General features: G+C 67.3%; 59 protein-coding genes, 1 tRNA gene and 1 pseudogene (2 of these 61 running past the window's edge). 26 read left to right on the plus strand and 35 right to left on the minus strand.

Going from position 1 to position 54005, the window contains the following annotated elements; genetic code table 11:
- The 3 genes from PWS46_RS11840 to PWS46_RS11850 all read right to left on the minus strand — a co-directional run.
- Positions 1 to 187 carry the 5' end (the start) of a tyrosine phosphatase family protein gene (locus PWS46_RS11840; protein ID WP_434615318.1) on the minus strand. The gene continues 395 nt to the left of window position 1, outside the view, so the window shows 187 of its 582 coding nt (coding positions 1-187); the start codon lies at positions 185 to 187; its stop codon lies off the left edge, out of view.
- A 105-nt stretch (positions 188 to 292) separates the two neighbouring features.
- Positions 293 to 430 carry a hypothetical protein gene (locus PWS46_RS11845; protein ID WP_158281992.1) on the minus strand — a complete coding sequence of 46 codons (138 nt, stop codon included), beginning with the start codon at positions 428 to 430 and terminating at the stop codon, positions 293 to 295.
- 50 nt (positions 431 to 480) lie between these two features.
- Entirely contained in the window at positions 481 to 1203 is a 723-nt protein-coding gene (locus tag PWS46_RS11850) for a tRNA-uridine aminocarboxypropyltransferase (RefSeq protein WP_434615323.1), read from the minus strand.
- Between the two features lie 358 nt (positions 1204 to 1561).
- On the opposite strand from PWS46_RS11850, the gene PWS46_RS11855 reads away from it, so the two are divergent.
- Positions 1562 to 1756 carry a hypothetical protein gene (locus PWS46_RS11855; RefSeq protein WP_085090390.1) on the plus strand — a complete coding sequence of 65 codons (195 nt, stop codon included), beginning with the start codon at positions 1562 to 1564 and terminating at the stop codon, positions 1754 to 1756.
- An 8-nt stretch (positions 1757 to 1764) separates the two neighbouring features.
- Here the strand turns inward: PWS46_RS11855 and PWS46_RS11860 are convergent, their stop codons facing one another.
- On the minus strand, positions 1765 to 2703 hold the full coding sequence (locus PWS46_RS11860; protein WP_434615326.1) for an ImuA family protein: 939 nt from the start codon (positions 2701 to 2703) through the stop codon (positions 1765 to 1767).
- Between the two features lie 125 nt (positions 2704 to 2828).
- Positions 2829 to 3269, minus strand: coding sequence for an SH3 domain-containing protein (locus PWS46_RS11865; protein WP_434615329.1), 441 nt, complete (start codon positions 3267 to 3269; stop codon positions 2829 to 2831).
- A gap of 273 nt (positions 3270 to 3542) precedes the next feature.
- On the opposite strand from PWS46_RS11865, the gene PWS46_RS11870 reads away from it, so the two are divergent.
- Positions 3543 to 4355 carry an EF-hand domain-containing protein gene (locus PWS46_RS11870; RefSeq protein WP_434615332.1) on the plus strand — a complete coding sequence of 271 codons (813 nt, stop codon included), beginning with the start codon at positions 3543 to 3545 and terminating at the stop codon, positions 4353 to 4355.
- 97 nt (positions 4356 to 4452) lie between these two features.
- Here PWS46_RS11870 and hemN read toward each other — a convergent pair whose 3' ends face one another.
- The 3 genes from hemN to nhaA all read right to left on the minus strand — a co-directional run bounded on the left by hemN (position 4453) and on the right by nhaA (position 7734).
- The gene (hemN, locus tag PWS46_RS11875; protein WP_434615335.1) at positions 4453 to 5865 is read right to left on the minus strand and encodes an oxygen-independent coproporphyrinogen III oxidase; all 1413 of its coding nucleotides are present in this window, start codon (positions 5863 to 5865) and stop codon (positions 4453 to 4455) included.
- 67 nt (positions 5866 to 5932) lie between these two features.
- Positions 5933 to 6370 (minus strand): DUF4112 domain-containing protein, encoded by a 438-nt coding sequence (locus PWS46_RS11880; RefSeq protein ID WP_434615338.1) that lies wholly within the window; start codon positions 6368 to 6370, stop codon positions 5933 to 5935.
- A gap of 161 nt (positions 6371 to 6531) precedes the next feature.
- Positions 6532 to 7734, minus strand: a complete 1203-nt coding sequence (nhaA, locus tag PWS46_RS11885; RefSeq protein ID WP_434615341.1) for a Na+/H+ antiporter NhaA — start codon at positions 7732 to 7734, stop codon at positions 6532 to 6534.
- A 360-nt stretch (positions 7735 to 8094) separates the two neighbouring features.
- Between nhaA and PWS46_RS11890 the strand changes: the two genes are divergently transcribed.
- Positions 8095 to 8346: a hypothetical protein gene (locus PWS46_RS11890; RefSeq protein WP_434615344.1), complete on the plus strand. Its 252-nt coding sequence runs from the start codon at positions 8095 to 8097 to the stop codon at positions 8344 to 8346.
- Between the two features lie 189 nt (positions 8347 to 8535).
- A complete protein-coding gene (locus PWS46_RS11895) occupies positions 8536 to 9255 on the plus strand; it encodes a TerC family protein (protein WP_434615347.1) in 720 nt (239 codons plus the stop codon).
- A 43-nt stretch (positions 9256 to 9298) separates the two neighbouring features.
- Here PWS46_RS11895 and PWS46_RS11900 read toward each other — a convergent pair whose 3' ends face one another.
- The gene (locus PWS46_RS11900) at positions 9299 to 9781 is read right to left on the minus strand and encodes a CBS domain-containing protein (protein WP_434615350.1); all 483 of its coding nucleotides are present in this window, start codon (positions 9779 to 9781) and stop codon (positions 9299 to 9301) included.
- 46 nt (positions 9782 to 9827) lie between these two features.
- Positions 9828 to 11042 (minus strand): YbfB/YjiJ family MFS transporter, encoded by a 1215-nt coding sequence (locus tag PWS46_RS11905; protein WP_434615353.1) that lies wholly within the window; start codon positions 11040 to 11042, stop codon positions 9828 to 9830.
- A gap of 177 nt (positions 11043 to 11219) precedes the next feature.
- Here PWS46_RS11905 and PWS46_RS11910 point away from each other — a divergent pair, with 177 nt between their 5' ends.
- The 5 genes from PWS46_RS11910 (at position 11220) to PWS46_RS11930 (ending at position 15770) form a co-directional block, all read left to right on the plus strand.
- The gene (locus PWS46_RS11910) at positions 11220 to 12179 is read left to right on the plus strand and encodes a LysR substrate-binding domain-containing protein (RefSeq protein WP_434615356.1); all 960 of its coding nucleotides are present in this window, start codon (positions 11220 to 11222) and stop codon (positions 12177 to 12179) included.
- Positions 12180 to 12265: 86 nt separating this feature from the next.
- Complete coding sequence (gene fdxA / locus PWS46_RS11915) at positions 12266 to 12598, plus strand: ferredoxin FdxA (RefSeq protein WP_434619986.1); 333 nt, start codon at positions 12266 to 12268, stop codon at positions 12596 to 12598.
- A gap of 352 nt (positions 12599 to 12950) precedes the next feature.
- Complete coding sequence (locus tag PWS46_RS11920) at positions 12951 to 13451, plus strand: CarD family transcriptional regulator (RefSeq protein ID WP_014248912.1); 501 nt, start codon at positions 12951 to 12953, stop codon at positions 13449 to 13451.
- Positions 13452 to 13640: 189 nt separating this feature from the next.
- Positions 13641 to 14591, plus strand: coding sequence for a hypothetical protein (locus tag PWS46_RS11925; RefSeq protein WP_434615360.1), 951 nt, complete (start codon positions 13641 to 13643; stop codon positions 14589 to 14591).
- 282 nt (positions 14592 to 14873) lie between these two features.
- Complete coding sequence (locus PWS46_RS11930; RefSeq protein ID WP_434615362.1) at positions 14874 to 15770, plus strand: RNA polymerase factor sigma-32; 897 nt, start codon at positions 14874 to 14876, stop codon at positions 15768 to 15770.
- A gap of 174 nt (positions 15771 to 15944) precedes the next feature.
- Here PWS46_RS11930 and purH read toward each other — a convergent pair whose 3' ends face one another.
- Complete coding sequence (gene purH, locus PWS46_RS11935; RefSeq protein ID WP_434615365.1) at positions 15945 to 17549, minus strand: bifunctional phosphoribosylaminoimidazolecarboxamide formyltransferase/IMP cyclohydrolase; 1605 nt, start codon at positions 17547 to 17549, stop codon at positions 15945 to 15947.
- Between the two features lie 612 nt (positions 17550 to 18161).
- Here purH and PWS46_RS11940 point away from each other — a divergent pair.
- On the plus strand, positions 18162 to 18584 hold the full coding sequence (locus tag PWS46_RS11940; protein ID WP_434615368.1) for a hypothetical protein: 423 nt from the start codon (positions 18162 to 18164) through the stop codon (positions 18582 to 18584).
- Between the two features lie 81 nt (positions 18585 to 18665).
- On the opposite strand, the gene PWS46_RS11945 is transcribed toward PWS46_RS11940, so the two are convergent.
- The 3 genes from PWS46_RS11945 to PWS46_RS11955 all read right to left on the minus strand — a co-directional run bounded on the left by PWS46_RS11945 (position 18666) and on the right by PWS46_RS11955 (position 22016).
- Positions 18666 to 20330 (minus strand): heparinase II/III family protein, encoded by a 1665-nt coding sequence (locus PWS46_RS11945; protein ID WP_434615371.1) that lies wholly within the window; start codon positions 20328 to 20330, stop codon positions 18666 to 18668.
- Positions 20331 to 20495: 165 nt separating this feature from the next.
- Positions 20496 to 21791 carry an RsmB/NOP family class I SAM-dependent RNA methyltransferase gene (locus PWS46_RS11950; protein WP_434615374.1) on the minus strand — a complete coding sequence of 432 codons (1296 nt, stop codon included), beginning with the start codon at positions 21789 to 21791 and terminating at the stop codon, positions 20496 to 20498.
- Between the two features lie 150 nt (positions 21792 to 21941).
- Positions 21942 to 22016, minus strand: a tRNA-Gly gene (locus PWS46_RS11955).
- 188 nt (positions 22017 to 22204) lie between these two features.
- Here PWS46_RS11955 and PWS46_RS11960 point away from each other — a divergent pair.
- The 5 genes from PWS46_RS11960 (at position 22205) to PWS46_RS11980 (ending at position 27603) form a co-directional block, all read left to right on the plus strand.
- On the plus strand, positions 22205 to 22996 hold the full coding sequence (locus PWS46_RS11960; RefSeq protein ID WP_434615377.1) for an enoyl-CoA hydratase/isomerase family protein: 792 nt from the start codon (positions 22205 to 22207) through the stop codon (positions 22994 to 22996).
- 121 nt (positions 22997 to 23117) lie between these two features.
- The gene (locus PWS46_RS11965; protein ID WP_434615380.1) at positions 23118 to 24584 is read left to right on the plus strand and encodes a DHA2 family efflux MFS transporter permease subunit; all 1467 of its coding nucleotides are present in this window, start codon (positions 23118 to 23120) and stop codon (positions 24582 to 24584) included.
- A 256-nt stretch (positions 24585 to 24840) separates the two neighbouring features.
- Positions 24841 to 25731 (plus strand): LysR family transcriptional regulator, encoded by an 891-nt coding sequence (locus PWS46_RS11970; protein WP_109075197.1) that lies wholly within the window; start codon positions 24841 to 24843, stop codon positions 25729 to 25731.
- Between the two features lie 848 nt (positions 25732 to 26579).
- Entirely contained in the window at positions 26580 to 27029 is a 450-nt protein-coding gene (locus PWS46_RS11975) for a helix-turn-helix domain-containing protein (protein ID WP_434615382.1), read from the plus strand.
- Positions 27030 to 27033: 4 nt separating this feature from the next.
- The gene (locus PWS46_RS11980; RefSeq protein WP_434615385.1) at positions 27034 to 27603 is read left to right on the plus strand and encodes a PIN domain-containing protein; all 570 of its coding nucleotides are present in this window, start codon (positions 27034 to 27036) and stop codon (positions 27601 to 27603) included.
- Positions 27604 to 27657: 54 nt separating this feature from the next.
- On the opposite strand, the gene PWS46_RS11985 is transcribed toward PWS46_RS11980, so the two are convergent.
- Complete coding sequence (locus PWS46_RS11985; protein WP_434615388.1) at positions 27658 to 28239, minus strand: hypothetical protein; 582 nt, start codon at positions 28237 to 28239, stop codon at positions 27658 to 27660.
- A gap of 122 nt (positions 28240 to 28361) precedes the next feature.
- Between PWS46_RS11985 and PWS46_RS11990 the strand changes: the two genes are divergently transcribed.
- Positions 28362 to 29591 (plus strand): hypothetical protein, encoded by a 1230-nt coding sequence (locus PWS46_RS11990; protein ID WP_434615391.1) that lies wholly within the window; start codon positions 28362 to 28364, stop codon positions 29589 to 29591.
- Here the strand turns inward: PWS46_RS11990 and PWS46_RS11995 are convergent.
- The 3 genes from PWS46_RS11995 to PWS46_RS12005 form a co-directional block, all read right to left on the minus strand.
- Positions 29546 to 30877 (minus strand): hypothetical protein, encoded by a 1332-nt coding sequence (locus tag PWS46_RS11995; protein WP_434615393.1) that lies wholly within the window; start codon positions 30875 to 30877, stop codon positions 29546 to 29548. The two genes, PWS46_RS11990 and PWS46_RS11995, sit on opposite strands and share 46 nt — an antisense overlap.
- Positions 30878 to 30980: 103 nt before the next feature.
- Positions 30981 to 31826 (minus strand): transporter substrate-binding domain-containing protein, encoded by an 846-nt coding sequence (locus tag PWS46_RS12000; RefSeq protein ID WP_434615396.1) that lies wholly within the window; start codon positions 31824 to 31826, stop codon positions 30981 to 30983.
- Between the two features lie 182 nt (positions 31827 to 32008).
- The gene (locus tag PWS46_RS12005) at positions 32009 to 32386 is read right to left on the minus strand and encodes a hypothetical protein (protein WP_434615399.1); all 378 of its coding nucleotides are present in this window, start codon (positions 32384 to 32386) and stop codon (positions 32009 to 32011) included.
- Positions 32387 to 32728: 342 nt separating this feature from the next.
- Here PWS46_RS12005 and PWS46_RS12010 point away from each other — a divergent pair, with 342 nt between their 5' ends.
- From PWS46_RS12010 to PWS46_RS12025, 4 genes are all read left to right on the plus strand, one after another.
- On the plus strand, positions 32729 to 32932 hold the full coding sequence (locus tag PWS46_RS12010) for a hypothetical protein (protein ID WP_434615402.1): 204 nt from the start codon (positions 32729 to 32731) through the stop codon (positions 32930 to 32932).
- A 458-nt stretch (positions 32933 to 33390) separates the two neighbouring features.
- Positions 33391 to 33906 carry an SHOCT domain-containing protein gene (locus tag PWS46_RS12015; protein WP_434615405.1) on the plus strand — a complete coding sequence of 172 codons (516 nt, stop codon included), beginning with the start codon at positions 33391 to 33393 and terminating at the stop codon, positions 33904 to 33906.
- Between the two features lie 148 nt (positions 33907 to 34054).
- Positions 34055 to 34675 carry an AAA family ATPase gene (locus PWS46_RS12020; RefSeq protein WP_434615408.1) on the plus strand — a complete coding sequence of 207 codons (621 nt, stop codon included), beginning with the start codon at positions 34055 to 34057 and terminating at the stop codon, positions 34673 to 34675.
- Positions 34676 to 34745: 70 nt separating this feature from the next.
- Entirely contained in the window at positions 34746 to 35375 is a 630-nt protein-coding gene (locus tag PWS46_RS12025; RefSeq protein ID WP_434615410.1) for a ParA family protein, read from the plus strand.
- A 224-nt stretch (positions 35376 to 35599) separates the two neighbouring features.
- On the opposite strand, the gene PWS46_RS12030 is transcribed toward PWS46_RS12025, so the two are convergent.
- The 16 genes and pseudogenes from PWS46_RS12030 to PWS46_RS12105 all read right to left on the minus strand — a co-directional run bounded on the left by PWS46_RS12030 (position 35600) and on the right by PWS46_RS12105 (position 47831).
- Complete coding sequence (locus PWS46_RS12030; protein ID WP_434615413.1) at positions 35600 to 36310, minus strand: LamG-like jellyroll fold domain-containing protein; 711 nt, start codon at positions 36308 to 36310, stop codon at positions 35600 to 35602.
- Complete coding sequence (locus PWS46_RS12035; protein ID WP_434615416.1) at positions 36307 to 38643, minus strand: beta strand repeat-containing protein; 2337 nt, start codon at positions 38641 to 38643, stop codon at positions 36307 to 36309. The genes PWS46_RS12030 and PWS46_RS12035 overlap by 4 nt, the downstream gene beginning before the upstream one ends.
- 2 nt (positions 38644 to 38645) lie before the next feature.
- Positions 38646 to 38813, minus strand: a complete 168-nt coding sequence (locus PWS46_RS12040) for a hypothetical protein (RefSeq protein ID WP_434615419.1) — start codon at positions 38811 to 38813, stop codon at positions 38646 to 38648.
- Between the two features lie 13 nt (positions 38814 to 38826).
- Positions 38827 to 39009, minus strand: coding sequence for a hypothetical protein (locus PWS46_RS12045; RefSeq protein WP_434615422.1), 183 nt, complete (start codon positions 39007 to 39009; stop codon positions 38827 to 38829).
- Positions 39010 to 39025: 16 nt separating this feature from the next.
- Positions 39026 to 39265: a hypothetical protein gene (locus PWS46_RS12050; protein WP_434615425.1), complete on the minus strand. Its 240-nt coding sequence runs from the start codon at positions 39263 to 39265 to the stop codon at positions 39026 to 39028.
- Entirely contained in the window at positions 39262 to 40026 is a 765-nt protein-coding gene (locus tag PWS46_RS12055; protein ID WP_434615428.1) for a DUF5681 domain-containing protein, read from the minus strand. The genes PWS46_RS12050 and PWS46_RS12055 overlap by 4 nt, the downstream gene beginning before the upstream one ends.
- Before the next feature lie 160 nt (positions 40027 to 40186).
- A pseudogene (locus PWS46_RS12060) lies at positions 40187 to 40873 on the minus strand (putative metallopeptidase); the annotation flags it as partial.
- A complete protein-coding gene (locus PWS46_RS12065) occupies positions 40765 to 41010 on the minus strand; it encodes a hypothetical protein (protein ID WP_434615431.1) in 246 nt (81 codons plus the stop codon). The pseudogene PWS46_RS12060 and the gene PWS46_RS12065, both read right to left, overlap by 109 nt.
- A complete protein-coding gene (locus PWS46_RS12070; protein ID WP_434615434.1) occupies positions 41007 to 41552 on the minus strand; it encodes a hypothetical protein in 546 nt (181 codons plus the stop codon). The genes PWS46_RS12065 and PWS46_RS12070 overlap by 4 nt, the downstream gene beginning before the upstream one ends.
- A complete protein-coding gene (locus PWS46_RS12075; protein ID WP_434615437.1) occupies positions 41552 to 42418 on the minus strand; it encodes a helix-turn-helix domain-containing protein in 867 nt (288 codons plus the stop codon). The genes PWS46_RS12070 and PWS46_RS12075 overlap by 1 nt, the downstream gene beginning before the upstream one ends.
- A complete protein-coding gene (gene dnaB / locus PWS46_RS12080; RefSeq protein WP_434615439.1) occupies positions 42415 to 43824 on the minus strand; it encodes a replicative DNA helicase in 1410 nt (469 codons plus the stop codon). Before dnaB ends, PWS46_RS12075 begins: the two co-directional genes overlap by 4 nt.
- The gene (locus PWS46_RS12085) at positions 43817 to 44014 is read right to left on the minus strand and encodes a hypothetical protein (RefSeq protein ID WP_434615442.1); all 198 of its coding nucleotides are present in this window, start codon (positions 44012 to 44014) and stop codon (positions 43817 to 43819) included. The genes dnaB and PWS46_RS12085 overlap by 8 nt, the downstream gene beginning before the upstream one ends.
- A 217-nt stretch (positions 44015 to 44231) precedes the next feature.
- A complete protein-coding gene (locus PWS46_RS12090) occupies positions 44232 to 44411 on the minus strand; it encodes a helix-turn-helix domain-containing protein (RefSeq protein ID WP_148294184.1) in 180 nt (59 codons plus the stop codon).
- 841 nt (positions 44412 to 45252) lie between these two features.
- Complete coding sequence (locus PWS46_RS12095; protein WP_434615445.1) at positions 45253 to 46482, minus strand: tyrosine-type recombinase/integrase; 1230 nt, start codon at positions 46480 to 46482, stop codon at positions 45253 to 45255.
- Positions 46483 to 46885: 403 nt separating this feature from the next.
- Positions 46886 to 47497: a Hint domain-containing protein gene (locus tag PWS46_RS12100; protein ID WP_434615448.1), complete on the minus strand. Its 612-nt coding sequence runs from the start codon at positions 47495 to 47497 to the stop codon at positions 46886 to 46888.
- A 136-nt stretch (positions 47498 to 47633) separates the two neighbouring features.
- Entirely contained in the window at positions 47634 to 47831 is a 198-nt protein-coding gene (locus tag PWS46_RS12105) for a hypothetical protein (protein ID WP_434615451.1), read from the minus strand.
- A 154-nt stretch (positions 47832 to 47985) separates the two neighbouring features.
- On the opposite strand from PWS46_RS12105, the gene PWS46_RS12110 reads away from it, so the two are divergent.
- The 4 genes from PWS46_RS12110 (at position 47986) to PWS46_RS12125 (ending at position 51320) form a co-directional block, all read left to right on the plus strand.
- Positions 47986 to 48255 carry a ribbon-helix-helix domain-containing protein gene (locus PWS46_RS12110; protein WP_085090410.1) on the plus strand — a complete coding sequence of 90 codons (270 nt, stop codon included), beginning with the start codon at positions 47986 to 47988 and terminating at the stop codon, positions 48253 to 48255.
- 176 nt (positions 48256 to 48431) lie between these two features.
- Positions 48432 to 49076 (plus strand): PAQR family membrane homeostasis protein TrhA, encoded by a 645-nt coding sequence (gene trhA / locus PWS46_RS12115; protein ID WP_434615454.1) that lies wholly within the window; start codon positions 48432 to 48434, stop codon positions 49074 to 49076.
- A gap of 92 nt (positions 49077 to 49168) precedes the next feature.
- On the plus strand, positions 49169 to 50719 hold the full coding sequence (locus PWS46_RS12120) for a lysozyme inhibitor LprI family protein (RefSeq protein ID WP_434615457.1): 1551 nt from the start codon (positions 49169 to 49171) through the stop codon (positions 50717 to 50719).
- A gap of 142 nt (positions 50720 to 50861) precedes the next feature.
- Complete coding sequence (locus PWS46_RS12125; RefSeq protein ID WP_434615460.1) at positions 50862 to 51320, plus strand: MarR family transcriptional regulator; 459 nt, start codon at positions 50862 to 50864, stop codon at positions 51318 to 51320.
- Positions 51321 to 51336: 16 nt separating this feature from the next.
- On the opposite strand, the gene PWS46_RS12130 is transcribed toward PWS46_RS12125, so the two are convergent.
- Positions 51337 to 52326, minus strand: coding sequence for a 2-hydroxyacid dehydrogenase (locus PWS46_RS12130; protein WP_434615463.1), 990 nt, complete (start codon positions 52324 to 52326; stop codon positions 51337 to 51339).
- Positions 52327 to 52591: 265 nt separating this feature from the next.
- Here PWS46_RS12130 and PWS46_RS12135 point away from each other — a divergent pair, with 265 nt between their 5' ends.
- A complete protein-coding gene (locus tag PWS46_RS12135) occupies positions 52592 to 53137 on the plus strand; it encodes an SH3 domain-containing protein (RefSeq protein WP_434615466.1) in 546 nt (181 codons plus the stop codon).
- Positions 53138 to 53269: 132 nt separating this feature from the next.
- On the plus strand, positions 53270 to 54005 hold the 5' portion of the coding sequence (locus PWS46_RS12140) for a protease (RefSeq protein WP_434615469.1). The gene runs 632 nt beyond the window's last position; the window shows 736 of its 1368 coding nt (coding positions 1-736); it begins with the start codon at positions 53270 to 53272; its stop codon lies off the right edge, out of view.

Consider the following 54005-nt stretch of genomic DNA (forward strand, 5'->3'; position numbering starts at 1 on the left):
GTTCGATGATGTCGTGGAAGCGCAGTTCCAGCCGCTCATGCTCGCCGTAATCGCCGAACTCGCTCGGCTCCGTCATCTCGGGATCGAGGATGGACAGGACATGGCTGACCTTGCCGCCGCCGAAATTGCAAAGCTCGCTGAGACCGCAGACGGTCAGGCCGAAAGGCACGAAATCGCTGGCCATCATTCTCTCGTTCGATTGCGGAGGAAAGGAAACGAAGCGCTGGGGAGCCGTATTTGGCACCCGGCGCCGTAGCGCCGTCAACCCGGCAGCCCTGTCAAAGAATTCAGGTCAAAGAATGTTGAACAGGTAGAGCAGGAGGATGACGGGGATCGGAATGCCGACCAGCCACAGCAGAATACCGCGCACGAAGCCTCTCCTTCCGTCGTTGCAACGGGCGATCCGGCCGGCCGGCGCCGGCCCTCTCACCCGTTACAACGGCTCAGGCCGCCGGTTGGTTGCAGCCCAGCGAACGGCGCTCAGGCCCCGTCACCCCCCTCGCCGTCGGCAACCGCCGGGGCGGCATCCTCGCCGGCCGGCGGCGTCGGCTGCATGGGCGTCGGGCGCGGACGGCGGGTGCGCAGTTTCTTCAGCAGCAGCGAGAAGGGCTTCAGCGCGGTGTCCATGATGGTCTGGTCACCCTCCAGCCGCGACAGCAGGAAGGCGCCGGCTTCCAGGGTGGAGACGCTGTCGCGCCGCGGCTCCTTGCGCGCCTGCCCATAAAGCGAGCGGAACTGCGGGTTCAGCACGATGCGGCGGCATTTCAGCAGCCACGCATTGCGCCACCACAGGGTCTTGGCCTGGCTCCAGGTGCCGTCCAGGACGATGACGCCCTCCAGATCGTCCAGGATGTCGGCGCTGCCGCGGAGCGGCTGGCCGTCCTTGTCGACCACCGCCACCTCCGGCCGGGGAGCGCCGCCATCCTTCACCGGGCCGAGATACAGCACGCCCCAGCGCTTGGGATCGACCTCCCGCCCCAGGATGCGCTTCAGACCCGGCCAGCTCAGCCCGACCTTCACCATCGAATTGGCGAACTGCAGATGGGCGATCTGGGCGGTGCCCAGATTTTCCCGCTTCTCCTGCGGGTGCTGCAGAATCAGCAGGAACACGCCGTTGTCGATTGGCTGCACTGCCTCGCAAATGCACAGGTGATTAGGTTTTAGGCAGGTCGGGCAGGAATCGGGGGCGGGGGCGCTGTGCATGGGAGGTACGCATTCCTTGAAGGGGATTGGCCCCGAATATGGGTTGGAACGGCACGGAAGGGAACACATCTCACACGGGACGGCGGCGATGCCCGATCGAAGGGCGAAGACCGCCACGGCGTGTACGACAGATCCCCCGAAAGTCCCTCGTGTCATACCGGTTCATGTGGGTTCAAGTGGCTTCGTATAAACCGTTTGTAGAGACTTCGTCGTGTGTCATGGAACTCGTGTGACGCGCTTAACAGCTGGCCTGGAACTTGCGTAGTTATTATCCAGGCAAACAGGACGACGGGTGGGCCAGGACCGGCCTTGTCAGGCTGATCCGCGGTGCCATCCGGCGCTCAGAAGGAGACCTGCCATGCTGCCCGCCCACCTTGCCGACCGCCTGCTGAAGCAGCGCCGCGATGCCGACAGCGCGGAATTCGCCCGTCAGCTGCCGCTTTACGCCCCGCTGGATGCACCATTGGACGCGGATGACCCGCGCTGGATGACCGAGCCGGACGGGTCGGAGCAGCCCGCCCGCCGCGAACCGGATTGGGCCACCAACTACTGATCCGACGCTCAGCGCGCGATAGCCGGTTTGCGGTGATCCGACAAACGACCCTGTCGGTTGTCGGACATCGAGTCCAGGGCCATCGAGTCCAGGGCCATCGAATGCCGGGCCGGCCATAGCCCCGAGTCGCGTCGCGCGGCCTGCCCAAGGCCGCTTCCATCCTCTTTCCCCACGTCGCGCCAGCTCTCTCCGTCCCAGGCGAGGGTCCAGTGGCCTGGGCGACCGCCACGGCAACGCTCCAGCGCGACGGACCAGCGCGGCTCTCCCAGCCCCGGCGGGCCTCCGGCCGGGCGCGGGGCCGCATCCTCTTCACCATCCAGGCTGGGTGCCGCAGTCAGGCGCCAGCGGGTCACCGCGGCGCTGAGCCCTTCCGTCCGCCGGCCCTCCGCCAGCCGGCCGCGTCCACTCGATGCGCCAGCGCTCACATCCAGCAGGAAGCCGGTCACCCCCGACGACTCGGCGGCGAGTTGCAGCCGCCGGCTGGCGGTGAGGTCCAGCCCCTCCAACTCGCCCAGCACCGCCGACAGGGCGGAGCAGCGCAGCGCCTCCTCCATCGCCCACAGCGCATCGACCGGCCGTACCGCCCGCACCGCCACCAGCCGGTCCGGCGTCAGCCCAAAGGCCGCCAGCCCCGGGGCATACAGGTCGCGCCCGCGCAGGATCCACAGCGCCGGCGTCCTCGGCGTCGCCAGCCGGGCCAGCAGCGCCGCGGCGAAACCGGTGCCCGCCCCCGGATCCTGCGCCGCCACCGCATGCAGGCAGCCCAGCGGCAGCCCGCCGTCCGGCAGATGGCCGTCAACCGCGTCGATGCCGAACGGCAGGATCCTTCCCCCCTCCCCGCCCGCCCCCTCGATCCGCCGGATACGCGCGCGCAGGTCGGCCAGCACGCCGGCACGATCGCGCGGCGCAGCCTCCGCGGATGGGGAAGGGGACGGCAGGACAGGCATGACTCGGCTCCGCTCGACAGGTATATGTTCCTGATATGTTCTATCATGAAGCCATGTCGAGAGGGAGTCTGCGACTCCTGTCTTGTTCTGTGACCGATTGCCCGAGGGCTCGCCGACCCCTCAGGTCAGTTGGCGATGGGGGTGACGCCAATCTTGCTGCGCGGGGCGGCCTTGATGGTCGGGCCGGCATTGTCGGTCGGCTTCGCCAGGGTGGTGGAGGTGCCGCGGGTGCCACGCGGCGTGTTGCCCTTCAGGCTGAGCAGATGCAGCCGGACATAGGCGGTGGACCCGCCGGCCTTCACCGCCACCCAATCGCTGTTGCGCACCCGGCCCAGCGTGGTCACCGCCTGCCCGGCCCCCAGCGTGGCGACGACGCCCGCACCGGCGGACGGCTGGGCGCGCAGCGGCGTCGGCCTGTCCACCTGCCATTCCCCATAGATCGGTTCCAGCCCGGTCCCGGTATCCGGCGCGGTGCGCACGGTCGGCGGATTCGGAATCCGCTGGTACGGCATGCAGCCGGGAACCATCAGCGTGGCCAGGGCCACCATCAGCGGAAGGGAACGCACACGCCGGATCATCGCTCACCTTGAGTATGGATCGGTGCTTCGCGGGGAGGCTATGGGAAAGGCCGCGGACCTTCGGCGCGACCATACAGGAGGTGCCCCCCTCTTCGCCACCGCAGCACGCCCAACTTCGTTATGCGCTTTTTGGGGCACGTTGCCCGCCCCCCGAAAAGATTAGCGCAAATCCAATCTTTTCCGCACCGCTTCAGCGCAGGAGTCCCGCCGCACGCCGCGTATCTTGACCATCACGACGGCACCTTGCGAGGGCATCCGGCCATGATCTCTTCCCTCGGCAGTTCCAGCAGCGCGGCGACGCTCCAGAAATTCTTCTCCAAGGCGGATGCCAACAGCGATTCGTCGCTGTCCAAGGACGAGCTTCTCGGTGCGCTCGGCGGCACCTCGGCCGCGTCCGACAGCGACACGCTGTCCTCGGCGGTCGACGGCCTGATCGGCAGCCTGGACAGCGACAAGAACGGCTCGCTCAGCGCGACGGAGTTCAGCTCCTTCTCCAGCCAGTTCGACTATGGCAGCGGCAGCACCCTGCTGGCGGCTCAGGAACAGGCGAGCGCGATGCAGCAGCAGTTCGCGCAGAACCTCTATTCCAGCCTGGACAGCGACAGCAGCGGCGGCATCAGCGCCGACGAACTGACCTCCGCCCTCACCTCAGCCGGCCAGTCGTCGACCGACGCCTCGTCGCTGTTCAGCAGCCTCGACAGCGACGAGGACGGATCGATTTCCCAGGACGAGCTGAGCAGCGCGCTGAAGGAGGCCGACGCCAACCGCCCGCCGCCGCCTCCCCCGCCGCCCGCCAACGACAGCGGCACGGCCGGCGCTTCGGAGAACACGTCCGACAGCAGCACCGCGTCGGCAACGTCCTCCGCCTCGTCTTCGGGAAGCACCGCGTCGGCGGGCGGCACGACCAGCTACGATCCGCTGGACACCAACAAGGACGGCTATGTGTCGGAACAGGAACGGATGGCCGCCTATGGCGGCGGCACGCAGCAGCAGGCGGGCGGCGTGACGTCCAACCGCCTCAGCGGCGACATGCTGCGGACATTGATGCAGGGCATCAACGAGGTTGCCGCGTAGCCTTGTGGGTTCGGATGCGCGGCACGGGAAAAGGCGGTCGGCGGGTGGCGCCGGCCGCCTTTTCTTTTTGAAGAACGGCCCTCAAACAGCGCGGTCCTCAGACCGCCCGGCTGTGCCGCCCGGCGCCCTTGGACAGGTGGGTGTCGAAACGGGCGGCGACGATGCGCATCAGGGGGCGGGCGCTCTCCGGCACATGGACGCGCCGGCCCTCCACCACCGCGACGCCGTCGGCGACCAGATCGGCCATGCCCTCCAATTCCGCGTCGAAGGCCGACTCTGCCAGCCCGTGAGCCTGGGCGATGGCGGCGGTGTCGACCGACAGGTCGCACATCAGCCGCATGATCAGGTCGCGCCGCACCTTGTCGTCCGTGGTCAGCGCGATGCCCTTTCCGGTGGGCAGGCGGCCTTCCTCGATGGCGGTGGCGTAATGGTCGAAGGGCACGGCGTTCTGCACATAGCCCTGCGGCAGCGCGCCGATGGAGGAGGAGCCGAAGCCCAGCAGCACCTCGGCGTCGTCGGTGGTGTAGCCCTGGAAGTTGCGGCCCAGCCGCCCTTCCTCCTGCTGCACCGCCAGTTCGTCGCCGGGACGGGCGAAATGGTCGAGGCCGATGGCGCTGTAGCCGGCGGCGGCCAGCGTGTCGCCGATGGCGGCGAACTGCTCCCAACGGCCGAGCGAACCGGCCAGCACCGACTCGTCGATCTTCTTCTGATGGGTCTTCATCCACGGCACATGGGCGTAGCCGAAGACCGACAGCCGGTCGGGCGCCATCTCCAGCGCGATCTCGGCGGAGCGGGTGACGCTCTCCACCGACTGGTGCGGCAGGCCGTACATCAGGTCGAGGTTGACGCTGGTGATGCCGGCGTTCTTCAGCCAGGCCAGCGCCTGTTCGGTGACGGCGCGCGGCTGGACGCGGTTGATCGCCTGCTGCACCGTCTCGTCGAAATCCTGCACGCCCAGCGAGGCGCGGTTGACGCCGGCACGGCCCAGCGCCGCCGCCATCTCCGCCGTCAGGGTGCGGGGGTCGATCTCCACCGCCAGTTCGGCATCGGTGGCGACGTCGAAGCGGGTGCGCAGCAGCGCGATGATCGCCTCGAAATCGTCCGGCGCCATCATGGTCGGGGTGCCGCCGCCGAAATGGATGTGGCGCACCGCCAGCCGGCCGGGAACGCGCTCCGCCACCATGGCGATCTCGCGCCGCAGATGGCCGAGATACTCGGCGATCGGCTCGTAGCGCGCGACGATCTTGGTGTGGCAGCCGCAGTACCAGCACATCTTCTGGCAGAAGGGAATGTGCAGGTAGAGCGAACCCGAGCGGGTGGGATCGATCGCCTCCAGCCAGCCGCCATAGACGTCGCCGTTCACCTCGGGCGTGAAGTGCGGCGCGGTCGGGTAGCTGGTGTAACGCGGCACCCGCAGCCCGTCATACTTGGCGAGCAGCGCGGGATCGACACCGTGGGAACGGGACGGGGCGGGGGCCGGCTTTACGGCCAGGGCGGTGATGGCGTTCATGAGCGACAGGTTGCCGCAGTCCCCCCACCCCTGCCTTGATCCACGTCAAGATCGCGAGGGCGCCGTTTCAGCGCTTGGCGGCGGCGGCGGCCAGACGCTGTTCCAGATGCTCGTGCAGCAGGTTCAGGTTGATCCGGTTGGCCTTGAAGGCGATGTCGAAAACGGTGCCCAGCACCGGGACCGATCCGCCGGCCCAATCCAGCAGGACGTTGAAGACCATGCGCGCCACCAGCGTCTTGGGCAGGTCGAAACGGGCGGCTTCCATGATGATGTAGGCGGACACCAGCGCGGTCGCGGTGTCGCCCGCCACCGGCACCAGACTGGCGATGCCGTCCAGCCCGACCGGGATGCGGGTGAAGGGGATGTGCCAGCGGCTGTCCATCAGGCGGGACAGGCGGCGCAGCCGCTCCAGCCGCTGGAAGTCGATGGGGACCGAGCTGCCGGACCCGCCCGGCGGAGGATCTTCGGCAACGGTGCGCCGGCGTGTGCGGATGGCGTCGATCATCGCATGTCCCCCCGATCTGTCGGTCCCGCGCCTGCCGCGCGATTCCCCACGAATGAAGAACCACCCAGCACGTCCACGGTTCCGGAGCACCGGAACAAAGTTCGCGCACCGAACAGATGTCATCAACAACTATCTTTGTCGATAACCTTTTCCGATCGACATCAGGTCGCCCGCGCCGCCGCCCGCTCCCGCTTGGTGCCGGCGACATAGAGCAGGCCGTAGCCGACCAGCGCCGAGGCGAGCGAGCCGGTCAGCACCCCCAGCCGCACCGCCACCGCATGCTGCGGGTCGGCGAAGGCCAGCGTGCCGATGAACAGGCTCATGGTGAAGCCGATGCCGGTCAGCACGGCGACTCCATAGAGCTGGCCCCAGCTGGCCCGCGCCGGCCGCTCGACCACGCCGATATGCACGGCGATCCACACGGCGAGGAACACGCCCACCTGCTTGCCCACGAATAGGCCGAGCGCGATGCCCAGCGGTACCGGCTCCAGCAGGCTGGCGGGGGTGATGCCGTCCAGCGGCACGCCGGCATTGGCCAGCGCGAAGACCGGCATGATGAGGAAGGCGACCCAGGGATGCAGCGCATGCTCCAGGCAATAGAGCGGCGCATCCTCCGCCCGCTTGCCGTCCGGCCCCTTGACCCGCAGGGGGATGGCGAAAGCCAGGACGACGCCGGCCAGCGTGGCGTGGATGCCCGATTTCAGCACGCACACCCACAGCACCAGTCCCAGCAGCAGATAGGGCGTCAGCGAGCGCACCCCGGCCCGGTTCAGCAGCCAGAGCCCGACCGCCGATGCCGCCGCCAGCCCCAGCGCCATCGGCACCAGCCCGTGGCTGTAGAAGACGGCGATGATCACGATGGCGCCCAGATCGTCCATGATCGCCAACGCCAGCAGGAAAACGCGCAGGCTGGCCGGCACCCGGTTGCCCAGCAGGGCCAGCACGCCGAGGGCGAAGGCGATGTCGGTGGCCGCCGGGATCGCCCAGCCCTGCAGGGCGCCCGGTTCGGCCTGTGCGAACAGGCAATAGACCAGCGCTGGCACCGCCATGCCGCCCACGGCCGCGATGCCCGGCAGCATCGCCTTGGCCGGGCTGGACAATTCACCCTCCAGCACCTCGCGCTTGATCTCCAGCCCGACCAGCAGGAAGAAGATCGCCATCAGCCCGTCGTTGATCCACAGGATCAGCGGCTTGTCCAAGCCGACGCCGCCCGCCGTCACCGCCAGCTTCGTTGCCAGGATCGAATCGTACAGCGGGGCCGCCGGCGAGTTCGCCCACAACAGGGCGAGCACCGCCGCAATCATCAGGACCACGCCGCTGGCGCTTTCGGTTTTCAGGAAGGTGGCGAGGCGTCCAAGCGTCATCGCGTCTCGTCTTTCCGGTCTGTTGGTCGAATTCGAAGGGTCTCGGAACGGAACACATGGGTCCGCAACGCTTCCGTTGGAAGATGCCCGAGGTGAAATTGCCGGAGAAAAATGCCAACGCAGAGCATCGCGGCGAAGTGACGCGCTTCTGCATCTAAGCTGCTGCCGGCACTCCCATTTTCCGGATCGAATACTTGGGACCGCTGACGCTTATGCCGTTTGGTCGCTGGCGACGCCGGGGCGCGGCCAACACAATACAGGCAACACAGCAAAGCCGCGGGCATCGGTCGTCGCAAGACGGATGAGCCGGCGGCTTGGGGCAAGGCCGGAAAACGGCCGCCCGTTCCGGAGGAAACGACCATGACCACGCTTTACTGCGCCTGCTGCGGCAGGCCCTTCGTCCGCACGTCCGCAAGGGGACCGGCGCCCATCTATTGCTCCCAGGATTGCCGGCTTCAGATGGCGATCCGCCGGCGTGCCTGGAGTGATCGGGTGAGCCGCGACAGGACGGCCACCCGGCAGACCGTCGAGCGGCACGAGGTGGAGCCGGCCCCCTTCGGCCGCCTCCCCGCCGCAGCGGGCGGACAGCGGACTGCAGCCACCTGGAGGTGAGACGTACCGCCCCCCGGATCAGCGGCAAGAGGGCGGTAAGACCGGGGAAGAGTGGCGGAAAAATGGAACTGGCCCCTCTTGCAGCGGGCCGAAGCCGACCTCATGTGCTCGCGGTCACGCTGGCACCCCGCGGTGCCGGCGCGCCTTTCACTGACCGCGCATCACCGACCGCCGGAGCCCCGCCCCTTCATGCTCGACCTGCTCGCCGACCCGAATGTCTGGGCCAGCCTTCTGACGTTGACCGCGTTGGAGATCGTGCTGGGCATCGACAACATCATCTTCATCTCGATCATGGCGTCGAAGCTGCCGCCCGAACGGCAGCACAGCGCGCGCCGCGTCGGCCTGGCGCTGGCGCTGATCACCCGTCTGGCGCTGCTGGCCTCCATCGCCTGGGTGGCGCAGCTGACCCAGCCGCTGTTCACCGTCGCCGGCTGGGAGGTGTCGGGCCGCGACCTGATCCTGATCCTGGGCGGCCTGTTCCTGCTGGCCAAGGGCACGCTGGAGATCCACCACACCGTCGAAGGCCATGAGGAGAGCGGATCGGCGCCCAAGCACGCCACCTTCACCTCGGTGGTCGTCCAGATCATGTTCCTGGACATCGTCTTCTCGCTCGACAGTGTCATCACCGCCGTCGGCATGTCCGACCATCTGCCGGTGATGATCGCCGCCGTCGTCATCGCCATGGCGGTGATGCTGTTCGCCTCCGGCCCGGTCGGCGACTTCGTCAACCGTCACACCACGGTGAAGATGCTGGCGCTGTCCTTCCTGCTGCTGGTCGGCGTGGCGCTGGTGGCGGACGGCGTCGGCTTCCACATCCCCAAGGGCTATCTGTACTTCGCCATCGCCTTCTCCGCCCTGGTGGAGGCGCTGAACCTGATGGCCCGGCGCAAGCAGAGCCCGGGGCACTGACGGCGAAGGGGGGACGCCCGTCCCGGCGCCCCCCATTTCTCCCTCACGCCTCGGCGCGTTCGGCCATCATGTGCTCGTAGGCGACCTTGAACAGGTCGCGGATCGACACGATGCCGACCGCGCGCTTGCCCTGGGTGATCGGCAGGTGGCGGTAATGCTTGTCGTGCATCAGCTTCAGCGCGTCGACCGCGTCGGCGTCGGGCGGCAGGCTGTCGGGGTTGCGGGTCATCACCGCGCCGACCTCCACCGCCGACGGGTCGAGGTCCTTGGACAGCACCTTGTTGTTCAGGTCGCGTTCGGTGACGATGCCGATCAGGGCGCCGTGATCGACCACCAGCACCGCGCCGATGTTCTTGTCGGCCATCATCTTCGACACGGTGGCGACGGAGGTATCCTCCGGCACCAGGATCAGCTCCTGCGACTTCACGACGTCCGGAACCAGCTTGCGTTTCATGACTCCCCCGATGATCTGGTTGTTGTGGACCAGACTGTAGCCAAAGCGGACGATCGGGGAGAACAACGGCATTGCAGCAAACCCGGCGCCGATTGTCGCAGGCAGATCTTTCGAATACTTACGAAGTTTTTGGGGACGTGTAAGCCGACCCCGCCGACGCCTTCCGGCCGGCGATCACCATGCCCAGCACCAGCAGCAGCGTGCCCAGCACCACCGCGACGGCGGCACCCAGCAGCGCGGCGTTGAAGCTGCCGGTGTGCGTCACCACCAGCCCGGCCGGCAGCGGCCCGATGATCTGCCCCAGCCCATAGGCGGCGGTCAGCGCCCCGACCACCCGCGCCGAGGCTCCGCCCGAAAGCTGCCGCCCCAGCGCGAAGGCCTGCGACACGATCCCGACGAAGGTGCCGCCGAACAGCAGGGCCGAGACCACCGACGCGGTGGGCGATCCGGTCATCGGCAGCAGGATGGCCACCGTCTGCGTCAGATGCGCCAGGATCAGCGACCACCAGCTGTTGGTGCGCCGGGCGACCGCCGCCCAGAACACCCCGGCGCCCATCGCCCCGATGCCGACCACCATCCAGGCGGCTTCGCCCACCGCGGCGGTGCCGGGATCGGTCTTCAGGATCGACACCAGGAAGGTGGCCGACACGATGTAGCCGCCACCCTCCAGGAAATAGGCGAGCGTCAGCAGCAGCAGCGGTGCCGACAGCCCGCCCGCCCGCGCCGGGGCGGCACCCTCCGCCTTGGCGGCCATGGCATGGTGCAGCGGCGGCGGATCGCGCACCCAGAGGCCGGGCATCAGCCCCAGCACGGCGCAGATCGCCCCCAATGCCAGCCAATCGCCGTCCCAGCCCAGCCGCCCGCCGAACAGCGCGACGAACAGCCCGGATGCGGCGATGCCCACCCCGATCCCGGTATAGAGCCAGCCGGCCAGCCGCTCCCCGCCGCCGCGGGTCAGCGTGTCCAGCACCATGGCGATGCCCAGGATGAAGATGCCGGCGCTCGACACCCCCGACAGGAAACGCAGGACCAGCCAGACCGGCATCGCCTGCCCGGCGTCACCCAGGTCGAGCCCCATCGCCGCGGTGGTGGCGACGCTGACCAGCAGCGACAGCCGGAAAACGGCGGTGCGCATGGCACCGTGCGGCACCAACCCGGCCCCCAGCGCGCCGATGAAATATCCCAGATAGTTGAGCGAGGCGAGCAGCCCCGCCCCGTCGGCCCGCAGCCCGGTGGCGTCCTGCATCGCCGGCAGGATCGGGGTGAAGGCGAAGCGCGCAACCCCCATCGCGATGGCAAGCCCGATCAGGCCGCCAACCAGCACCCGAACCATGATCCACGCCCTCTCGGTTTTTCAGCCGGCTCTTTTGATCAGCAACCGTTCGGCCGGCCGATTGATTTGGCCTCCATCATGGCCGCGGCACTGCCCTCATTTCCAATGAATTGTTCTGATGATAAGCTCCACTCCGAGTGATGGGTGCCATGCACCGACGGTTGGGGAGATGTTGCTATGGATCTGGCCGGTTTGCGGGTGGTGAAGGCGGTGGCCGACACCGGCAGCGTCAGCCGGGCGGCGGAGGCGCTGAACTGCGTACAGTCCAATGTCACCGCGCGGATCAAGCGGCTGGAGGAGGATTTGGGCGTCGACCTGTTCCTGCGCCTCAGCCGCGGGATGGAACCGACGCCGGCCGGCCGGGTGCTCAGCGGCTATGCCGACCGGGTGCTGCGGCTGGTCGCCCAGGCCCGCGATGCGGTGGCGGAGGCGGCCGGGCGCGGCGGCCGGCTGGCGGTGGGCAGCATGGAATCGACCGCCGCGGTGCGGTTGCCGCCGATCCTGGCGCGCTTTCACCGCGACCATCCCGACGTGGAGCTGACCATCACCCCCGGTCCGACCGAGACCCTGCTGACCGAGGTGCTGGCCGGGCGGCTCGACGGCGCCTTCGTCGGCGGCGAGGTGGCGCATCCCGACCTGATCGCCCGCCGCATCTTCGACGAGGAGCTGGTGCTGGCCGAACCGGCGGCCGGGCTGACCACCGACAGCGCGCGCCGCACCCTGATCGCCTTCGGCCGGGCCTGCGCCTATCGCGGCCGGGCGGAGATGGCGATGCGCGAGGCCGGGCGCGTGCCCTTCCGCGTCATGGAGTTCGGCGCGCTGGACGCCATCCTGGGCTGCGTCGGCGCCGGCATGGGGGTGACCGTCATCCCGCGCTCGGTGGTGGAACGCGATCCCTGGCGCGAGTTGCTGGTCGCCCGGCCGCTGCCGCAAGCGCTGGGCCGCATGCCGACGCAGTTCGTGCGCCGCACCGACGCCATTGAGACCGCCAGCCTGCGCGCCTTTCTCGAAGCCTTCTCCGGGGACACCGCTTCCGTTGCCCATTTGCCCATTCCCCTTTTGAGAGAGGCCGCCACGGGTGCGACAGGGTCGCCCACATCACGCGCAGGGTTGAACGGCTCGTCCGCGGCATGCTAGGCAGGCGCGGGTTGGCCATCCGGCCCGGTGCCATGCGCGTGCCCAGTCCCGCCGGCATCGCCGGCCGGAACAGCGGAGAAGAGATCATGCCCTACGTCGTCACCGACGGCTGCATCAAGTGCAAGTACACCGACTGCGTCGAAGTCTGCCCCGTGGATTGCTTCTACGAGGGTGAGAACATGCTGGTCATCCACCCGGACGAGTGCATCGACTGCGGCGTGTGCGAGCCGGAATGCCCGGCCGAGGCGATCGTCCCCGATACCGACGACCGCGCGACCAAGTGGCTGGAGATGAACCGCGACTATTCCGGCCAGTGGCCGAACATCACCCGCAAGAAGGACGCGCCGGCGGACGCCGACGAGTTCAAGGGCGTCGACGGCAAGTTCGAGAAGTACTTCTCCCCGAAGGCGGGCGGCTGAGGCCGGACCAGCGGATGCGGCCCGGCTATTCCGAGTCGGGCTGCATCAACCGATTGCACTCCCCGATGTTGCTATGCAAAATCGACGGGGCGGCCATGGCCGGGCGATGGACGATTTCCGCCCGGTAGGTTGCGCGTTCCCTTTGTAACTCGGGCGTAACATCGCTATAATGCGCGACCGGAGCCGGCCTCCGCGCCATTGCCGGTTTTCCCTACGCTCCAGGACCTGTGGCTTTTGTGATCGTCGTGGATGGGTCCCATCCCCACGGCGCCATAACTGTCCGGGGTCCTTTTTCGTCCCTTCCACCGGGGCGGCAAAATGGCGTGATCGCGAGAAGTGAGAGCCAATCCAAATGTCGAACAAGCTTGACTTCGAAGCCGGTGACTTCGTCGTTTATCCGGCTCATGGCGTCGGTCGGGTCGAAGGGATCGAGACCCACAGCATCGCCGGACTCGAGGTTCAACTCTACGCGATCACGTTCGAGAAAGAGCGCATGACGCTCAAGGTTCCGGTCACCAAGGCCCGCAACGCCGGCCTGCGCCGCCTGTCCTCCAAGGACCGCATCAAGGTCGCGCTGGAGACTCTGCAGGGCCGGTCGCGCGTCCGCCGTACGATGTGGAGCCGCCGCGCCCAGGAGTATGAGGCCAAGATCAACTCCGGCGATCCGGTGTCGATCGCCGAGGTGGTGCGCGACCTGTACCGCGGCGCCGACCAGTCCGACCAGTCCTACAGCGAGCGCCAGATCTATCAGGCCGCCCTGGAGCGTCTGGCCCGCGAACTGGCCGCCGTCGAGAAGATCGACGAGACCAAGGCGACGGAGCGTCTGGAATCGGTGCTGTCCAAGGCCGCCTGAGTCCAGGTCTCGGTTGCCGGCCTCCACATAGCCGTTTGTGACACGAACGGGCGCGCGGCTGCTACGTCACGCCGCGCGCCCGTCTCGTTTTTCGCCTTTGTTTCCGTGGCATGACACGCCTAAACTCCCGCCGCCTTCCGGCAGACGCCGCCGGAACGACTTCGCGAACGACGTCGAAGGGAATCCAGTTTGGGTCTGCCGCCGCGCCTTGCTCTTCCCAACCGTCAGGCCAGCCGCCATGCCGCGAGCATCGTCGGCGCCGTCGAGGACGGCAGCCGTTTCGCCTCGCTCGGCCGGCCGCGCCGCGTCTGGGCCATCGGCGCGATCCATGCTCAGCCCGACCGGCTGGACTTGATCCACAACGCCATCGGCCAGCGATTCCGCCCCGGCGACCGGCTGGTCTATCTCGGCAACATGATCGGTTTCGGCGACCGGGTGGTGGAGACCATCGACCGGCTGCTGGCCTTCCGCATCGCCCTGCTGGCGATGCCGGGCATGATCGCGTCGGACATCGTCTATCTGCGCGGCCAGCAGGAGGAGATGTGGCAGAAGTTGCTGCAACTCCATTTCGCTCCCGATCCCCGCACCGTGCTGGACTGGATGCTGCGCCAGGGCGTGGCGCCGACGCTGGCCGCCTATGGCGGCAACCTGGATGCCGGGATGGCGGGCGCGCGCGGCGGTGCGGTGATGCTGGGGCGCTGGACGCGCGAGTTGCGGCAGGCGGTGGCCGCGCGGCCGGGGCACGAACAGCTGTTCAACGCCCTGCGCCGTGCCGCCTACACCGGTGGTGCAGCCAATGAGGGGGCACCTGATGGCGCCGACGGCGATGGCTGGACCGGCAACAGCCGGGGCGGAGGAAGCCTGCTGCTGGTCAATTCCGGCATCGATCCCCGGCGCCCGCTGACCGGCCAGGGCGACGCCTTCTGGTGGGGCAGCGCCGGCTTCGCCCGGCTGGAGCAGCCCTATGGCGGTTTCAATCGTCTGGTGCGCGGCTACGACCCCAACTGGACACCGGAGAGTCCCGGCGTGGATGTCGGGCCGGTGACGGTGACGCTGGACGGCGGCTGCGGCCGTGGCGGCCACCTCGTTTGCGCCTGTTTCGATTCTTTCGGTGAGATGCTGGACCTTTTCCAAGCGTGATCCATCCTTAGGTCCAGCCTGACCTTTAATCCCGTCCGCCCCCTTCCCTGGTATAGGTCCGGCGATCCTTCCGGCAGCCTTTCCCTGGGCCGCCGGCAAAATCCTCCGTCTCTTGTGATCCGTCCCCCCTACACCTGCGTATGATTCCGCAACAGGGCGCGCTCATGCTTGTTGTCTAACCCGACGGCATCGACCGGGGGCAGGCGGCAAAGCGGCGAAGACCCGATAGTACGGGGATATGCGAAGGAACACGATGCCGCCCAGACGGGAAGGAAGGGACGGATGGCATACATCGACGATCCGGAGACTCAGCGTGCTAATCTGAGCTTCATCAAGGCATCCATGCGCGAACCGTTGCTGTCGCGCGACCATGAATTCGACCTTGCCCGAAAATGGCGTGAAGGCCACGACGAGCGGGCGCTGCATCAGCTGGTCCGGGCCTATACCCGTCTGGTGGTGGCCACCGCGTCGCGCTTCCGCAATTACGGCCTGCCGATGGGCGACCTCGTCCAGGAAGGCAATGTCGGCCTGATGCAGGCGGCCAGCCGTTTCGAACCCGACCGCGAGGTGCGTTTTTCCACCTACGCCGCCTGGTGGATCCGCTCGGCCATGCAGGACTACATCCTGCGCAACTGGTCGATCGTGCGGACCGGCACCACCGCCGCGCAGAAATCCCTGTTCTTCAACCTGCGCCGCCTGCGCGCCAAGATCGACAGCGCCACGCAGAACGGCAGCGGCGCCCCCCTGACCAGGGAAGGCCGCGAGTGGATCGCCGGCGAACTGAAGGTCGAGGTGTCGGAGGTCGAGGCGATGGAGATGCGCCTGTCCGGCTCCGACCAGTCGCTGAACACGCCGGTGGCCGACGGCTCCGACGACGACTGGCAGGATTTCCTGGCCGACCAGCGCCCCTCGCCCGAGGACGTGGTGATCGGCATGCGCGATGCCAACACCCGTTCGCAATGGCTGGCGGAGGCGCTGGGCGAGCTTAGCCCGCGCGAACGCACCATCATCCGCGAACGCCGCCTGCGCGAGGAAGGCGCCACGCTGGAGGAGTTGGGCCGCGAACTGGGCGTCAGCAAGGAGCGCGTGCGCCAGTTGGAGCATCGGGCGCTGCTGAAACTGCGGCAGTCGATGCTGAAGCGGGTCGAGGATTCCGACGACCTGCTGGCGGAGGCGTGAGATAGCGCCCTCTCCCGCCCCGGGAGAGGGAGGGGACCCGCGCCGTCAGGCGTGGGGAGGGTGAGGGGCATTCCGAACGTGGATTTATGACCCTTGCCTCACCCCTCACCCTTCCCATGCTCCGCATGGGCCCCTTCCCTCTCCCGGGGCGGGAGAGGGAGAGTTATCAACACCTCAATGCCGGAAGTGCCGCATTCCGGTCAGCACCATCGCCAGACCCTTCTCGTCCGCGGCGGCGATCACGTCGGCGTCGCGGATCGAACCGCCGGGCTGGATCACCGCGGTCACACCCGCTTCCGCGGCTGCCAGCAGGCCGTCGGCAAACGGGAAGAAGGCGTCCGACGCAACCACCGACCCCTTGGTCAGCGGCTCGGCCAGACCGGCGGCCTTGGCGGCTTCGGCCGACTTGATGGCGGCGATGCGGGCCGAGTCGACGCGGCTCATCTGGCCGGCGCCGACGCCGACAGTGGCGCCGTTCTTGGCATAGACGATGGCGTTCGACTTGACGTGCTTCGCGACGCGGAAGGCGAACAGCAGGTCGGCCAGCTCCTGTTCGGTCGGCGCGCGCTTGGTGACGACCTTCAGCTCGGCCGGGTTGACGCGGCCGCTGTCGCGGTTCTGCAGCAGGAAGCCGCCCGACAGCTGCTTGATCATCATGCCGGGCTCGGCCGGGTTCGGCACGTCCTTGGTCAGCAGGACGCGCAGGTTCTTCTTGGTCGCCAGCAGCGCGCGGGCGGCCTCGTCGGCGTCGGGGGCGATCACCACCTCGGCGAACAGCTTGGAGATCTCCTCGGCCGTCTCGGCGTCAAGGCTGCGGTTGACGGCGATGATGCCGCCGAAGGCGCTGACCGGGTCGCACAGCAGGGCCGACTTGTAGGCATCCAGCAGGTTCGCACCCTGGGCCACGCCGCAGGGGTTGGCGTGCTTGATGATGGCGACGGCCGGCTGCTCGAACTCCGCCACCAGTTCGAAGGCGGCGTCGGTGTCGTTCAGGTTGTTGTAGGACAGCTCCTTGCCCTGCAGCTGCACGGCGGTGGCGACGCCCGGACGCTTCTCGCCGGTGACGTAGAAGGCCGCCTGCTGGTGCGGGTTCTCGCCATAGCGCAGGGTCTGGGCCAGCGAACCCGACAGGGTGGTGCGCGGCGGGAAGGTCTCGCCCAGCTGGCCGGCCAGCCAGGTGGAGATGGCGGCGTCGTAGGCGGCGGTGCGGGCATAGGCGCGCTGCGCCAGCTTGCGACGCAGGGCCAGCGTGACGCAGCCGTCATGGGTCGCAAGCTCGTCCATCACCGCCTCGTAATCGGACGGCTCGGTGACGATGGCGACGAAATCGTGGTTCTTGGCGGCGGCGCGGATCATCGCCGGCCCGCCGATGTCGATGTTCTCGACGCAGTCGTCATAGGCCGCGCCCTTGGCGACCGTCGCCTCGAACGGGTAGAGATTGACCACCACCAGATCGATGCCGGGGATGTCGTGCTGGGCCATCGCGTCGGCATGGATGTCGCGGCGGGCCAGGATGCCGCCATGGACCCGCGGGTGCAGAGTCTTGACGCGGCCGTCCATGATCTCCGGGAAACCGGTGTGGTCGGAGACCTCCTTGACCGGCACGCCGGCCTCGGCCAGACGCTGGGCCGAACCACCGGTCGACAGGATCTCGACGCCGCGGGCAGCGAGCGCCTTGCCCAGTTCCACCAGACCGGCCTTGTCGGACACGGAAATCAGGGCGCGGGTGATGCGGACCTTGTCGGGAGCGGGGGCGTGGTTGGCTTTGGGCGGGCTCATGGCGTCATCCTGATCGCTGCGGGTGGTGCGTTGGACCGCAGGCAACCGGGGAGACCCGGACAAGCACGGAAGAAGAAAAGCACGGACGGCCACGGAAATGCCGCTCGGCTGTGCTTATCCCCGCCCGCCCGCCCGCACATATGCCGGTCCGGACGGACATGGATAAGCACGGCGAGACGAGTCCCGTGGTCGTCCGTGCCCCAAATCCCGTGTTCATCCGTGTTTCCACGCCCCTTCCGAAAGGAATAGGCCCGGCCACCGCGGATGGGCGCGATTTACGCCGCCTTGCGCTCGCGGCGCAAGGCCCATTTCTGCAAGTTACATCATCAAAAAGACAGTAGGAGAATATCTAAAGTACTTGTATATCAGATGCTAGAATACTTATGTATTCATTTAGTGTACATACGCAAAATAGAAATAAAATTTCTTCCTGTTGCGCCGCATTATCAAAGAATAACGCCGGAACGGCAGATCTTATCTCCGTGAATATGTGATTGACCTTTGGTTATCTGCATATTACAAAGCCGACCCCTCAATGTCTCCGTCCTTACAGACGTGATGTCATTTTGGAATGCTGACTGCATCGTCAGTAAAACCAAACTGAAGAGTATCGTGAAAATGCCAAGCGAAGGTAACTCTACCGACAGAAGCGATCACATCAATGGGAATGGCCTTGATATTGAGGCCTTTCTGACAAAAAACCTTTTGATCAAGCTTGAGTCTATTGGGTTCTTGTCAGAAGACAAAGAAGCAGAGATCAAAGCATCATCCTCTGCCTGCAGAAAAATCCTCGCATCTTCGCAGCGCCAGAACCGCTTGAACGCAGCTCTACAGCGCTGCCAAATGAAGCAACGATCTTTGCTGGTTAGAGCAAATCGAGACAAGCTTTCTCTGCTTCTCGACAAGTTTGTTGAGAAAGCATGCGCAACGTACGAGAAATCTACCAACCAAACTTCTGCAGGAAAATCAATCTGCTCAATTATAAGCCAAGATATAATGGAGATGATTGCGGCAGAAGCAATCAGACGCAGATAATATCTGCCCAGGAAGATTTCATTTCAATGAGAATAAATATTTAAGGGCCGGGATTTTTATCTCGGCCCTTTTCACTCCTTCCTAACGGCTGCGCTCGCGGCGCAAGGCCCATTTCACCGTCAGACCCTCGGGTCCGCATTGTCCCTGCATCATGATCTGCCGGCTGCGGCGCGGCTCGTCCCCGCTGCCGAGATAGACGCTCTCCGCCACCTCCAGCACAGCGCCGGTCACCCGCATGCGCCAGGCATTGCCGCTGGGCAGGCGCAGAAGCACCTGATCGTTGCGCCCATCGCCCTGCCCTTGGACCGGCACCACCTCGACATTGGGGTGCAGGTGGAAGCGGATGGCGTAGGGCTGCGGCTGCGGCGTGGCGCCGATCACCGGCTCAAGCGTGTCCTCGCCGCGCAGGTCCTCGCCATTGTCGGCCAGATAGACGCGTCGGCGGTGCAGCAGGCCGAAGCCCTTGCTGTAGCCGTTGTGGCTGGCGACCACCAGCATGGCGCCGTCGGATTCCTGCCGTTCGCAACTGACATTCGTCGGCCGGCGGCCCAGCCCACCCTTCTCCAGCACTTCCGACGAGTTGGTATCGGCCACCACCATGGTCGAATGAGCGGAGGTCCCGGCCAGCGCCGCGCGCCAGGGGCCGCGCTGGGACGGATGGCTGCCGCAATTGACGATCAGCCGCTCCTTGTTGACGGAGACCTCCATCGACAGGGTGCCGGCATGGGCGGTGCGGTCCAGTCCGGCCGGCGGCGGCGCACCGGTGTCGAGCAGCACCAGCGTGCGCCCGGCGAGCAGCCGCTCGAACCCGGTGTGCGGCGCGCTTTTCAGCGGACGGCCGCGGGCGTCGGCCTGGGCCAGCACCGTGTCGATCAGTGCCGGCTCCTCCTCCCGCCCGCCGTTGAACAGGGCGAGCCCGCCATCGAAATGGCGGAAGAAGCGCAGGGCCGGCGTCATGCGGTCGATGGCGTGCTGGAGGCTTTCCGGCACCTCCTCCTTCGCGACGCGCAGCACGGCGCGCATGTCGATCAGGTCGCGCAGAACCCGCATCTGGATCGACGGGTTGCGCTCCACATGGCCGCCGTCGGGCAGGATCTGGCGCGGCAACTCCTTGTCGAGCAGGCGCAACGCCTCCCGCGCCGCCTTGTCCTGGTCGGGCAGGCAATAGCCGCCATAGAGCAGACCCTTGATCGCGCCGATCAGCCGTTCGCCGTCCAGCTTGGCCGGCGCCACCCGCAGCAGGTGGCGAAGCTGGCGCGCCATGCTTTCGAACACGCGGGCGCGGAACTCGTCGTCGGCCGACGCGCAGTAGAAGTCATGCAGACCGATCCAACTGGCCAGCCGCACGCCCAGCACGTCGGGCGCCCAGCTCTGCGCGTGCCAGCCGCCATTCTGGTCCAGCCACGACCACACCAGCACCCGCGCCCGGCGCCGCGCGGTGTCGCCGCCGACCGCCCGCAGGTCGCGCAGCCACTCGAAGCCATGGGCGGCGCGCAGCCAGCCGGCGCCGGCGCCCTGGGGCCGCCAATTGGGCGCCCCGTTGGGATCGACCATGACCGGCTGCCCGGCGAAGCTCATCCGCCCGGCCAGCATGGCGTTGCCGGTGTCGGTGTCGCCCGGCCAGGGATCGGGCGGGATCACCGCCAGCGCCCCCGGCGCCTTGCCGCCCAGCATCAGGGCGTAGAGGGGATTCCCGTAGGCAAGGCGCGCCATGCCGCTGCGAAACCGTCCGTTCCCGTCGCCCATCTGCGCCGACTCCTTCAGGACCGCGAGCGGCGTCGACGGCCGGCGGAGGGTAATGATGCGGTGCGGGAGAACACAGGCGAAAGCATAGGTGGTGTCGTATCAATTCGCCGCCCGCACCGCAAGACGGGCCTGGGATTTATCCCGCGGTGCGGACCGCTCAAGGCCTCAGGCCGGGCGTCGGCGCAGGCGCGCCACGAAGAAGCCGTCGATCCCGCCGAGGTCGGCCAGCATGCCCGGAAGGCTGCGAACCTCTCCCGCCTCGTTGATCGGCTCCGACAGGCCGCCGAGCTCGTCGGCGGTCACAGGCCAACGCTCCACCCGCCTGTCCTGTTCCAGCAGACGGGCGACCTGCGCCTCCCCCTCCTCCGGCTGGATCGAGCAGGTGCAGTAGACCAGCGTGCCGCCGGGCTTCACCAGCTCGACCGAGCGGGCGAGCAGCCGCGACTGGGCACGGGCGAGCTTGGCGATGTCGTCCGGCGTCTTGACCCGCAGGATGTCGGGATGGCGCCGGATCGCACCCGTGGCCGAGCAGGGCGCGTCGAGCAGCACGGCGTCGGCCGGCTCCTCCGGTTCCCAGGTGGCGGCGTCGGCAGCCAGCACCTCGGCCTCCAGCCGCAGGCGTTTCAGGTTCTCCGTCACCCGCTCCAGCCGGCGGGCCGAGCGGTCGATGGCGGTGACCTGCGCCCCCTGCACCACCAGCTGCGCCGTCTTGCCGCCGGGGGCGGCGCACAGGTCGAACACCCGCTTGGCCCGGAGATCGCCGAACAGCTTGGCCGGCAGCGAGGCGGCGAGGTCCTGGATCCACCATTCACCGTCCTCGAAGCCGGGAAGCTCGGTCACCGACCCGCCGGGCGGGCGGCGCAGCGACCCGGTCGGCAGCAGGGTGGCACCCAGCCGCTCGGCCCAGCCCTCCGGATCCGATTTCACCGTGATGTCCAGCGGCGCCTCGTGCAGGTGCGCCTCGACGATGCCGCGGGTGCGGGCGGTGCCGTAGGCGGAGCGCCAGGACAGCCACAGCCAGTCCGGCGTGTTGAGCCGCCCGGCATCCTGCCGCGCCGCCATCTCCGCCCCCTCGCGCCCGATGCGGCGCAGGACGGCATTGATCAGCCCCTTGTAGGGAGCGGCATTGCGCGCGGCTGCCAGCTCCACCGCGGTGTCGACGGCGGCATGGGCGGGGGTGTTCAGGAACACCAGCTGCGCCGTGCCCAGCCGCAGCATGTCGTGGATCGCCGCCTTGGGCAGGCCCGGCTTGGCGAGGCTGGCCTGGATCATCTCGTCGATCTGGCCCAGCCGGCGCAGGACGGTGGCGACCAGCAGGCGGACGAAGCCGCGGTCGCGCGGCTGCAGCGCCGCCAGTTCGGGATGCGCGTCGAACGCGTCGTCGAAGGGAACGGACTTGCGCAGCACGTCGCGCAGCAAGTCGAGCGCAACGCCGCGGGCGGCGAGGGAAGTGTCGGTCATGGATTAGGATCTAGCGCGCCGGACGGCCAGTGTCGATAAGGGATGCCCGGTGTTTCCAAGCTGTGGAGCGCGAAAATGCGGGGCCGGAAAAAGCGAAGGGCCGGTGCGTTGCCGCCCGGCCCTTTGGTCTTCGCTTCTCTACCGGAGAACTGGAGCGGGCGAAGGGATTCGAACCCTCGACCCCAACCTTGGCAAGGTTGTGCTCTACCCCTGAGCTACGCCCGCGCTCCCGTCGTCCGGGAGCCGCTTTCTACGGAAACGCGGCCTCCGCCGCAAGAGGAAAATTCACCCTCCTATCACTTTTTTCGCAACACCCTTCCCCTCCCCTGCTGCGCCGCGGCACCGGGCGCCTTGCGTCCCGGCGGAGGCGCGCTATGGTACGCAACCATACGGCAACGGATGGAGAGTGCGGCATGGCCGGCACCATCACTCTGACCCGCGATGGAGCGGTCGCGACCCTGACCCTGTCCAACCCGGACAAGCTGAACGCCTTCGACAAGCCGATGTGGCATGCCCTGATCGGCCATCTGACCGCGCTTGAGGCCGACGAGGGAACCCGCGTCGTGGTGATGCGCGGCGGCCCCGGCGCCAACGGCTCCCGCACCTTCTCCCCCGGCGCCGACATCTCGGAGTTCGAGAGCGAGCGCAACAGCCCGGAACAGGGTGCCGGCTACGGCGACCTGATGGACGAGGGGCTGGACGGCTTGCGCGCCTTGCGCCACCCGGTTCTGGCCGCCATCGACGGCCCCTGCTGCGGCATCGGTCTGGCGGTGGCGCTGGCCTGCGACCTCCGGGTCTGTTCGGAGAGCAGCCGCTTCGGTGTGCCGGTCAGCCGGCTCGGCATCTCGATGGGACCGACGGAGCTGAAGCTGGTCGCCGACGTCGCCGGCGGCCCGGCGGCGCTGGAGATCCTGCTGGAAGGCCGCGTCTTCGGCGCGGCGGAGGCCAAGGACAAGAACCTCGTCCACCGCGTCGTCGCGGACGAAGGCTTCGAGGCGGAGATCGCCGCCACGATCCAGCGCATCGCCGCCGGCGCGCCGCTGGCCGCTACCCTGCACAAGCGCTATGTCCGCCGCCTGTCCGACCCGGCGCCGCTGACCGAGGCGGAGATCGCCGAATGCTACCGCTGCTTCGGCACCGAAGACTTCCGCGAGGGCTACCGCGCTTTCCTGGAGAAGCGGAAGCCGGTGTTTACGGGACGCTGAACCCTCGTCGATCCGTGGGGTAAAGCGCACTTACGCATGGCAGGGCTTTCGCATGTGCGATGGTCAATGCGGCGGAACGTCTCACATTCGTAGGGCTTCGCTCCCTGCCTGACGGTCCGTCATGTCGCGCGTCACCCCGCTGATCATCGCCTGCGCCCTGTTCATGGAGAATCTCGACGCGACGGTGATCGCCACCGCGCTGCCGGCGATCGCGCGGTCGATGGGCGAGGATCCCCTGCGGCTCAGTCTGGCGATGACCTCCTACATGCTGGCGCTGGCGGTGTTCCTGCCGGTCAGCGGCTGGGCGGCGGACCGTTACGGCGCGCGCACCGTCTTCGCCAGCGCCATCGGCGTCTTCACGCTGGGCTCGGTCGCCTGCGGCCTGTCGAACGGGCTGGCGGAGCTGGTCGCCGCCCGCATCGTCCAGGGGATCGGCGGGGCGATGATGGTGCCGGTCGGCCGGCTGATCCTGCTGCGCACGGTGCCGAAGGACCAGCTGGTGACGGCGATGGCGCGGATGACCCTGCCGGCGCTGATCGGGCCGGCGCTGGGGCCGCTGGTGGGCGGCGCCATCACCACCTATGCCTCGTGGCGCTGGATCTTCTTCATCAACGTGCCGATCGGGCTGGTCGGCATCGCGCTGGTGCTGGCGCTGATCCCCAACCTGAAGGAGGAGCAGCGCGACCCCTTCGACGCCCGCGGCTTCCTGTGGAGCGCCGTCGCGCTGGCCGCCTTCATGTTCGGCTTCGAGAATGTCGGGCGCGACCTGCTGCCGGCCACCGCGGTGGCGATCCTGCTGGCGGTGGCGCTGCTGGCGACGCTGGCCTATCTGCGCCATGCCCGCCGGGTGGCGCGGCCGGTGCTGGACCCGTCGCTGTTCCGGCTGCCGACCTACCGCGCCTCGGTCCTCGGCGGCACGCTGTTCCGCATCGGCATCGGGGCGGTGCCCTTCCTCATGCCGGTGATGCTGCAGATCGGCTTCGGCCTGACCGCCTTCGAGTCGGGAGCCCTCACCTTCGCCGGGGCGGCGGGGGCGCTGACCATGAAGGCGCTGGCCGGCCCGATCCTGCGGCGCTTCGGCTTCCGCCTGGTGCTGACCCTCAACTCGCTGGTCAGCGGCGCGATCCTGGCCGGATACGGCGCCTTCCGCCCCGACACGCCGCATCTGGTGATCCTGGGCGCACTGCTGCTTGGCGGCTTCTTCCGCTCGCTGCAGTTCACCGGCATGAACACGCTGAGCTACGCCGAGGTGCCGCAGGCGATGACCAGCCGGGCCAACACGCTGGCCAGCGTGATGCAGCAGCTGTCGCTGAGCCTGGGCGTGGCCGTCGGCGCCACCACGCTGCACCTGACCACCCAATGGAGCGGCGGCGCCCTGACCCCGTCCTCCTTCGTTCCCGCCTTCCTGACGGTGGGGCTGATGGCCTGCGCCTCCAGCCTGCCCTTCTGGCTCCTGCCCGCCGATGCCGGCGACGAGATCAGCGGACATATCGGCAGTCCCCGCCCCGAGACGCACCCCGGATCGCAGCATGAGGCCGCCCGCAGCGCGACGGTCAAGGCCGCCGCCCTGACCGACGCAGCGGATTAGCAAAGACGGGGGCGAATGGCCGCCGTCCCATTTCCGAGCATCGCAAACACCCCTATCTATTATACGGATATGCTCGGATCGCTGTGACTTCGGATGAGAATAATTCCGGCGATCATGATTAATTTTCGTGCGAGTCGCTTTTACTAGCGCGTGCGTTCCGGGCGCGTTCCCGCTATAAACATGCATGGCGGCCATGCGCCGTCCTCAAGATAAACGGGAGGCTCCGGGCGGCTGCGCATCGGGGCGGGACAGCATGATGGATTGGGACAAGCTGCGGGTATTCCACGCGGTGGCCGAAGCCGGCAGCTTCACGCATGCCGGCGAGACGTTGAACCTCAGCCAGTCGGCGGTCAGCCGCCAGATCAGCGCGCTTGAGGAAAGCCTGGGCGTTCCGCTGTTTCACCGCCACGCTCGCGGGCTGATCCTGACCGAACAGGGCGAGCTGCTTCACCGCACCGCCCGCGACGTGTTCGCCAAGCTGTCGATGACCGAGGCGATGCTGACCGAAAGCCGGGAGCATCCCAAGGGACCGCTGCGGGTGACGACCACCGTCGCCTTCGGGTCGACCTGGCTGACGCCGCGCATCAACGAATTCATGTCGATCTACCCCGACATCCAGCTGACGCTGCTGATCGACGACGACGAGCTGGACCTGGCGATGCGCGAGGCGGACATCGCCATCCGCATGAACACGCCGCGCCAGCCGGACCTGATCCAGCGGCACCTGATGTCGATCCGCTTCCACCTCTATGCCAGCCAGAGCTACCTGAAGAAAAAGGGGACGCCCAAGACGGCGGCCGAGTTGGACAATCACGACCTGATCACCTACCCGCCCGACGTGCGGGCGCCGATTCCGAACGTCAACTGGATCATGGAGGTCGGCGACCCCTCGCCCAACCGGAAGCCGATCCTGCAGGTCAACAGCGTCTACGCCATCTATCGCGCGGTGGAGAGCGGGCTCGGCATCGGCGCGCTGCCCGACTTCCTGGTCGACAGCTTTTCCAAGGACGTGACCCGGATCCTGCCGGACGTCGACGGGCCGAAGGTCGACGCCTACTTCGTCTATGCTGAAGAATTGCGCCATTCCAAGCGCATCGCGGTCTTCCGCGACTTCCTGGTTAAAAAAGTGGCAGAAACTCCGTTCTGACCACGAACATTTTTAGCGATCCCGTAAGAGAATTGCCGAAATCGACGGCGCCCTTCCTACTTTCCGGAGCGGCACCGTCAATTTCGGCATTTTTATTAGCCTTCTAAGGGTATTTTGAAGCCATGCGAGTCTTGCATGGTAGATTTATATATTTGTGCCTGGAAAGTTGGCAGCAGAATGGTCAAATTTTGATCGTTGGATGTTGCGACGCAGCATCCGATGTTTCGTCCCGGAGGTCTCCCCTCCGGGGTTGGGTCCTCGGACCCAGCGTCTCCCAGACGTGAAGCCTCCCTGTTCAACTCGCCGCTAATCCAATGGGTTAGCGGCAGTTTTTTTATATGCGCAGGGGTTGGGGTCTCACCGGGGTCTCAGGATTGCTTCCCTTGATGGGCTGGCTCTATCCGGCGCTGCCGGCAGACCCAGCGCGAGCGGGTGCTCGCCCACCTGCTGATCATGACGCCGATCGCCAACAGGACGGGCCTTTGACGGCGTTCTCGAACATCCCACCGCCGCGCGGCAGCTCCAGGCTGCCTGCTGCCGATCCCTCCCTCCGCCAAGTGGGCGCGAGCCGGGAATCTCGCTGTGCCGGCAGGGGGAGCGTCCACCAACAGCTGGCAGCGGCGGAACCGCAGCGCTCTCGCCGCACCTTGACCGCGCCTCAGCAGCGGCACAGCCGCGCCCCCACCGCAGCGCCGCGGATCGACCGCACTCTGGCCGTGCATCGGCAGCGTGTGCCGACAGGAGAGGAAGGCAGGGGCCATGGAACACCCTCCCCACGTTGCCGTTTCGGATATTGCGTTTAAGCGCGAAGCGCGCCATATAGACTCGGTAAAAACGGGAGAGAATCTATGAACGCCCTACTCGAAAAGCCGGAGACCATCGTTCCTTCCGAGGAAGATGCCGCGCTGGCGGCCGAGTCGAGTCGTATCCTGGCCTCCAAGCCTTCCGAAGGAGAGTTCCGGGTTCACCTGGACGACGGCCAGACGCTGGCCTTGCCGCGCGCTGTGAAGCAACTCCTTGCCCACCTGCTGACCGAGATGTCGCATGGCAACGCCGTCACGCTGATCCCGATCCATGCCGAGATGACCACCCAGGAGGCCGCCGACTATCTGAACGTCAGCCGGCCCCATCTGGTGAAACTGCTGGAGGAAGGGACGATCCCCTTCCACAAGGTCGGTTCACACCGCCGGGTGCGCTTCCGCGATCTGAAGGGCTACAAGGACCGGATCACGGCTGATCGCGCCAAGGCGCTGGACGAGTTGGCCGCCCAGGCCCAGGAACTCAACATGGGGTACTGATCGAGTGTCGCGCTTCACCGTCGTCTTCGATGCCTGTTGCCTCTACCCCGCCCCGCTGCGGGACTTCCTGATGGAATTGACGACGGCGGAGCTGTTCCGGGCGAAATGGACCTGGGCGATCCATGAGGAATGGACGCGGAACCTGCTCCAGAACCGCCCGGACCTGACGCGGGAGGCCCTGGAACGCACCTGTGCCCTGATGAACCGTGCCGCCCCGGATTGCCTCGTGGAAGGGTACGAGCATCTGATTCCCGTGATCGAGCTGCCGGACGCCGATGACCGGCACGTCCTGGCAGCCGCGATCCACGCCCGCGCCGACGCCATCGTGACCTTCAACCTGAAGGACTTCCCGTCCACGGAACTGGGTAGGTACAACGTCGAGGCCATACACCCGGACGACTTCATCAGCTACCAGTTCGACCTGCACGAACCGGCCGTGGTGATCGCTGCGCAGAGGTGCTTGAGGCGCCTGAAGAAGCCGCCGAAAACGGCAGATGATTACCTCGCCACGCTTCATGCGCAGTCGCTACCCAAGACGGTGGCGGCTCTGAGGCCCTACGCCGCCGTGCTGTAAGGGCGCTGGTAATCACCGAGCAAAGCTGTTCGGCTCAAGCGAAACAGGGCCACCTCATCGCTGACCGGGGCTGCCCGTTGATGCACATCGGGGCCGTGGCTTTCTCTCCCCCAGCTGCGTAACCTGTCGGCAACGCCTCCATGTCGGCTGAAACCCTGGCGCGCTCCGGGCGATCTCGTCCAGCAGCGCCAGCACCGCGACAAGCGGCGCCCCTGGCTCGCTGATCGTGCCCTCCGGCCCCCACATGGCGGCGATGATGTCCAGCCTCGCCAGCACATCGGCGATGCCAGCGACGGGCTGAGCCTGGATCTCGGCGGCAAGGCGCCGCGCCTCCTGCTCCAGCCGACGGACGCGCCACGCCATGGCGCCGGACATCTCATGTCCGGGTTTGCCGCCCCTCAACCGGGCGACCTTGGCGACGATCATCGCTCGGAACCGCTGGGCGGCTTCGTCGCTGATGGCGGTCCATCCTGGTGCCGGAATTGCCTCCAGCTGGGCGGCCTCGGTGTAAAGACGTCGCCCAACCCGCACCGCCGGGACGGGCAAACGGCGACGCTGCCGTTCCTGCTCAGCCAGCAGCTTCGCCAACTCGATCCGAACTGCACTCCACCGGCGCCATGTGGCGCTGACGGTCATGGGAACCGCCTCCCATCGTGGGACCGTGGGACGGGAAGCCGGTTGCCATGGTGTGTCTCTTTCGCATCCGAATGCATCAGGAGCGAGGGACAGGCATGGCCGAACGGCGGTTGGTGGAGACGATGCCCTTGCAAGGGAGCCTGCACGGGTCGGTGCTGCGCGCGACACGCGACGCCCTGTGCGCGGCTGGGCTGGCGATCGGCATCACGCTGGTGCTGGTCGAGGAATGGGAGGCGCTGGAGCAGCTGAACGCCCGGCACTGCGGCGATTGGTTCCCGCTCCTGCCCCGACCGGCGGCGGCGCCGTCCTTCTGGGTGGCCGCGGTCGATGCCGATGGCAAGTTCGTCGCCACCCATGGCGTGGTGCTGCTTGACTGCTCGGCTGCCAGCTTCGGCGCGCGGGTCGAGGACCTGACGGCGTTCCATGATCCTGGTGCTGCTCCGTCGGAAGAGTTCGGGTTCTGCGGCTCGCCAGCAGCGCATGACACGCGCGGGGCGGTGGCCTGGATCGTCGCCGGCTGGAACCGGCCGGACTGGCGCGGGCGTGGGCTGTTCCACCTGCTGGGCGCCGCGGCGCGTCTGGTGGCGCTGGACCGCTGGTCGCCGCGCTGGGTGGTCGGGCTGGTCGATCCGGAGACGGTGCCGGTTTGGGTGCGCCGCTGCGCTGGCCGGGCTCTGTTGGAACCCCTGCCCGCGGTGCTCTACCAGCAGGCGGGCGTCGGGCGGCTGCCGCTCCACTTCATGCGGTGGAGCCGGCCGGCGGTGCTGCTCGACCTGCAAGAGGTAGCGCGGGCGCGGTCAATGCAGGGTCTGGACGTCGACGGCGGACAGCACGGCGCGGCGGCCCCGATCCTCCCACCCATAGAGCGCGTGGGTGTAGACGAAGGGCCGGCCAACGCCCGACACGGTTACCCGGTTGAAGACCGCCTCGCCGGCGCCGATGCTCTCGGCATACTGCGCTCCGATGCTGTTCGCGAACTCGACATGGGGATCCGCTTCGTCGGGCTGGTTGATGACGGCCCGGCCCCAGGCGCGTCCGAGAACCGACAGGGTCGGCACCCCCAGATGCCGGAAGCACAGCGGCTCGGCCGGCCCGGTGCTGGACAGGAAGGTGCAGCGGTCCATCAGGCCGGCGCGCTTCAGGAAGGCCGGAAGGGACGGGGTCAGCACGCGCTGGCGCCGGCATTCCGCCACGATGGTGCGCTGCCAGTCCGTCGCCTCGGCCAGCGTCAGCCGGACGATGGCGGTCTCCGGACGGACGGCGGGGCGCAGGGCGCCCCGGTCCTGGGTGGGGAAGGCGAGGATGGTCATGCGGCGCGCTCCAGCTTCAGGGCCTCCACCGCGGCAGCGTAGGCGGCCTGGAACTGCGCAGGGGTGATGCCGGCGGCGCTGGAGCCGGCGTCGACCATGCGGCCGGTCGGCTCCAGCGGCAGGGCCAGCGTGGCCGGCGCCTCGGCCTCGAAGGCGGCGATCGTGTCGGCGAAGGGGTCGGCCTCCTGGCGCTGATCGTTGGCGCCTCCCTGTTCGGCCGGGATATCGGCGAGATGGTCCTCCATCCATCGGCGGTATTCCCAGGTCATTCCATGCTTGTGAGCAAAGTCCAGCATGGCGCTGTGCAGATGGGACGAAACGGGCAAGAAGCGCATGAACGACAGGAACGTCTCCCGGCGTTCCGGCTTCAGCGCACGGAAGCGGCTGAGAGCTTCTTCGCGCTGCCCCTGCGCCTGATCAGGCTCCCGAGCATCCTCCGCCGCAGTCGCGGCCCTGTTGCGCGCACATGCGGCCTGCATGGCTTGGGAAACCTCCTCGGGGAGCTGGTAGGCGCCTGCCCGGCGATCGGCGGCCTCCTCCAGCGTCACATGCCGGTGCAGGACGTCCGTCTCCCCTCCATGCCGCCTGCCGAGTCGCTTGATGCGATCCGCGAGGGCGTGCACCGCCGCATTGTCTGGGCCGTCGCCGCCGGTCAGCGGCGCGAAGTCGATATCGAGATGGTCCGCCGCCGTGCCGCCGTGCTCCAAGTGGAACGCGACATAGACCTGGGCGGCCAACCCGTCCCGTGTCGTCGGTTCATGGGCCATGACATTGAGGGCGGCTTCGTCGGCCTGCTCCGACAGGTGCTCGACATCGTCGTCGGCCTTCGCTGCGCAGCAGTCCCGCACCAGATCAGCCCACCGGTCGAAAGCAGCGAAGATCGGGGAGTCCGTCGGCTCGGAAAGGTCGGACCCGGTCAGCAGCGGTTGCAGCCGCTTCACGTCGTCCTCCAACATCATGACTTCGGCGTCGCTCGGCTCCATCGTGCGGATCCCGATACTGGGGCAGGTTATGCGCTCCAGCTTGGCGAACAGGTCGCCGATGGTCTGCGCAGGAGTGGTCATCATGGCATCTTCGATTCGACGCCACTCCTGGCAATCGGCGTCTCGTGCAGCCTCCCGCCGCTCAAGTTCTGCCTTGTCTTCTATGCCGTCGTCCTCACCCCTTGGGCTGTTGTTTGCGTGCTCCACCAGTTCGCGCACCCGGTCGGCAGCCCGCCGGAAGGTCATCCCCAACGCGGGAATGGTCGAGGTGGCCAGCAGCGAGGCGCGGAAGGGGGCGGGGTTGCGTTCGGCCAAGGCCGGGGAATGTTCGGGCTCGATCATCATGGTTTGTTCCGGTTCCATGGGGGTCAACGGATGGCACCGCAGCCGCGATGCCTTCGATGGGCGCTCGACCGTTGCCGCGGCCGGGCGTTCGTCGTTCTGGTAGTCAGCGGGTCGACAGGTCGGTGCCGAACCAGCGGCCGGACAGGCGCGCGGTGGTGCCGTCCTCGGCAGCGCTGGCGATGGCCTGGGTGAAGCGGGCGGACAGTTGGTCGCCCTTCCGGACGGCGACAGCCACGCCCCCACCCAGCACGCCGCCGCTGAAGGCGGGGCCGGCCGAGATCAGGTTCCCGCCGGCGGCGTGCAGAGCCTCGACCGACGCCCGGGCGGTCAGCATCGCGTCGACGCGGCCGGCAGAGAGGTCCAGGGCGGCGGCGTCCACCGTCTCGTAGAAGCGCACCCGGACGCGGGGGAACAGCGTCTCGATCATGTGAGCGTGGATGGTCGAGGCCTGCACGGCGATCACCTTCCCGTCGAGTGCCTTGACGGTGCTGGCGGCGATGCTCCGGCCGGCCGAAGTGGAGAGGTCGGCGCGCTCCGCATCAGGCAGCGCTTCGACCAGCTCGGAACCGGGGCGCACGGCGAGCACGGCGGGGTCGGCGGCATAGGCGGCGCTGAAGTCGACCACGGCGGCGCGTTCGGCGGTGGCCGTGACGCCCGCCATCACAGCGTCATACCGGCCCTGCTGCAGGCCGGGCAGGATGCCGGTCCAGTCCTGGGCGACGATGGCGCAGCGGACCCGCATCCGGCGGCACAGATCGTTGGCCAGGTCGACTTCGAACCCGACCAGCTTGCCGTCGGCGGTGGTGGCGTTCCATGGGGCGAAGGCGCCCTCGGTGGCGATGCGCAGCACCGGGGCCGGCTTCGGCTGCTGGTTGGCGAGGGAGGTGGCGCCGGCGGCGATGGTGGCGGCAACAGCCGCGGCGGTGGCGAACAGGGCGAGGCGGCTCATGCGGGATCCTCCAGGCAAGGCGGGGGCGTTCGCGCCAAGCGGCGCGTTGCGAGGTGGTGGGGGTGGATGGCGAGGACTGGTCGCCCTGGATCAGGCGAGGTTAGGCGGGGCGTGGCAGCGCGGGAATGGGGTGCCGGTCCCAAATTCTGGCACTGACGGCGCGGCGCACGGTCGGCGGCCGGTCAATGGCAGGCGGTGTATTTCACGGAGCCGTAGCCGCCGCCGTACATCTTGCAGCCGAAGCGGCGCTCGGCGCGGGCCGCGGCGGCGTTGAGCTGGCGGCTCAGCCCGTTGTTGGCCTTCGCGATGGCAGCGGCGTCCTGGGCGTCCCAATCGGGCTGGGCACGGGCGCGGAACTCCAGCAGTGCGGCGCGGTCGGCGGCGACCTTCTCGGTCGTCTGGCGGGCGTACATCGCCTCCAGCCCGGCGCGCTTCTTCATCTCCTTCCAAGCGAGCTTCAGGGCATATGAGAACTCCCGGCACGGGCTGGTCTTGTTGAACAGCGACATGCTGCGGGCGGTGGACCATGCGAGGCGGAACAGCTTGGCTCGGCAGATCATTGGAGCCTCGGGAAGCTTGAGTTGTGCTGAGTTGTGAGTACAATGTACTCAGTTCAGCACGGTGCATCAAGCCGAAAAGAGCACTGTGTGCCAAATTTATAGAACGAGGTGCGCTTTGACTCCTGTCCAATGCAAGATGGCCCGGGCCGCGGTTGGTTGGGGAGTCCGAGATCTTGCTGCGAAAGCTGATGTTGCTCCCGCCACCGTCACGCGGTTCGAGGGCGGCGCCGGCATGCAGTCTCGAACCATTGCCGCCATGCAGCAGGCTTTCGAAGCCGCTGGCGTGAGGTTCACGGCGGAAGGTTGCGTCTGCCCGCCGAAGGCAGATGCAGAGCCGGCTGAATGAAGCCCGCCTCCTCCTCGATCATCGTCGACGAAGCCGGCCCGCAGAAGTTTACCCTCGCCGTGGTGTTCGACGGCCAGCGGTTCGAATGCGGAAGCTACATCAGCCGGGCCGCAGCGTTGCAGGCCGGACGGCTGTTCGTCCAGCGCAAGGAGGGGGAGGCGGCCGGCGGCCGGACGAAGCGGAAGCCGGGCAAAGGGTGACCCTCGGCGGCTCGCCGCTTCGCCAGCGTCTCAAACGATGCAAGGAAGCGGATCGCCTGATGCGTGAGCATCCGCCATCCGCCGACAACCGCTTCCCCTGTTGGCACGAGCCTCGGTGCCGGCATTGCTGTCGAGATCGTCGCAAGTTCAGCTACTGACCAACGGAACGATCTCGACTTTTCAGGGATGCCCCGTCACTCTAAGGGTTGCGCTAATCGCAAGCGACTCTCGCCTTGTGAAGGGGTGTCAGAGAAATGAAGCTGAAAACGAATGCAGAGGTACTTCTCTGGCTCACAGCGGGATCCTTACTCTCTATTGTAGCAATTAAATTTCTACACGCAGACAGGCCATTGCTGATGTGGGTAGCGCTGCTGGCAGCATGGCTCGCTCCAATTAAAATAATCGATTGTATTCGTGAAAATAAAGAAGACGGCAGTCAGAATTAAGGAGAAGAGGCAATGATTAGTCCGATCATGAAAATCGCTTTCTTGTCGCTGTCGCTTTCAGCTTGCGTAACCGATAACTACGCGACCGGGCCGATCAAGATGGACAGTCGGACGCTGGCCTGTTATATCAAATACAAGAACCTTCCTGCCCCTGAGTATTTCGCGGTGGCGGTCAATGGCTCGGGCTGCGGCTACAGCTATTGCCCGGACGTTGGGAACTGTGGCGGTAACCGGATCGGTATGGCCCTGGATTCCTGCCGGGCCTACGCGAAGACCGAGAAATGCGTGATCTATGCCTATGGCGGCAAACCCATCTTCGGCGGCGACGACATGCCGGGGGTGAAAGCCGATTCACCGAAACCAACTCCCGCTCAAGCAGCACCAGGACCGTCGACCGTCACCCTACCTTCCGTCCAGGCCCGCGGCGCCGAAGTGCGTCTGCGCGAGTTGCAGCGCCTCCGGGATCAGGGGTTGATTACCCCTGCCGAGTTCGATGAAAAGCGGCGCGAAATTCTCGGCGGGCTGTAAAGGTAACAACTATCTGCGCAACGCTGTGCGAGCTGACGCCAGCGAGTAGAACGTTGGCGTGCGCTTCTGATGGCAATGCTCCCGATGAGACCTTGACCAAGCGCTGGTGTCGGAAGACGGTCGCTGAATCCAGAGAGGTTTGGCGACCATGACGATCATCGCATTCGCGTCCGGAAAGGGCGGCGTCAGCAAGACCACGCTGGCCGCGTCGCTGGCGTCCTATTGGGCGCGGGAGGGGAGAATCGTCGCCTGCGTCGATGCGGATCCGAATGCGCACCTCGCGCGCTGGATCGGGCGCATGGCCATCGATGGCCTAACCTGTGAGGCGGCCGACAAGAACACCGTGATCCAGATGGTTCACGGGCTGGCGGATCAGCATGAAATGGTGGTCGTTGACGCCGCTCGCATGCAATGGCTCGGGCTGACCGAGATTGCCAAGGCGGCCGATCTGATAGTCATTCCAAGCATGACCAGCGACGGCGACACGGCGGAGGCGGCCCGAACCTATCACGCCGTCGACGATCTCGGCCAAGCCGGGAAGGCCGTGGCCATCCTCACACAGGCTGATCCGCGGACGGTGGTGGCCCAGCACGCGCGATCGCAGATCATCGCTGACGGCGTTCCACTGCTGGAGCCGGTGATGTCGTCGCGGGTGGCCTATCAGGAGGCATGGATTCGCGGGATCGCGCCGATCGACATGCGTAGCGATGCGCTGGCGATCGACATCGTGGCCATCGGCAGGGCCTTGAACTCAATGGCGGCAAAGTGATTGACGCTGACGAAGCGCAGGAGCCTGAAGCAGTCAGTGCAATTTCGACCGAGGATCAAGCTGCTACTGGTTGGATTTGGCGACCATGACAATTATTACTATTGCCATATCAAAAGGTGGAACCAGCAGGACCACGCTCGCGGCTGGATTGGCAGCCTACTGGGCGGCCGCTGGAAAGCGTGTCCTGGCGCTGGACGCAGATAATAACCGCAACCTACTCGACCGGCTGGACGGCTCTGGCATCGACTGCCGGCTGGTGGGCGAGGACGCCATCCTGGCCGAGGCGACGCGCGGCCGCGCCGATGCGGACGTGGTGCTGATCGATGTCGCCGGCCTGTTGGCGAAGGGCATGGTCTATGCCGCGGCGGCCGCCGACGTGGTGCTGATCCCCTGCCGGCCGGATCGGGCTGACATCGGGGAGGCGGCGCGCACACAGGACGTGGTGCGAAACGCTGAGGCGATGTCGCGGCGGCCGATCCAGCATGCCGCCATCTTGACCCAGGTCAACCCGCGCACCCAGGTGCTGGCGGTGGCGCGTGAGCAACTCGACCGGCTGGAGATCCCGCGCCTGTCGGTAGAGATGCCACTGCGCACAGCCTATGCAGAGGCCAGCTTTACCGGGCAGCATTTGGCGAGCGCAGGCGTGCGCGGCGATCTGTCGGCCATTGCCGGCGCAATCCTCCGGCTGGCGGGGCGATGATGGCGATCAAGGGAATTCGGCATGTCGAGCGGCCGGCGGCGGTGTCGGTGGAGCGCCCGTCATCGGTGGCGATGCCTCCCCGCCCAATGCCTCACCGGTGAGCAATTTGGCGCCGTCCCGCCAGCGATGCCGACGGGACGAGCTTGCCCCGCTCCCTTCCAGATCGAAAGGGAGCGTGTCGGCGGATCAGGCGGTTGGGAATGGTCCGGCGACCTCCTCCAGCATCAGCATGGCGGAAGGGTCGCCGGGGTGTATGCGGCGGTATGCACTGCGGCGTTCCACGCGGTGACATCGACCATGTAGCCGTTGAACCAGTTGCTCCCGGAAACCGCGGAGCCGATGCGCGTCGAGGTGCCGGTCACGTCGGTATAGGTGCCTGTCGTCGTTCCGATCAGCGCACCATCGGCGAACAGGCGCGTCGTCGTGCCGTCGTAGGTCACCAAGGCCTCATGCGTCGCGCCGTCACAGAGATTCGCGCTGCCGAATATGCCGGGGATGGAGCCGCCGCTCCAGAACTGCCAGACCAGCGCGCCAGAAGAATTGAGGTAGAGGATGCACTGCTCGCCGCCCGGCCCCCACCCGCCGTTCCCCGCCGAGTGGTTCATGATGAACTGGTAGGGCGACGGCGTGACCGACGTGCGGAACCGCGCTCCGAAGGAGAACGGGCTGCCGCCGATGCCGAAGTCGAACAGGCTGTCGGGCACGCCGATGTAGGCATTCGTCCCGTTGAACGCCAGCGACGAACCGTAGGAAGGCCACAGAGCCACAGCTGTGCTGATCTGCGCACCACCGCCCCAGGTCAATGGGTTGCCCAACTCGTCCGTCGTGGGCTTCGCCCCGTTCGCCCCCCGGCCCCGCAGAAAGAAGGTGCGGTTTGCGGCGTAGGGGTCGATGGCGCAGGCCACACCGAACCGCGCCGGCTGAATGATCATCATGCCGACTGCCTCCCAATGAGCGTGACCTTCAGCCCGGCCGCAGACCCGTTGCCGATCTGGTCGACATCCACGGTGATGACCGAGTCGTCGGCCAGGGCGGTGTCGGAGATGACCGGTGGCGTTGCCGCGGTGACGCTGGTGGTCTCGCCGTTGTCGATGGTCAGCTTGGTGGACAGGATCGACGCGCCGCTCTCGTTGATATCCACCGTGAAGATGCTGCCGCTCGTCTGGGCCGTGGTCAGGGACGCGCGGACGGCGGTCAGGGTGAAGGCGTAGGGCATGCGGAAGGTGACTTTCGCGATGCCAGTGGTAATGGCGGTGGTCTCGTCTCCGGCCGCCACGATGATGCTCTCCAGCTGCCGTTGGTGGACATGGCCGGCATCGGCAACGGTACCGGTCGATCCTGCGGATGCGGTGGCACCCAGAGGCTGGGCTGCGCTGGCGCTGATGCTGGCGGTGAGCGAACCGCCGGACAGGGTTAGGCCGGTCCCGACCGAGATCTCTTCGGTCGTGCCGGTCCCGGCCGTGGTGCGGCCGATCAGCCGGGCCGTCGCCATGCTGGTGCCGATGGTCGTGCCGGAGACAGTGATCAGGCCGGAACCGGTATAGGTCCCCACCCCGGCGAACTGCGTCCAGGTGATGGCGGTGGTGCCCAGCGTGCCGCCCTGGTTGGCGGTGCAGACCCACCCGGTATCGCCGTTGACGGTGCCCTGCTCGGCGAAGACGAAGGCGCCCGGCACCTCGCTCCAGGCGTCCATATCGGTGGCGCGGCTCCAGGCTCCGGAAGCCGCCACATAGATGCCGTTCTGCGCCTGGGCGGTCTGGTTCTTCACCAGAACGCGGGCGCCAGCCGTGACGGACACGCCGTCGATGGTCTGCGCGCCCGACAGGGAAATGTTGGCGGTGGTGGCGGCCAGCACGGACGCCTTGACGTCCAGGCCCTGGGCGATGTTGTCGACATACTGCTGGGTTGCCGCCTGGAGCGGACCGGCGGGATCGCCGGCCAGCGTCAAGGGGCCGGTCAGCGTACCGCCGATGAGTTGCAGATAGCGCGCATCTGCATCGCCGCGGGTTGGGATGCTCGTCGAGGTTCCGGCGCCGATGGCCCGCTTTACGAAGGTGTCCGCCCCCGTCTGCTCGACCAGGCCGGCGGTGGCGTCGAGGTCGGCAAGCGCGGTCAGCGTGGCATCGGCTGCCTGCGCCCCGATAGCCGCGGGCGTGATGGTGGCGGTTCCTGCCGCGGTCAGGCGCCCCTGCTGATCGACGGTGAGGGTCGCTACCTGGGAGGCGCTGCCGTAGCTGGCCGGCGTCACGGCGGTGTCGGCGAGCGCCAGCACGCGATCCGCCGACAGGTTTCCGCCGCCGGTCAGGCCGGTTCCCGCCGTCAGTGTGCGGCTGGTCGGCACGCCGCCGATGCCGGCCGGGGTGATCGTCGCCGTGGTGGCGTCGGTGACCTGCCCCTGCGCGTTGATCGTCAGCACCGGCACCGTCGTGTCGTCGCCATAGCTGCCGGCCGCGACGCCGGTGTTGGCGATGCTGATGGTCCCGGTCGAGGTGATCGGGCCGCCGGTCAGGCCGGTCCCGGTCGCCACGCTGGTGACGCCGGCCACGCCCTGGCTGACCCACTGCGCGCCGTCCCAGGCCTCGTTCACGTTGAGGTCGGTGTTGCGCCGGGTGAAGCCGACGGGCGGGGAAAGCGGGCGCTGCGCCGTGGTGCCACCGGGCGGCAGGAACCCGCCGGTGCCGGGCAGGCATGGGTCGCTGGCGATGCTGAACGTCGGGTTCCCGCCGGCGCCCTGCCCCTCCGTGACGTCGATCTGGTTGGCTGTGCCGGTCAGCGTCCGCGGGGAATAGGTGTCGGGGCCGGTGGAGCAGACCACGCCGGGGCCGGTCAGATCCTCCAGCGCCAGCAGACCGCCGGTCAGGGCGAAGGTCGGATTGCCGGCCACGCCGTCGGCATTGCTGATCGTGAAGCCCTTGCTCGGCCCGACCAGCGCGCGTGTGGTGACGCTGCCGCCGCCGGTCAGCGAGACCAGCCCCGTGGTCGACAGCAGGAAGAAGTTCAGCGCTTGGCCCGTCAGCGAGAAGGTCAGCGTGCCGCCGGCGCCGCTGTCGGTGCGGGTGATGCCGTTGGTGGCGCCGGCCGATCGGCTGTTCGGGAGCGTGCCGGACTCGCTGCCGACGGTAACGAAGGACTGTGTCAGCGCCTGCGCCGCGGCGCCGATCTGCTGAACCGTGGCGCGCTTGGTCTGGCCGTTCTGGTCGATGGGGACATAGTCGTTCGGATCGACCGACCCGGCCGGCGGGAGCTGGGAAATCGGAACCGACGGCATCGTTACGCCTCCTCGGTGGCCGGCTGCGGCACGGAAACGGTGACGGGGTCGCCGGAGGAGGTCGTGATCACCTTGCCGTCGAGCGTGACGAGCCGGAATGCCGTCGGCGCCTCCTCCTGCGGAGCGGTCGGATCGGGCGAGGGGGTGATCTCGGTGTTGTTCTGCGTCATGGGGCGGCCCTCCTTATCGGCCGTTGTCGGGAATGCTGACGATGGCGGTTGCCTGGGACAGGTCGATGCCCAGCCGTTCCGCGGCGGCCTCGACGGTCTCGCCCGGCCGGTAGATCAGGACGGCCGGTCCTGGCGGCGCTGGCGGGGGCGACAGCAGCGCCTCCAGCTTCTGCATGCGGCGGCGGGCTTCACGCATTGGCATCCTCCTTCGGTCAAGGGTTGCGCCGCACCATGTCCGCAAGCGCAGCCTCTTCCTCGGCGTTCAGGGTGCGGGCGCCCGGCTTCAGCGTCGCCATGCGGTCGGCGATGACGCGCAGGGTGTCGAGTGCCTCGCCGCCGATGGTGCGCAGCCATGGCCGGATGATGGTGGCGACGTCGTCCTGCAGGGTGCGCAGGCTGGCCGCACGGGCCTCCAGGTCGCGCAGCTTCGCCCTGACGGTGCGCGTGGTCATGCCGCCACCTCGTCGGCAATCGTCGTGACGGTCGCGCGGACCGCAGCCTCAATCTGGGTCCGGTCGGTCAGACGGCCGGGCGTGCCGATGGGCGGCACGTCGGACAGCAGCCGCCCCGTCTCGTCATCGGTGATGGCGTCGATGGTCTCGCCGCTGCGCAGGCGCTGGCCGATGCCGGCCGCCCATGCAGCACAGGCAGCGTCCCGTTCGGCCTTCGTCGGTCGACGGGCGGCGGAGAGGGACGACTCCATGGCGGTGATGCGCTGGCGGATGCGGGCGATGTTGTTGGTCATCATGTGTTCCTTTCGGTGATGGCCGTCTCCAGCTGGGCGAGACGGTCCATGAGGTCGGCGGTGTCGAAGGCTTTGCGAAACACCTCCACCAAGCCGGTGAGGGGTGAGGGTGGCTGCCTCGCTGGGGGTCAGGTCGCCGGCGGCGACCGCTTCCACGATTGCGGCGATGGCCTTGGGGGCGTCCTGCGGCTTCTCCAGCTTCGGCAGGGCGAACTGCATCGGCCGTTCCCGAACCGGCGGCAGGAGGCGTTCCAGGCACAGGCGGAGGGCAACGGGATGGCCCAGCTTCGCCAGCTCGGCGGCGCGCTTGGTGATTGCTTCGCCGTCCTGCTCCAGCAGTTCTTCCATGGCTCGGGTGATGCGGTTCCGGGCTCCCTTCGGCTTCCCCTTGGGGTTGCCGGACTGGCCGGGCTTGAACTGGCCGGGGTTCCGCCGCTTCGGGGTGCTGCTGGTCTTCTTCTCGGCCATGGGTCAGCCCCTCATGCCGCCCGACGGCCACAGGTGCCCCGCAGGTGTGGGCGATCAGCGCCGGCGCGATGGTGGGGCCACGCTGGGCCGCCGCGACGAGGTCCAGCGTCCGGCCGGCTGCCGCTCCGGCGCCGTACCGCTCCACCACCGTCACGAACTCCTCGACGTCGTGGCCGCGGATGCCGAATTTCGGCCGGCCGTCCTGCCCGAACTTCGGGGCGCCGAACTCGTCCAAGACGGGCGCGCAGTGGCAGAGTTCATGCTCGATCAGGGCGCAGAAGGTGGCATCATCCACCTCGGCCGCATGCTGGGCGTCGAAGGTCAGAACGAAGTCCGGGATCGCTCCGAACCATTCGACGAGCTGCTGCTCCTGACGCGACTTGCTCCAGGCGTTCCCGCGGAAGGCGGGGATCTCGGCCTGCCCTACGACGCGCTGCATGTGGCGCTTGTTGGGTGAGGTGGCCCACAGGCAGCCGAGAGACGCCTGCCGGAGGTGGGCGTGATGCGAGTTCTCCAGCAGCGCCCCCTCGGCGATGAAGGTCGAGCGGATCCATTCCTCCAGGTCGGGGGCAGGGACGGTCAGGCCGGTGGTGAGGAATGCCCGATGGGTGTCCAGCAGCCCGGCGACGTCGAACAGGAAGGCCGGTGGATGGGGACGCAGCATGCCGGCGGGGCGCTGGCTGAGGCTCCGGTCGAGGGGCTGCAAATTCAGGTGAGATACAGTCATGGCCGTTCCCTCTATGCGTGTCCGGCTTCGTTGACGAAGTGCGGCCTCATAGCGTCCAGCGCCGCGGCGGCTCGCCCCAACTCCTCGGCGGCGAACTCCTCGACGACGGCGCGGGACCATCCGGCTTCGATGCCGGCCTCGACGTAGGCGGCGAACAGGCGACCCAATTCGGCCCGGAACGCTGCTGGCGTCGGCTGACCGGCCAGCAGCGCCAGCAGGAACAGGCTGTGGGCGTTGAGGGCGCTGGCGTCGATCATTGCGCTTCCCCGGTGTTGGTCTGTCGCCGGGCCTGCTGCTGGGCTTCCACCCTGGCGCGGCGCTGCTCCTCCGCCTCCCTGCGCTGGCGCTCCCGCTCCATCCGTTCTGCGGCGATCAGCAGCAGCCGACGGCGGCCCTGGATGCTCTCGCATGCCCCGGCCAGCTCGGCGACGCTCGGCAGGAATTTGAGGGTGCGGACGATGGTCCGGCGCGCCTCTCGAACCACATCGGCCGGCCAGCGGGAGGCTTCCTTCGCCGCGGCGGCAATGTAGACGGCGAGGTTGTCCGGCTGGCGGGGGAAGCTGCCGATCATGACCGCGATCTCGGTGCGTGCTTCCCGCTCCTCCGCCGGGGGCGTCGCCAGCACGGCTTGCACCTCGTCGGCGATGATGGCCAGCGTGTGGGCGTCCAGCAAGCCACGGAAGGAGTCGGCCGGCCGGCTGACGAACTCCAGCAGCGTGTCGGCGTGCTGCTCGGCGGTGGGGGTGCGGCCGAACTCGGCGACCGCAGAGACGGGGCGGATGACGATGTCGTTGGGCATCACAGGGCCTCTCTGAATGCGCGTGCTTCGGGGGTATCGGCGAACACCCTGCTGGCCGCGTCCTGGATGGACTGGCGGCGCGGGCTGCTGTTGCCGACGGCATGGGGGCTTTGGTCTTCGGGAGTGTCCTTCCAGGCGCCGTGGCGCAGGAAGTTTGCGGGCTTCTTGACGTACCGGGTGGGGGTACTGTCCTGGGCGACCGCGGCGGCGTAGGCGCTGGCGCTGGCGATCAGGCCGGCCTGCGTTGCCCCCTTCTTCAGGGCTTCGCGATAGGCGGCGCGTGTCCCGTCCTCGTCGGTCTTCCTCGGATAGACGGTCCAGAACTCGTTGAACGCCTCTTCCGGGAAGGAGGGCTTGGCCGGCGTCTTCGCCTTCGCTGGAAGCGCAATTACCTTCGCGGTTTCCGGCGTCTGTTCACCGAACAGGTCGCCAGAAAGATCCTGGTGGTTCTTTGGTGGATCTAATGGTGGTTCAGGGTGCACGTCGTGCACCCCTACCCCCGCACGACGTGCACCCTTGGGGCGCACGACTTGCACCCCTGCACGTCCTGCACCCCTGCACGACGTGCACCCCTCCGGGGATTGGGATAGGGCGCCCAAATCAAGCCGGTATTCCCTGCCACGACGCCGTCCGGGATCCTCGTCAGCTACCTTCACCAGCAGCCCGGTGGCCTCCAAGTCCCGGAGGATGTACTGCACCTTGCGAGGACTCAGCCGGCATTCGGCAGCAACCCGCTTGACGCTGGGGAAAATCCCCCCGCCATGGTCGTCAGCGAAATCGGCCAGCCTGACCAGTACGATGGCCGTCATGGTGTCAAGCGGACGCGGGCTTTCCCAAACGGCGGCCATGGCGCGGAGGCTCATCATCGCCCCCCTCGGTGCAGGTTTTCGAAAACCTGCCGCTGGCCGTCGAAGCGAACGGCAACGGTGCCGGTGCCGCCCTGGCGGTTCTTCGCGATGATGATTTCACCGATACCCTGGCATTCGCTCAGACGCTGCACCCACTCGGCGTATCGGGCGTTGTAGACGTCCTGGCTCTCGTTCGCCCGACGCATCGGCTCGGCGCGCTCCAAGTAGTACTGTTCGCGGTACAGCATCAGCACGACGTCGGCGTCCTGCTCGATGGCGCCGCTGTCCCGAAGGTCGGCCAGTTGCGGGCGCTTGTCCTCGCGCTGCTCGACCTGTCGGCTGAGCTGGCACAGCAATACGACGGGGATGTCCAGTTCCTTGGCCAGCAGCTTCAGCGCCTTGGTGGTCTCCTCGACCTGATGGACCTTGTTCGCCCGCGGATCGGCCGGGCTGACCAGTCCCAAATAGTCGACCAGCAACAGCTTCAGGCCGTGCTTGCGCTGGTGCAGCCGGGCGCGGGCTGCGATCTGTGCGGCGGTCAGCCCGGCTTGCGGGTCGATCCGCAAGGGCATGCTGGCGAAATGCTGCTGGGCCTCGACCAACGCGCGGAACTGCTCCGGCGACAGGACGCCGCGCTGGCTCTGCACGTCGACTCCGCTGCGGGACGCAAGGAGGCGCTGGCCGAGACTGACTGTTCCCATTTCCAAGGATTGGAACAACGTGGGCTCGCCTCGGCCGGCCGCGTTGGTTGCCGCCGTCGTCGCCAGCACGGTCTTTCCCATGCTCGGCCGACCGGCGATGATAGCGAGGTCCCCGCGCTGGAGGCCGCCCAGCCGGTAATCCAGATCGGCAAGTCCGGTTGCAACGCCGGAGATGCCGTCGGGCGCCTGTTGGGCGCGCTCTGCCGCCCGGACTGCCTCCTCGACGGCATCGGCCGCGGTGGCGAGTTCAGCCTCTCCCCCGCGTGCGTGTGCGCGAAGGGCTGCCGTCTGCGCGTCCAGGTCGGCGATCAGATTCTCGGGCGCGGTGAGGTCTGGATGGTATGCCCGCTCCAGCGCCTCGGCGGTCACCTCGATCAGTTGCCGGCGGATGAACAGGTCGTGGATGGTCTTGCCGTAATCGCCGGCGTTGACCAGCGTCACGACATTGCCGGCGAGTTCGGCGAGATAGGCGCCGCCGCCCTCCTGCTGCAGGTCCGGGTCGGTGTCGAACATACGGCGCAGAGTGACGGGCGATGCCACCCGGCCGGCGCCGATTGTCTCGGTGATCGCCGCGAAGATCCGCTGGTGGGCCGGGTCGTAGAAGTGCTCCGGCCGCAGGAAGTCGCTGACCTTGGAGAACGCCCGATTGTTGGTCAGCAGCGCGCCAAGCAGGCCCTGCTCGGCTTCCTCGTTGTGCGGTGGCCTGCGGGGAGCGTCAGCCATGGCTTCCCCCCTCCAGCCGGTCGGCCGGCGTGTTCAGCCGGCCGGCGATGGCGCGGAGGTCCGCGGGGTCCAGATGCTGGGGTAGACGCTCCAAGTCCTCGACGATGCCACCGATGGTCTGGGTGGGCGTCAGCGGCCGGGAGATGTGTAGCCGGCGGCGAACGGGGAGGCGAACGACGGGGGCGCTCATGCGGCCCCCAGGCGGCTGAACGCCAGTTCCGCGATTGCAGCGGCGGTGGTCGGGCAAAGACCAAACCGACGAGCAACAGCATAGGCCGCGGCGGGGGTTGCATCGAAGGCAGTGAAAGGAGTAAAAATCGGAGCAGTCAGCAGTCCGAATTTACCCGCCGCCCCGGTCGCGCTCGCCACAAGCGCGGTGTCGGGGCGGTGGTGTTTTGGGGGCATTGTTACGCGGCTTCCAGGCTGGCCACGTATTCCTGAATGCTGGAGATCGGGACGAGCGTCTTGGTACCGATCTTGACGCGCTTCAGCTTTCCCTGCTTCAACAATTCGAAGAACTGGGTCTTACCCATGCCGCCGAGCATTTCGCGGCCTTTGCTCGTGTCAACGAGAAGCGGCTGAACCATTACAGTCTCCGTTCTTACAAGAACTGAGCGGACCTTATCGGTCCACTTCTGAGACTGTGCCGCCTAAAAAATCGGCAAGCAAAATTGGATAATCTGGCAATCGCTCCTGCCAATTTATTTCATGTCAGATTTTTTTCCGTCTTCCTCGTGCCTGCCAATGAGGTGGTGCCAGATCGATTCGGAGTTTCCGGATCCGTCCCGAACTGATACCGAGCTTGGCGCCCGCCGCCTCATCTTCATCTCGCGAGGGTGGTTTGATGGTAGGATCTTGCTCGAATGACGCAACTCGCTCTTTATACCAACGCTCAGCATCAGCTTCGGAGCAAGGTCTGTTCCGCCGCTCAGATGGAGAGGATGGGAGGCACTCCCCTTCATTGCCCTGTTCCGTCGTCTCAACAGAAGACCGTAGCGACCACAGCCTCGCAATATCAGCGCGGAGAACTCGTAGGTCGCTATCAGGGCGTGGCCCCGATGAGGGGTAAGGGTTGTAATTCCAGTCGACGGGAGATGGCGGCGCCTTCCTCCAAATGTATGAGCCGTTTGGCTTCTCGCCGGGCACACGCGACCAGAAGAGATGTCCCTCCCGGAATCGCTGCTCGACCGTGATAACGCCCTCTTCCCATGCGGCCTCGATAGTACGGCGCCCATCACAGTTTGCCCGTTCGGAGACTATCTCCGCTGCTTCGGTCAAGAAAATGTAAGTGCTTTCCCACATGAACGGACGCCTCCGCAGGCGCTGGCCGCAAAGAGGGTCGGCGCGGCGGGGTGATGCGGTGTCACCTGTTCCCCCCGTCGGGGTAGCCGCGCCGATGTCGTGCGCCCCGTCGTCACAGGGCAGTGATCAGGTCGCCTGCCGGCGTTCCGCCAACTCTACCACGTTGGCGCGGTTGCCGGTCACCACGCCCTCGACATGCCGCGCCCAAGCCTCCAGAGCCGTGCGCTTCTCCTCGCGGTAGGCGTGCACGTTGTAGGTCTTGTGCAGCGCCGGCCGGGAATGGTTCAGGATGTGTTCGATCACCTCCTGGGCGACACCAAGGCGTCCAAGCCCTGTGGCGACCGTGCGACGGATGTCGTGGATGGTCCAACCGGTCACCCCGCTTTCCCGGTCCAGGATCTCCTTCAGCCGCTTCATGCCGGCATAAGGCTTCTTCCCCTCCGCGTCGCAGGTGAAGACCATCGGCCCGAGTCGGGTCGCCCCGTCCAGCACCTCCAGCGCCGCGGTGGTCAGCGGGACCTCATGCTGCCGCTTGCCCTTGTTCCGCTCGGCCGGAAGCGTCCATAGGTCGTCGCCGATCTCCGACCATGGAAGGCACCGCACCTCGTCGCGGCGCTGGCCGGTGAGGATCAGCAGGCGCACGAGCTGATTGCTGGGATAGGACAAGCTGGCGGCGGCTTTCCAGATGGCGGCAAGCTCCTTGTCCTCAAGCACCCGCTCCCGGGGCGCCTCGATGTTCTTCCGGCGCTTCACCGTCGCGGCCGGGTTGACGTCCAGGAACTCCCGTTCCACTGCCCAGTTGAAGGTGGCGATCAGCTGGGAACGGATGCGGTTCACCTGGGCGTTCAGCCCCTTCTTGTTCTGCAGGTCGTCCAGCAGTTCCACGATGTCGGCGCGCCGCACCTCGTCCAGGGCCTTCGCCCCGATGACCGGCTCTACATGAGCGCTGAACATGAGCTCGACCGTCTGCCATCGGCGCTGGTTGGTCTTGCAGTACTCCTCGACATAGCGGCTCAGCAGCTTCGCCACGGTGGCTGGGCGCTTGGCGCTGCGCTCGTCGTCCTCGGCCGCGCGCTTCTCCTCAGCGATCAGGTCCTGCCCCTTCTTGCCCGCGTTGTAGATGTCGCGAGCCCGCTTTCGTGCATCGGATAGGGTAACCGATGGGTATGGCCCCAGAGACTCCTGGCGGAGCGTCGCGTTCCCCTTCACGCGGTATTTCAGCCTCCAGGATTTTGCCCCTGTGGGCGTCACGCGAAACTCTAAGCCGGGCACGGCTTCGTCGTAGATGACCAATCGCCCCGCCTCGGGCGGCTTCATCGTTTGCAACTGCCTGTCCGTCAGCTTCGATCTCGCCATATCTGCCCTGATCCGTCTGGGGCCACACCGGGGCCACAGAATATCACGGCACCGTGAGAACCACAACGAACCGACATGAACCATAAATCCTAATTTTAACAATTACTTAGAAGACTACTCCTCAAATCCACCGAACCGGAAGAACCCAAGCGGCCCGGTGACATCACGTCTCCCAGACGTGAAGCCTCCCTGTTCAACTCGCCGCTAATCCAATGGGTTAGCGGCGGTTTTTTTATGTGGGCAGGGGTTGGGGGAACTCAGGGGGAACGGTCGGGCCGCATTGCCGATCTCCTGCGGCGACGGACAAGTCACGGCCAAGGCACCGACGCACAAAGGGCCGCCCCATGGGACGGCCCCCTGTTCATGCACGGTGCCCCGCCACAAAAGCGAAAGCGGATTGGCCTCAGGCCACTTCGACCGGTTCGATCTGCCGGGCGCGCTTGTTCACATTGGTGCGGATCCGCTCCAGCGCAGCCAGCGGAATGTCGATCTTCACGCAGGGCTCCTGAATGCGCGGATCGTCCCCCGGATACAGCGCCTCGTACTCGGCGGCATTGTCGTAGGCTTGGCGATTGTCCGCTTCGAGATAGGTCTCGACCGGCAGTCCCTCGGCATACATGCCGTCATGGCTGTCGAGCTCGATGTGGAAATACTCGATCTCCTCCATCGCATCGACCTGCCGGATCGACGACCCGTTGATCAGCAGCCGGGCCGAGACACCATACTCGCCGATCAGCAGGGCATGGCCGGGGGAGATGTAGAGGTCGCGTGCGGGCAATCCTTGGGCGATGGCGCCGCGGGCGATCCTGACCGGCAGGTGAATCTTGCGCAGATGCTCGGTGTCGAAGGACGTCCCCGCCAGCAGGCGCCGGCCGATCCAGCGGATCGAACGGAGCTCGCCGGTCACCGACGACTGGATCAGATCGCCGATCTTCAGGCTTTCGACAGGCACGTCGCCGGACATGGAACGGACATAGGTGCCGCGAAGGATGCAGGTGGGAGCAGGAAGAGTCATTTCAGGAGATGCCCAATGTCGTTTTGAAGAGTTCTCCACCGGCCGTACGGAGGTTTCCGGCGTCCGGCACAGCGGTAGCGCACTCCGAAAAGGTTACTCCTTTAAGCAATCCGTGGGGCGGCGAAGTTGTGCGGAGTTACGACCGCCGGTGACCAATTGTCGCAGATGCGCCGGTGTGCGACTGCGGCATTTCGTCTGGTTCCCGCCCCTCCAGCGCCGCCCGCGCAAGAGCGAGGATATTATCCAGGCGGATCACCAGTTCGTTCTCGCACAGGGCGGAACGTGCTGATGCGGCTTCACTTATGATTGCGCGCAAGGCTTCGTCCCGTGTCATGTCCACCTCCGGTTTCATGCCGTCCGCCCGCCGTCCGAGCAGACCCGACCTCTCCGCCACCCTCTCCGCCGCCCCATCGCCTGTGAAGAATTTCACAGCCGGCTTCTGGCCGTTTCACATACCCATTTATGCATCGGCAACGGAGGGCTCCCCCATGCACATGCGCAACATCAGGGTGAACGGCAAGCGGACCAGCATGAAGCTGATGCCGGTGGAGTGGGAGTCGCTCGAGGAAATCTGCGCCCGCGAGAACATGACGATGAGCGAACTGGTGTCGAAGATCGATGCCGAACGCCAGGATTGCGACAACCTCACCGGCTGCGTCCGCGTCTATGCGCTGTGCTATTTCCGAAAGGCCGCCAGCCTGTCGGAGCCGATGCCCCGCCACCGCGCGCCGGCGGCCGTGGCCTTCGCGGCGGAATAACCGGCCGGCCCATTCCGCATAAAGTCTATCCCGCATAAGCGGTTCGCCGAGGCCCCGGCCGCCGGGGGTCCACCCATCGGACAGGACCCGTGGCGCCGCCGCGGCCGGCACACCATGTTCGACGCAGGCCCCGTTCACGCGGTTGCCGTCGTTGCGTCGACCGAAACGGTGTGCCAATGCCGGATGCCCACCAGTTTCCCGTCTACAGCGCTGCCGAGCGGCGGGCGGATGCGGCCGTCCACGCAATCGGGGTGACGGCGGGTATCGCCGGCTTCATCTGGCTGCTGAATGCCGGTGTCTTTTCCGGCGCGGTTCCGGTCCGCACCGCGCTGGCGCTGACCATCTACGGTTTGGGGTTGGTGGGGATGCTGACGGCGTCGGCCGCCTACAACCTCGCCCCGCCCGGCCTGGGCAAGGCGCTGCTGCGGCGGATCGACCATGCCATGATCTTCGTGATGATCGCCGGCACCTACACGCCCTTCACGCTGGGGCTGGGCCAGGGAATCGGGCTGGGCGGCGCCGTGTGGGGCGGGGCCGCCTTCGGCGCGGCGCTGAAGCTGCGCTTTCCGGGGCGGTTCAACCGGCTGGGGCTGGCGCTCTATCTCGGGCTCGGCTGGGCGGTGGTCACCGCGCTGGAGCCATTGGGGGCAGTATTGTCGCCCCCCGCGCTGTGGCTGCTGGTCGCCGGCGGGCTGGTCTACACCGTCGGCGTCGTCTTCCACCTGATGGAGCGCATGCCCTACAACAACGCGGTCTGGCACCTGCTGGTGCTGACCGCTGCCGGCTGCCACTTCGCCGCGATCACACTGGCGTTTCTTTGATGGGCGTTCCTTTGATGGGGCGTGTCTCTGAAATGCCGGGGCTGCATGGGACAAGCGGCTGCCGATTCCGTATCTTCCCCGGATCACGATCCATGGGAGACATGATGGGCCGGGCAGTGATGGGCCAGAGAGACAGCGGAAGCCGATTGATCGGCCGTGCGACGCTGGCGGGAGCAGTGCTGGCACTCTCGGTCACGGTTGCGGTCGGCACCGCGCGGGCCGAGCCGTCCTTCGATTGCAAGGCAGCCGCCACGCCGGTGGAAAAGGCGATCTGCGCCGATCCCAAACTGGCCGATGCCGACCGCGAGATCGCCGACACCTACAAGACCCTGCAGGATCTGTCGGGCACCGCCGACCGCGAGCGGCTGCGCACCGAGCAGCGGGCGTGGCTGGTCCAGCGCAACCAGTGTGCGGCAGCGCCCTCCCCCGGCGCCTGCCTCGGCCCGGTGCTGGACGCCCGGCACACCGCTTTGTCCGAGTCGGTGCCCAAGGCGGTCGCCGCGCTGACCGCCACCGTCGACGGCATCGCCGCCGACCCGGCCGGCGCCGCCAAGCGGCTGGCCGAGATCCGCGGCGGGCTGGGCAAAGGGTGGAGCGCCTATCTGCTGCGCTTCGGTCCCTCCCCCGACCGCGCCAAGGCCGACGCGCTGCTGCGCGAGGCCATCGCGGGCATCGACGATTCCTATGCCCGCGAAACCGCCTCCGGTGTCGATCTCGCGACCGATGACGGCTTCCTCACCGCGCTCCGCGTCGTCAGCGACGATGTGGAGATGGCTTGGCCCTGCTCGGTGATGGAAAAGCGCGGGGCGGCGGCCTGGAAGGCGATGGAGCCGCTCTATGGCAGCAGCCGCGACAATTTCGGCGCCTATCCCGCCTGCCCCGACGACAACGCCCTGCTCGCCTCCCCGGCCTGGAAGGCGGTGGACGAGCTGTTCGCTCCGATGCTGGAGGCGGCATCCAACCGCACCGGCACCATCCGCTTCGCCGCCTACCGCCAGATGGGCATCGACCGCATGAAGTCGGCGGTCGATCCGCGCCTGTTCGTCGCCGATGCGCCGGAACTGGCTCCGCTGGTCAAGGACACCGCCGGCTGGTCAAACCCGCGCTGGGTCGCGCCCGGCTGGGGCGACCGCCTGCGCAAGGCGGTGGAGGCGGCGGTGACGGACTGGACACCGCGGATCGCCGCCCGCTACGGCATGGCCAAGCCGGAGGCCCGCCGGGTGGCCGAGGCGGCGGCTGCCCAGGGGTTGAGCGGCAGCATCGGCCTGATCACCGACAATCTGGAACTCCAGAAGGACACCCGTCTTCCCGACTGGCTGCGCGGCGGCTGGAGCTGGAGCGGCGGCGGGTCCGAGGACACGCCCTTCGCCGCTGCCGCCGGAAAGGCCCGCATCGACGAGACCACCATCTGCGTCGGCAGCGAGTGCGGCGGGTATGACGTCGCCGGCCAGGGGGAGGACGCCCCTTTCGACCCCAAGGAGGTGCCGAAGGACGTCAAGCCCGCCCCGAATGCCGCCAGGCAGGCGGTCAGCCTTGCCCCGGTGTCGGCCGGCGCCAGCCTGACCATCGTCCCGCTCGCCGGCGGCAATCTGCTGGTCACCGGTACGGCCAAGCCGGTGGTGCTGAAGCGCGAGGGGAAATAGACCGATCCCGGTGCCGGCCCTGCTTTCCCCGGGGAACGCGAAAATCCCGAACGCGAAAGGCTTGCCTGCATCGTTCGGGTAGGCGACACTTCGCGGCGCGTGCTGCGGTTGCGGAACCGGGCGCGGCTTTCCGGGGGGAGGCATGGCACGGAACCTCAAGGCGCTCGGGTTGTGGCGCACCGCGCTGGTCGCCAGCGTCCGCAAGGACGCGCCGGACCTGTCGGCGCGGCAGCTGGCGATCCTTCTCCAGGTCTATCTGACCGACCCGCCGCACACGGTGCGCGGTCTGGCATCCCTGCTGAACATCTCGAAGCCGGCTGTGACCCGCGCGCTCGACCGCCTGTCGGTGCTGGGCTTCGTCAAGCGCAAGCGCGATGCGGAGGACAAGCGCAACGTGCTGGTCCAGCGCACCGTGAAGGGCAGCGTCTATCTGTCCGATTTCGCCGAGCTGGTGATCGCCGCCGGCGCCGTCGCGCCGGAGGACATGGCCCGAATCCAGGCCGACGAGGAACTGGCCGCCGCCGCCAAGGCCAGGCTGGAGGCGGCGTTGCAGGATGTGCCGACGCGGGAGGCCGCCGCGCTGGAAGCCTCCGCGCCCTGAGCGGTCCTTCCCGCCCTTACAGCAGCGCCTCCAGCACCCGGTCGGGCGGGGCGTGGCCGTCGGTGAAGGTCTTGATGTTGATCACCACCTTCTCGCCCATGTCGATGCGGCCCTCGATGGTGGCGGAACCCATGTGCGGCAGCAGGACGACATTGTCCAGCCGCAGGAGCTTCGGGTTGACCGCCGGCTCATGCTCGAACACGTCCAGGCCGGCGCCGGCGATCTCGCCCTTCGACAGCATGCGGGTCAACGCCACCTCGTCGATCACCTCGCCGCGCGAGGTGTTGACGATGTAGCAGTGCGGGCGCAGCAGCTTCAGCCGGCGTTCCGACAGCAGGTGATAGGTGGCCGGCGTGTGCGGGCAGTTGATCGACACGATGTCCATCCGCGCCAGCATCTGGTCCAGGCTGGACCAGTAGGTCGCCTCCAACTCCTGCTCCAGCTCCGGATGGACGCGGCGGCGGTTGTGGTAGTGGATCGACATGCCGAAGGCGCGCGCCCGCTTGGCCAGCGCCGAGCCGATGCGGCCCATGCCCAGGATGCCCAGCCGCTTGCCGCTGATGCGGTGGCCCAGCATGGTGGTCGGCCCCCAGCCGGTCCATTGGCCGGAGCGGACCAGCCGCTCGCCCTCCGCCACGCGGCGCGCGGTGGCGAGCAGCAGCGCCATGGTCATGTCGGCGGTGTCCTCGGTCAGGACGCCGGGGGTGTTGGTGACGACGATGCCGCGCTCGCGCGCCGCCTTCAGGTCGATGTGGTCAACGCCGGTGCCGAAGGAGGCGATCAGCCGCAGCTGCGGCCCGGCGGCTTCGATCAGCGCGCGGTCGATGCGGTCGGTGACGGTGGGCACCAGCACCTCGGCGACGGCCATCGCCTCCTGCATCTGGGTGGGGGTCAGCGGCACGTCGTCCGGATTGAGCCGGGTGTCGAACAGCTCCATCATCCGCGTCTCGATGACGTCCGGCAGCTTGCGGGTGACGACAACGAGCGGCTTCTTCTTGTCGGTCATCGGTGCTGGTCCTCCCTTGCCCCGGCCCGCCCGCATCTGAAGGTTCTTGCTGGGCTGCTCCGGTCCATGGTTGCCATACCAAGCGGTCGTGGGACTGTCCAGAAGTCCGTCGCGAAAGCCCGCCCTGCGGGAGGGAGATTGCAGCCTGGGATTGGGGCGGCGGACCGGGGGTGGCGGACCGGGGGGGGTGGCGGCGCTTGCCCTATCGAACGGGTGGTCTCTATAGTGCGGCCCGGTTTTTTCCCTCGTCAGCTCCGGTGCCGCCATGCCTGTCCGCCGCTTCGTCCTCGCCTCCCTGGCCCTCGTTCTGGGGTTGGGCATGGGGCTTGCCGCGGGCGGCGCGGTTACCGGCACGGGCACGGCGTTGGCGGCGGAGAGCAAGGATCCGACCCATGCATCGGGCCTGCCGATCCCCCGCTTCGTCACCGTGCGCGTCGGCGAGGTGAACCTGCGCTCCGGCCCCAACGGCAGCTATCCCATCGAATGGGTATTCAAGCGCAAGGACATGCCGGTGGAGATCATCCAGGAATTTGACACCTGGCGCCGCATCCGCGACTGGGAGGGGGCGGAAGGCTGGGTTCACCAGAGCGCGCTGTCCGGCCGCCGCGGCATCCTGATCCTCGGCCAGACCCGCGCGATCTTTGAGTCGCCGCGCGGCGACAGCCCCGTGGTGGCGCGGGCCGAACCCGGCGTCGTCGGGTCGCTGAAGAAGTGCCGTGACGAGTGGTGCGAGGTCGATGTGAAGGGCTATCGCGGCTGGATGAAGCGCACCGATTTCTGGGGCACCTACCCTGGCGAGAAGATCGAATAGCGGACCGCATCGTCCGGTCATCATCGCGTCGGCGGGCCGGCATACGGCAGCGATACCGGCGTTGACAGCAACCGGTTGCAGGATCACCAGTCGGGAGATGCACAGATCCGTGCTTTTCCCCAGTCCGGCAATATGATGCTGAAGCTTGCGTTTCTGCTGATCGGCCCAAAGGCCTTCCGGTCCCACTGGTATGTGATCGCCGTGCTCGGCCTGCTGTCGATGGGGTTGGGGCTGGCATTGGCACTGAATGCTTCCGTCGGACTGACCCAGGTGATCTACAGCTTCCTGGGACTGATCTTCACGGCGGCCGGCACCGTAAGCCTGTTGATGGCCCTGTCGGCGTCCTTGGGAGCGAACCGGCACTTCGCCCTGGCGCGGTCGGTGCTGGCGATCCTTGCCGGCGGATTGCTGCTGGCCTCGCCGCTGTTGAACGGCTGGGCGCTGGCCTTGCCCCTCGCCATCGTCCTGGCGCTCGACGGGGCGAACCGGGCGGCTGCCGCGGCGGTGTTCCGCGTGCGGAACTGGCGGCTCCTGATCCTCTGTGGGCTGGCGGAGCTGGCGCTGGCGGCGATGATGATGACGGAATGGCCGCTGCCTTCCGACCGCAACACGCCGCTGTGCATCGGACTGTTCATCGGCCTGTCGGGCTGGCTTCTGCTGCGGCTGGGGGTGATGCTGCGCAACCTGGAGGACGAGGCGGCGATCCTCAACCTGCCGATCTTTTCCGGCCGGGGCTGGTACGACAACGCCCCCGTCCTGGTGGGCGACAGTCCGGAGCCGGCCGGCCGTCACGACCGGCCGCTGGTGGTGCGGGTGTGGACCCCGGTCGCCTCCGCCACCGCGCCGCTGGACAGGCGGCTGGTGATCG

Source organism: Azospirillum sp. B2RO_4 (assembly GCF_051124815.1).
GTDB lineage: Bacteria > Pseudomonadota > Alphaproteobacteria > Azospirillales > Azospirillaceae > Azospirillum.

What these genes read in the sequence shown, in the direction of transcription:
- purH (WP_434615365.1), bottom strand. Translation starts at nt 17,549, where the DNA reads ATGAGCCCGCCCAAAGCCAACCACGCCCCCGCTCCCGACAAGGTCCGC.
- PWS46_RS12050 (WP_434615425.1), bottom strand. Translation starts at nt 39,265, where the DNA reads ATGACCACGCGCACCGTCAGGGCGAAGCTGCGCGACCTGGAGGCCCGT.
- PWS46_RS11900 (WP_434615350.1), bottom strand. Translation starts at nt 9,781, where the DNA reads ATGCCGTTGTTCTCCCCGATCGTCCGCTTTGGCTACAGTCTGGTCCAC.
- PWS46_RS11895 (WP_434615347.1), top strand. Translation starts at nt 8,536, where the DNA reads ATGCTCGACCTGCTCGCCGACCCGAATGTCTGGGCCAGCCTTCTGACG.
- PWS46_RS11995 (WP_434615393.1), bottom strand. Translation starts at nt 30,877, where the DNA reads ATGATGATCGAGCCCGAACATTCCCCGGCCTTGGCCGAACGCAACCCC.
- PWS46_RS11960 (WP_434615377.1), top strand. Translation starts at nt 22,205, where the DNA reads ATGGCCGGCACCATCACTCTGACCCGCGATGGAGCGGTCGCGACCCTG.
- PWS46_RS11855 (WP_085090390.1), top strand. Translation starts at nt 1,562, where the DNA reads ATGCTGCCCGCCCACCTTGCCGACCGCCTGCTGAAGCAGCGCCGCGAT.
- PWS46_RS11950 (WP_434615374.1), bottom strand. Translation starts at nt 21,791, where the DNA reads ATGACCGACACTTCCCTCGCCGCCCGCGGCGTTGCGCTCGACTTGCTG.
- PWS46_RS12110 (WP_085090410.1), top strand. Translation starts at nt 47,986, where the DNA reads ATGCACATGCGCAACATCAGGGTGAACGGCAAGCGGACCAGCATGAAG.
- PWS46_RS11910 (WP_434615356.1), top strand. Translation starts at nt 11,220, where the DNA reads ATGGATCTGGCCGGTTTGCGGGTGGTGAAGGCGGTGGCCGACACCGGC.
- PWS46_RS12095 (WP_434615445.1), bottom strand. Translation starts at nt 46,482, where the DNA reads ATGGCGAGATCGAAGCTGACGGACAGGCAGTTGCAAACGATGAAGCCG.
- PWS46_RS11890 (WP_434615344.1), top strand. Translation starts at nt 8,095, where the DNA reads ATGACCACGCTTTACTGCGCCTGCTGCGGCAGGCCCTTCGTCCGCACG.
- PWS46_RS12135 (WP_434615466.1), top strand. Translation starts at nt 52,592, where the DNA reads ATGCCTGTCCGCCGCTTCGTCCTCGCCTCCCTGGCCCTCGTTCTGGGG.
- PWS46_RS11945 (WP_434615371.1), bottom strand. Translation starts at nt 20,330, where the DNA reads ATGGGCGACGGGAACGGACGGTTTCGCAGCGGCATGGCGCGCCTTGCC.
- PWS46_RS11850 (WP_434615323.1), bottom strand. Translation starts at nt 1,203, where the DNA reads ATGCACAGCGCCCCCGCCCCCGATTCCTGCCCGACCTGCCTAAAACCT.
- PWS46_RS12065 (WP_434615431.1), bottom strand. Translation starts at nt 41,010, where the DNA reads ATGATCGACGCCAGCGCCCTCAACGCCCACAGCCTGTTCCTGCTGGCG.
- fdxA (WP_434619986.1), top strand. Translation starts at nt 12,266, where the DNA reads ATGCCCTACGTCGTCACCGACGGCTGCATCAAGTGCAAGTACACCGAC.
- PWS46_RS11880 (WP_434615338.1), bottom strand. Translation starts at nt 6,370, where the DNA reads ATGATCGACGCCATCCGCACACGCCGGCGCACCGTTGCCGAAGATCCT.
- PWS46_RS12055 (WP_434615428.1), bottom strand. Translation starts at nt 40,026, where the DNA reads ATGGCCGAGAAGAAGACCAGCAGCACCCCGAAGCGGCGGAACCCCGGC.
- PWS46_RS11860 (WP_434615326.1), bottom strand. Translation starts at nt 2,703, where the DNA reads ATGCCTGTCCTGCCGTCCCCTTCCCCATCCGCGGAGGCTGCGCCGCGC.
- PWS46_RS11930 (WP_434615362.1), top strand. Translation starts at nt 14,874, where the DNA reads ATGGCATACATCGACGATCCGGAGACTCAGCGTGCTAATCTGAGCTTC.
- PWS46_RS12005 (WP_434615399.1), bottom strand. Translation starts at nt 32,386, where the DNA reads ATGATCTGCCGAGCCAAGCTGTTCCGCCTCGCATGGTCCACCGCCCGC.
- PWS46_RS11985 (WP_434615388.1), bottom strand. Translation starts at nt 28,239, where the DNA reads ATGACCGTCAGCGCCACATGGCGCCGGTGGAGTGCAGTTCGGATCGAG.
- dnaB (WP_434615439.1), bottom strand. Translation starts at nt 43,824, where the DNA reads ATGGCTGACGCTCCCCGCAGGCCACCGCACAACGAGGAAGCCGAGCAG.
- PWS46_RS11920 (WP_014248912.1), top strand. Translation starts at nt 12,951, where the DNA reads ATGTCGAACAAGCTTGACTTCGAAGCCGGTGACTTCGTCGTTTATCCG.
- PWS46_RS12010 (WP_434615402.1), top strand. Translation starts at nt 32,729, where the DNA reads ATGAAGCCCGCCTCCTCCTCGATCATCGTCGACGAAGCCGGCCCGCAG.
- PWS46_RS11970 (WP_109075197.1), top strand. Translation starts at nt 24,841, where the DNA reads ATGGATTGGGACAAGCTGCGGGTATTCCACGCGGTGGCCGAAGCCGGC.
- PWS46_RS12100 (WP_434615448.1), bottom strand. Translation starts at nt 47,497, where the DNA reads ATGACTCTTCCTGCTCCCACCTGCATCCTTCGCGGCACCTATGTCCGT.
- PWS46_RS11990 (WP_434615391.1), top strand. Translation starts at nt 28,362, where the DNA reads ATGCCCTTGCAAGGGAGCCTGCACGGGTCGGTGCTGCGCGCGACACGC.
- PWS46_RS12035 (WP_434615416.1), bottom strand. Translation starts at nt 38,643, where the DNA reads ATGCCGTCGGTTCCGATTTCCCAGCTCCCGCCGGCCGGGTCGGTCGAT.
- nhaA (WP_434615341.1), bottom strand. Translation starts at nt 7,734, where the DNA reads ATGACGCTTGGACGCCTCGCCACCTTCCTGAAAACCGAAAGCGCCAGC.
- PWS46_RS12090 (WP_148294184.1), bottom strand. Translation starts at nt 44,411, where the DNA reads ATGGTTCAGCCGCTTCTCGTTGACACGAGCAAAGGCCGCGAAATGCTC.
- PWS46_RS12085 (WP_434615442.1), bottom strand. Translation starts at nt 44,014, where the DNA reads ATGAGCGCCCCCGTCGTTCGCCTCCCCGTTCGCCGCCGGCTACACATC.
- PWS46_RS11905 (WP_434615353.1), bottom strand. Translation starts at nt 11,042, where the DNA reads ATGGTTCGGGTGCTGGTTGGCGGCCTGATCGGGCTTGCCATCGCGATG.
- PWS46_RS12105 (WP_434615451.1), bottom strand. Translation starts at nt 47,831, where the DNA reads ATGACACGGGACGAAGCCTTGCGCGCAATCATAAGTGAAGCCGCATCA.
- PWS46_RS12075 (WP_434615437.1), bottom strand. Translation starts at nt 42,418, where the DNA reads ATGATGAGCCTCCGCGCCATGGCCGCCGTTTGGGAAAGCCCGCGTCCG.
- PWS46_RS12000 (WP_434615396.1), bottom strand. Translation starts at nt 31,826, where the DNA reads ATGAGCCGCCTCGCCCTGTTCGCCACCGCCGCGGCTGTTGCCGCCACC.
- PWS46_RS12030 (WP_434615413.1), bottom strand. Translation starts at nt 36,310, where the DNA reads ATGATGATCATTCAGCCGGCGCGGTTCGGTGTGGCCTGCGCCATCGAC.
- PWS46_RS11965 (WP_434615380.1), top strand. Translation starts at nt 23,118, where the DNA reads ATGTCGCGCGTCACCCCGCTGATCATCGCCTGCGCCCTGTTCATGGAG.
- PWS46_RS12070 (WP_434615434.1), bottom strand. Translation starts at nt 41,552, where the DNA reads ATGCCCAACGACATCGTCATCCGCCCCGTCTCTGCGGTCGCCGAGTTC.
- PWS46_RS11975 (WP_434615382.1), top strand. Translation starts at nt 26,580, where the DNA reads ATGAACGCCCTACTCGAAAAGCCGGAGACCATCGTTCCTTCCGAGGAA.
- PWS46_RS12130 (WP_434615463.1), bottom strand. Translation starts at nt 52,326, where the DNA reads ATGACCGACAAGAAGAAGCCGCTCGTTGTCGTCACCCGCAAGCTGCCG.
- PWS46_RS12120 (WP_434615457.1), top strand. Translation starts at nt 49,169, where the DNA reads ATGGGAGACATGATGGGCCGGGCAGTGATGGGCCAGAGAGACAGCGGA.
- PWS46_RS12045 (WP_434615422.1), bottom strand. Translation starts at nt 39,009, where the DNA reads ATGCGTGAAGCCCGCCGCCGCATGCAGAAGCTGGAGGCGCTGCTGTCG.
- PWS46_RS12020 (WP_434615408.1), top strand. Translation starts at nt 34,055, where the DNA reads ATGACGATCATCGCATTCGCGTCCGGAAAGGGCGGCGTCAGCAAGACC.
- PWS46_RS12015 (WP_434615405.1), top strand. Translation starts at nt 33,391, where the DNA reads ATGATTAGTCCGATCATGAAAATCGCTTTCTTGTCGCTGTCGCTTTCA.
- trhA (WP_434615454.1), top strand. Translation starts at nt 48,432, where the DNA reads ATGCCGGATGCCCACCAGTTTCCCGTCTACAGCGCTGCCGAGCGGCGG.
- hemN (WP_434615335.1), bottom strand. Translation starts at nt 5,865, where the DNA reads ATGAACGCCATCACCGCCCTGGCCGTAAAGCCGGCCCCCGCCCCGTCC.
- PWS46_RS11870 (WP_434615332.1), top strand. Translation starts at nt 3,543, where the DNA reads ATGATCTCTTCCCTCGGCAGTTCCAGCAGCGCGGCGACGCTCCAGAAA.
- PWS46_RS12040 (WP_434615419.1), bottom strand. Translation starts at nt 38,813, where the DNA reads ATGACGCAGAACAACACCGAGATCACCCCCTCGCCCGATCCGACCGCT.
- PWS46_RS12125 (WP_434615460.1), top strand. Translation starts at nt 50,862, where the DNA reads ATGGCACGGAACCTCAAGGCGCTCGGGTTGTGGCGCACCGCGCTGGTC.